35 protein-coding genes (1 of these 35 only partly in view) are annotated in these 51466 nt (G+C 56.5%); 21 read left to right on the forward strand and 14 right to left on the reverse strand.

Annotated elements, in window-relative coordinates; genetic code table 11:
- Both VGK23_13030 and VGK23_13035 read right to left on the reverse strand, forming a co-directional pair.
- Positions 1–386, reverse strand: the start of a protein-coding gene (locus VGK23_13030) for a polysaccharide pyruvyl transferase family protein (GenBank protein HEY3421468.1). The gene continues 841 nt to the left of window position 1, outside the view; only the first 386 of its 1227 coding nucleotides appear in the window; it begins with the start codon at positions 384–386; its stop codon lies beyond the left edge, outside the window.
- 268 nt (positions 387–654) lie between these two features.
- Positions 655–1143 (reverse strand): flavodoxin family protein, encoded by a 489-nt coding sequence (locus VGK23_13035; protein HEY3421469.1) that lies wholly within the window; start codon positions 1141–1143, stop codon positions 655–657.
- 311 nt (positions 1144–1454) lie between these two features.
- Between VGK23_13035 and VGK23_13040 the strand changes: the two genes are divergently transcribed.
- Positions 1455–2789 carry a hemolysin family protein gene (locus VGK23_13040; protein ID HEY3421470.1) on the forward strand — a complete coding sequence of 445 codons (1335 nt, stop codon included), beginning with the start codon at positions 1455–1457 and terminating at the stop codon, positions 2787–2789.
- 151 nt (positions 2790–2940) lie between these two features.
- On the opposite strand, the gene VGK23_13045 is transcribed toward VGK23_13040, so the two are convergent.
- On the reverse strand, positions 2941–3783 hold the full coding sequence (locus VGK23_13045) for a PH domain-containing protein (protein ID HEY3421471.1): 843 nt from the start codon (positions 3781–3783) through the stop codon (positions 2941–2943).
- 244 nt (positions 3784–4027) lie between these two features.
- Between VGK23_13045 and VGK23_13050 the strand changes: the two genes are divergently transcribed.
- A complete protein-coding gene (locus tag VGK23_13050; protein HEY3421472.1) occupies positions 4028–4621 on the forward strand; it encodes an isoprenylcysteine carboxylmethyltransferase family protein in 594 nt (197 codons plus the stop codon).
- A 100-nt stretch (positions 4622–4721) separates the two neighbouring features.
- Here VGK23_13050 and VGK23_13055 read toward each other — a convergent pair whose 3' ends face one another.
- Both VGK23_13055 and VGK23_13060 read right to left on the reverse strand, forming a co-directional pair.
- Positions 4722–5171: a VOC family protein gene (locus tag VGK23_13055; GenBank protein HEY3421473.1), complete on the reverse strand. Its 450-nt coding sequence runs from the start codon at positions 5169–5171 to the stop codon at positions 4722–4724.
- A gap of 63 nt (positions 5172–5234) precedes the next feature.
- On the reverse strand, positions 5235–5807 hold the full coding sequence (locus VGK23_13060; protein ID HEY3421474.1) for a dihydrofolate reductase family protein: 573 nt from the start codon (positions 5805–5807) through the stop codon (positions 5235–5237).
- 235 nt (positions 5808–6042) lie between these two features.
- On the opposite strand from VGK23_13060, the gene VGK23_13065 reads away from it, so the two are divergent.
- From VGK23_13065 to VGK23_13080, 4 genes are all read left to right on the forward strand, one after another.
- On the forward strand, positions 6043–6483 hold the full coding sequence (locus VGK23_13065; GenBank protein HEY3421475.1) for a PaaI family thioesterase: 441 nt from the start codon (positions 6043–6045) through the stop codon (positions 6481–6483).
- A 156-nt stretch (positions 6484–6639) separates the two neighbouring features.
- Positions 6640–7125, forward strand: a complete 486-nt coding sequence (locus VGK23_13070) for an SRPBCC domain-containing protein (GenBank protein HEY3421476.1) — start codon at positions 6640–6642, stop codon at positions 7123–7125.
- Between the two features lie 196 nt (positions 7126–7321).
- Positions 7322–7720 carry a carboxymuconolactone decarboxylase family protein gene (locus VGK23_13075; GenBank protein HEY3421477.1) on the forward strand — a complete coding sequence of 133 codons (399 nt, stop codon included), beginning with the start codon at positions 7322–7324 and terminating at the stop codon, positions 7718–7720.
- A gap of 158 nt (positions 7721–7878) precedes the next feature.
- Positions 7879–8553, forward strand: coding sequence for a hemerythrin domain-containing protein (locus VGK23_13080; GenBank protein ID HEY3421478.1), 675 nt, complete (start codon positions 7879–7881; stop codon positions 8551–8553).
- Between the two features lie 35 nt (positions 8554–8588).
- Here VGK23_13080 and VGK23_13085 read toward each other — a convergent pair whose 3' ends face one another.
- Both VGK23_13085 and VGK23_13090 read right to left on the reverse strand, forming a co-directional pair.
- Positions 8589–9704 carry an ABC transporter permease gene (locus VGK23_13085; GenBank protein ID HEY3421479.1) on the reverse strand — a complete coding sequence of 372 codons (1116 nt, stop codon included), beginning with the start codon at positions 9702–9704 and terminating at the stop codon, positions 8589–8591.
- Positions 9701–10663: an ABC transporter ATP-binding protein gene (locus VGK23_13090; GenBank protein ID HEY3421480.1), complete on the reverse strand. Its 963-nt coding sequence runs from the start codon at positions 10661–10663 to the stop codon at positions 9701–9703. The genes VGK23_13085 and VGK23_13090 overlap by 4 nt, the downstream gene beginning before the upstream one ends.
- Positions 10664–11063: 400 nt before the next feature.
- On the opposite strand from VGK23_13090, the gene VGK23_13095 reads away from it, so the two are divergent.
- Positions 11064–11420 carry a DUF488 domain-containing protein gene (locus VGK23_13095; protein ID HEY3421481.1) on the forward strand — a complete coding sequence of 119 codons (357 nt, stop codon included), beginning with the start codon at positions 11064–11066 and terminating at the stop codon, positions 11418–11420.
- 89 nt (positions 11421–11509) lie between these two features.
- Here the strand turns inward: VGK23_13095 and VGK23_13100 are convergent, their stop codons facing one another.
- The 3 genes from VGK23_13100 to VGK23_13110 form a co-directional block, all read right to left on the reverse strand.
- Positions 11510–11851 carry a cupin domain-containing protein gene (locus tag VGK23_13100; GenBank protein HEY3421482.1) on the reverse strand — a complete coding sequence of 114 codons (342 nt, stop codon included), beginning with the start codon at positions 11849–11851 and terminating at the stop codon, positions 11510–11512.
- A gap of 288 nt (positions 11852–12139) precedes the next feature.
- The gene (locus VGK23_13105) at positions 12140–12805 is read right to left on the reverse strand and encodes a ribonuclease III domain-containing protein (GenBank protein ID HEY3421483.1); all 666 of its coding nucleotides are present in this window, start codon (positions 12803–12805) and stop codon (positions 12140–12142) included.
- An 85-nt stretch (positions 12806–12890) separates the two neighbouring features.
- Positions 12891–13709, reverse strand: coding sequence for a metallophosphoesterase (locus VGK23_13110; GenBank protein HEY3421484.1), 819 nt, complete (start codon positions 13707–13709; stop codon positions 12891–12893).
- Positions 13710–13856: 147 nt separating this feature from the next.
- Between VGK23_13110 and VGK23_13115 the strand changes: the two genes are divergently transcribed.
- On the forward strand, positions 13857–14102 hold the full coding sequence (locus tag VGK23_13115) for a DUF2164 domain-containing protein (GenBank protein ID HEY3421485.1): 246 nt from the start codon (positions 13857–13859) through the stop codon (positions 14100–14102).
- A 3-nt stretch (positions 14103–14105) separates the two neighbouring features.
- On the opposite strand, the gene VGK23_13120 is transcribed toward VGK23_13115, so the two are convergent.
- Positions 14106–14918: a UDP-2,3-diacylglucosamine diphosphatase gene (locus VGK23_13120; protein HEY3421486.1), complete on the reverse strand. Its 813-nt coding sequence runs from the start codon at positions 14916–14918 to the stop codon at positions 14106–14108.
- 141 nt (positions 14919–15059) lie between these two features.
- Here VGK23_13120 and VGK23_13125 point away from each other — a divergent pair, with 141 nt between their 5' ends.
- Positions 15060–16715 carry a lipopolysaccharide kinase InaA family protein gene (locus VGK23_13125; protein HEY3421487.1) on the forward strand — a complete coding sequence of 552 codons (1656 nt, stop codon included), beginning with the start codon at positions 15060–15062 and terminating at the stop codon, positions 16713–16715.
- A 59-nt stretch (positions 16716–16774) separates the two neighbouring features.
- Here VGK23_13125 and VGK23_13130 read toward each other — a convergent pair whose 3' ends face one another.
- Positions 16775–17587 carry a metallophosphoesterase gene (locus tag VGK23_13130; protein HEY3421488.1) on the reverse strand — a complete coding sequence of 271 codons (813 nt, stop codon included), beginning with the start codon at positions 17585–17587 and terminating at the stop codon, positions 16775–16777.
- 188 nt (positions 17588–17775) lie between these two features.
- On the opposite strand from VGK23_13130, the gene VGK23_13135 reads away from it, so the two are divergent.
- The 9 genes from VGK23_13135 to VGK23_13175 all read left to right on the forward strand — a co-directional run bounded on the left by VGK23_13135 (position 17776) and on the right by VGK23_13175 (position 45866).
- Positions 17776–22197: a leucine-rich repeat protein gene (locus tag VGK23_13135; protein HEY3421489.1), complete on the forward strand. Its 4422-nt coding sequence runs from the start codon at positions 17776–17778 to the stop codon at positions 22195–22197.
- Positions 22198–22463: 266 nt separating this feature from the next.
- Positions 22464–26933: a leucine-rich repeat protein gene (locus VGK23_13140; GenBank protein HEY3421490.1), complete on the forward strand. Its 4470-nt coding sequence runs from the start codon at positions 22464–22466 to the stop codon at positions 26931–26933.
- Between the two features lie 118 nt (positions 26934–27051).
- A complete protein-coding gene (locus VGK23_13145; protein ID HEY3421491.1) occupies positions 27052–27519 on the forward strand; it encodes a flavodoxin family protein in 468 nt (155 codons plus the stop codon).
- A gap of 192 nt (positions 27520–27711) precedes the next feature.
- Complete coding sequence (locus VGK23_13150) at positions 27712–28815, forward strand: hybrid sensor histidine kinase/response regulator (protein HEY3421492.1); 1104 nt, start codon at positions 27712–27714, stop codon at positions 28813–28815.
- Positions 28816–29199: 384 nt separating this feature from the next.
- Positions 29200–36453: an Ig-like domain-containing protein gene (locus VGK23_13155; GenBank protein HEY3421493.1), complete on the forward strand. Its 7254-nt coding sequence runs from the start codon at positions 29200–29202 to the stop codon at positions 36451–36453.
- A 543-nt stretch (positions 36454–36996) separates the two neighbouring features.
- Complete coding sequence (locus VGK23_13160; protein HEY3421494.1) at positions 36997–37290, forward strand: hypothetical protein; 294 nt, start codon at positions 36997–36999, stop codon at positions 37288–37290.
- A gap of 244 nt (positions 37291–37534) precedes the next feature.
- Positions 37535–42691 (forward strand): Ig-like domain-containing protein, encoded by a 5157-nt coding sequence (locus VGK23_13165; protein ID HEY3421495.1) that lies wholly within the window; start codon positions 37535–37537, stop codon positions 42689–42691.
- 128 nt (positions 42692–42819) lie between these two features.
- A complete protein-coding gene (locus tag VGK23_13170) occupies positions 42820–42990 on the forward strand; it encodes a DUF1059 domain-containing protein (protein ID HEY3421496.1) in 171 nt (56 codons plus the stop codon).
- Positions 42991–43331: 341 nt separating this feature from the next.
- Positions 43332–45866: a PAS domain S-box protein gene (locus tag VGK23_13175; protein ID HEY3421497.1), complete on the forward strand. Its 2535-nt coding sequence runs from the start codon at positions 43332–43334 to the stop codon at positions 45864–45866.
- Between the two features lie 15 nt (positions 45867–45881).
- Here VGK23_13175 and VGK23_13180 read toward each other — a convergent pair whose 3' ends face one another.
- Entirely contained in the window at positions 45882–46532 is a 651-nt protein-coding gene (locus VGK23_13180) for a helix-turn-helix domain-containing protein (protein HEY3421498.1), read from the reverse strand.
- A gap of 91 nt (positions 46533–46623) precedes the next feature.
- Between VGK23_13180 and VGK23_13185 the strand changes: the two genes are divergently transcribed.
- Complete coding sequence (locus VGK23_13185; protein HEY3421499.1) at positions 46624–47304, forward strand: isoprenylcysteine carboxylmethyltransferase family protein; 681 nt, start codon at positions 46624–46626, stop codon at positions 47302–47304.
- An 18-nt stretch (positions 47305–47322) separates the two neighbouring features.
- On the opposite strand, the gene VGK23_13190 is transcribed toward VGK23_13185, so the two are convergent.
- Positions 47323–48447: a uroporphyrinogen decarboxylase family protein gene (locus tag VGK23_13190; GenBank protein HEY3421500.1), complete on the reverse strand. Its 1125-nt coding sequence runs from the start codon at positions 48445–48447 to the stop codon at positions 47323–47325.
- Between the two features lie 89 nt (positions 48448–48536).
- Between VGK23_13190 and VGK23_13195 the strand changes: the two genes are divergently transcribed.
- Together VGK23_13195 and VGK23_13200 are read left to right on the forward strand one after the other, a co-directional pair.
- Positions 48537–49262, forward strand: a complete 726-nt coding sequence (locus VGK23_13195) for a hypothetical protein (GenBank protein HEY3421501.1) — start codon at positions 48537–48539, stop codon at positions 49260–49262.
- Between the two features lie 89 nt (positions 49263–49351).
- Positions 49352–51466, forward strand: a 2115-nt coding sequence (locus VGK23_13200) for a DEAD/DEAH box helicase family protein (protein ID HEY3421502.1), incomplete at its 3' end; no start/stop codon positions are given.

Raw genomic sequence — 51466 nt, forward strand, 5'->3', positions numbered from 1 at the left:
GGCGAGACCTGTCCCGAGTCGACGGCATACGAGATGCACGGTTTGCCAAACTCGGCCGCGCAATGGGTGGCCCAAAGGTAGGCGTCCAGCAGGGCCTTGGTGAAGGTCTCGATGTAGCAGCTGCCTTCCACCAGAATGACCAGATCGTGCTCACGCACCAACCGGCGGACGGTCCGTTTGTAGGTGGTCGGTACCCTGACTATCCTGAGGTTCTCCTCTTCCTTGAGGTAGCGGCGGAGCTTCTTCACGTCGAGGCTGGGAACAGTGAGAATTGCCTTTGGCCCCAATAGCGATCTCATGTCCTCTATCGTTGCCAGGAGCTTTGCCTCCGCTCCGGTGTTGTTCGCTCCGTTGTACCCGAACAATAGGACCTTGAGTACGCTCATGATGCTCGCCCTTTCTCCCTTCCTATTGAACATATGAAGCGAATTCCGCACTTAAATCTAACCTAGAAGAAACAAGTCGGATTCCGATAAATCAGTCATGATGAATGATCGTTCAAACCGCTGCCAGAAAGGTTAGGGACGTGTAACAAAGAACATCTCCATCGGCGTTGTGCTCACGAGCATGCAGCCAGAAGCCGAAAGCGTATAAGCTCGCCAGGAAACGTCGGTCGCATCAATGGATCCCAACACTTCAAGGATAACGAGATGCCTAGGGTGCTGCCAGTATCTGGGCCACGAATGCCTCCACTCTTTTCTGCCAGCCTTCCTCCAGCGGTCCTTTCAGCGTTTCCGGATTGACAAAAGCCTTCATCTCCGCCACTTTGACCATGCCTTTCCCACTGAGCTGCTCGTCGAGCATCGGGATCGTCCGGCGCAATTTCTCCATCTCTTCTTCCGAAGGCATCCTTCCCGTCTTCTTATCGGGGATGGTGGCCCCAAAGGTGCCGAATACCGCATACCTCGCTCCAGGTTGGGGCTCGATCTTCTTCATGAAGCGGACCACCCCTCCTGGGGCTTTCCCGAAACGGGTTGGAGATCCGAAGACATACAGGTCTGCAGGAGGCACATCCTTTGGGCTCACCTCTTTGATGTGATGGACATCGACCTCGTTGCCTCTGGCCTGCAGGAGCCGTTTGATCTCATCCGCCACCCTTTCACCGTTCCCGAATCTTGATGCGTGATATACTTCAACCTTCATGATGACACCAAATAAAATACGACCTTTCCACTAATTAAGGATGGCGAATGCTCAGATGACATTCGTATCGATCTCAGTATGGTCCGTATTCGTATTGACAATAATGACCAGAATTTCAGGATTGCCCGGTAAGCTTTCATCGCATCTGGCAGACCGACCATGATTCGAAATGGTCTACCCTGCTAGCAATGAAGATAACTTTATCTATGGAATTGGATATGAAATGTTGTGAGATCATGGATAATGGCGATGTGCCATATTCTATTAAAATCAATATCACTACATAAATTAGGGAAGGAATGAATTAATAAATGATTATTCTGGATATTCTTTTAGTTGTCTTCTTCATAGCCATGAACGCGTTTTTCGTCATTGCGGAATTCGCATTGGTCAAGGTCAGGAAATCACAGATAGATGTCCTGGCGGCGGGCGGCGGCATCGGGGCGAAGTATGCCCAAACAGTGGTCAATGATCTGAATTCCTATCTTTCCGCCTGTCAATTGGGAATAACGGTCGCCTCCCTGGCTCTCGGTTGGATAGGGGAACCTGCGGTCTCGGCGATGATAGGTCCGATACTCGAGTACGCAGGGTTGGACGCGGGGATGATCCATACGATCTCGATCGTGGTGGGCTTCCTCATGATAACCATCCTGCATATCGTGCTGGGTGAGCTCGTCCCCAAGTCCCTGGCGATACTGGATGCGGTCAAGTATTCCACCGCCACAGCGATGCCCCTGGTCTTTTTCTACAAGATCACCTATCCGATCATGTGGCTGTTCAACCATGCCACGAACGGATTGCTCAGGCTCATGGGACGTTCGATGGCCGAGGACCGCGGATCGGTCCATTCGGATGAGGAGATCAAGATACTGGCCGAGGAGAGCTACAAGCATGGCCTCATCGACAAGACCGAACTGACCTATGTGGACAACATCTTTGACTGTTCCGACAAGATCGTTAAGGACGTGATGGTGCCCCGCATGGACATCGTGTGCGTTTTCAAAGGCGACTCCATCGAAAGCGTATTGGAAACCGCCATGCGGGAGAAATACACCAGATATCCAGTATGCGTGGACAACACCGACAACGTGGTCGGCTTCATCAATATCAAGGATATCTACGAGCACAGGATCCGCGGCGACCTGAACGGTTTCGACGGCATGATCCGCAACATCATCTCCGTTCCCGAAGGGATGCCGATCAACGATATGCTGAAGAAATTCCAGAAGGAGAAACAGAACATTTCCATCGTCGTTGATGAGTACGGTGGAACCGCAGGCATCGTGACCGTCGAGGACATCCTCGAGGAGATCGTCGGGAACCTGAGCGACGAGTTCGATGAAGAAGAGAAGGAGATCGAACAGACCGATGAGAACACCTACCTGGTGAAGGGAGTCGTCGGTCTGGACAAGATCAGCGATCTCACGGGCGTTCACCTTCCCGAGGATGAGTATGATACCCTGAACGGCTTCCTCACTGGACAGCTGGGAAGGATACCCGCGGTCAAGGAGAAGCCCACTGTGAACTACGAAGGGCTCGAGTTCCACGTGGAGAAAGTGGCCGGCAAGCGGATCGTTCAGGTGAGGATAACCGGTGTCAAGAAACAGGAACCAGAGGACGTTGGCCATGAAGGGAAAACGACCTGATTGAGTTCTTGAGGTCAAGTATCGGGAATCGATTCTATCTACAATTGCCATCAAGAGATGACTATCACATTCAGATCGATATTGGGCGTCACGGGGCGTTCCCATGCCCTTTACGTCGACGCCTCGTCCTTTTTTCTTCTTCAGGATCTCCTCAGAGCTTCTCCAGTATCTGTTTCCTCTTCGTGTCGTACTCCTGCTGGGTCACCAATCCCTTCTGCTTCAGTTCGTCCAGTTCTTTCAGGCGGTCCGAGGTGGAAACGGTCGCAGGCTGCGCGGCCGGCTGGTTGACCACCATGACCGGCATGGCGGCTGGATTGACCACGGCGCTGGCGATCTTGTTGACCATAAAGGGCTGGGCCACGTTCTCCCAGCTTACAGCCCCGCCGCTCCTCAATTTGATACCAGGGGACTCGTAGTCGATCCCTCCCTTCTCTCCGGATGTTGCGAAATAGATATCGCCATAACCGAGGAGCCTTTCATACCATGGCTGGATCACCGTCACGTTCTGGATCTTGTCGACGCCGACCTCAGCGAAGCGCAGGGAAAAGATGCCGTATCTGGTAATGATCCGGCGGTCGGTGATCAAGAACAGGACCCTGTTCAGGTAGATGTAATTGAACAGCAGGGCGACGAGAGCGAACGCCAACGGGATGAGGTACCAATATCCCAGTCCGCCGTTGGATATCATGGACACGACCGCAATGCCGATGCCTATAAGGCCGCCGAGAAGCCCGAAGCGGCGCTCATCCCATATCATCAGGAGGCACGCTATCACCGCTACTGCGACCGGTAGAAGGTTCTTCTTGTCTCCGTCGTAGGCAAACATGCTGATCAAATAGATCAAGGCAAAGAAGGTCAACAATAGCCCTCTGCCTAAAATCACGATCGCTGCTGGCTTGCCGCTCCATTTGATGTCCTCCCCGCTTACTAGATATGCGGACGCGGGTGTTCCGCTGGTTATCTTTGTTGTGACAGATCCCATTTTGCTGTTCATCCTTTTATCCCCCCTAACGTTGATTGTCAAATGACCTAAAGTCCCTGTCCTTGGCTAGAAACGCGATGATTATACGAGCCCGTGATTATAAGAATGATTGGAGCTACACAGAGGACTAGACCAACATCCGAATGGGAGCAATGGGAGGTCCAATCGGTTCAATGGTCATCTGTTTTCCTTGTCCCGTGTTGGGAAATAATTTATAATGGTCTTAAGATTCAATCCTACCTTGTTAGGGTGAACCATGTCCGTCGAAATCCTCACCTCTGACCTAGCTGAAATGGGGTTCTTTGCCGTTTTGGGTCTGTTCTTCTTGGCCGAATTTCTCGGGGTAATGATCATACCGGCCCTGAAACGGCAGGGAACCAGGGTCCAGCAGAAGAATAGGGGATCGAATCTATTGGTCATATCCTCATGGATTGTCGCCCTCATAGTGTCCCAATTGTTCGCGAAGAACGATGTTGCCGTTTTGCCAAGCTGGGCCTATTATCTCGGGCTGGTAGTGATGCTGACCGGCATCGCCTTCAGACAATGGGCCATCGCTGTCCTTGGCCGTTATTTCTCTGGGGTCATAGGTGTACAGGAAGGTCAGAGGGTGGTGGAATCCGGTCCGTATAGCTTGATCAGGCATCCTTCCTACACCGGCGCGCTTCTCATAATGGTCGGGATAGGCCTGGCCATGCAATCCTGGGGTGCGGTGCTGGTCATAATGCTGGTCTTTGCGATCAGTTACGGACATAGAATGCTGGTGGAGGAAAAGGTGTTGGTGGCGAACCTCGGTAAAAGTTACATCGAATATATGGGAAGGACAAAAAGGGTGATCCCTTTTCTGATTTGATGCACCAAAGGGATTGCCTTCCAGTTCAAAAGGGAAATAAGTTGGGCACTACCGGCATCGCGGTAGGTGCATCGAACTCCCGTAGACCTGTCCACCTAGCCTAGAACCCTGTCTCAAGCGGTCTCGGTTGGAGGTCATAGTTGATCATCCAGTTGACCCCGAACTTATCGGCGAATGAAGCATACAACGCACCCCAGAACATCTTCTGCAGGGGCATCGTGACCTTCCCTCCATCCGACAGGCCCTTGAATATGGTCTCCGCCTCCGCCTCGCTTTCTGCGTTGATCATCATGTGGACGTTGTTGCCCGTGATCACCTTCAGGCCATGCGCCTCTGGGGCGTCGCTGCCCATTATGACTATGCCGTTGTTTAGGACGAGAGAGACATGCAATATGAGCTCCCTCTCACTCTCCGCGACATCTCCCGAGCCTGGCGGCATGTCCTTGAACCTCTGGAGCATGGTGAACTCGCCGCCCAGGACCGACTTGTAGAAATTGAACGCTTCTTCCGTCTTGTCTTTGAAGTTGAGGTATGGGTTTATGGACTTCATAGACCGATTTTGGAGCTAGGCCTACTTAATGATGCCGTGAGGAAGGTCATCGCTCCTTCCGGTTCAGGCCGGTCGGTACCTCAGCTGGACCACCCCATTCCCGTATGCTTTGGCATCTATGAGCTCAAGGTCCATCTGTTTGATGTTGGCGAAGAAGCTCTTCCCCATTCCCAGGACGATCGGGACCACTATCAATTCGTATTCGTCGATAAGGCCCAGCTCCGTAAGCTGCCTGACTATGGAACCGCTCCCGATTATGACCATGTCCTTTCCTTTCTGCTTCTTGAGCTTGGTTATGCTGTCTTTCGTGATCTCCTTCATCAGCGAGACGTTCTTCCAGTTCGGCCCTTCCTCCACGCTCTCGAGCTTTCTGGAGAAGACAATCTTCTCACTGTTGTTCATGACCTTGGCCATCTCGGGGTCGTTCCTGATCGCTTCCTGTGTGGGCCAGTAGCTCTTCATCATCTCATAGGTCTTGTGTCCTAGGATAACCGTACCCCCCGATTTCGCCTCTTTATGGGTTACGTTATCGAATTCCTCATCCTTCTTGATCGATTTGAACCAATCCGTGTCCCCAAGTGGTCCGGCAAAGTAACCGTCGAGGGTGACGTAATTGAACACCGTTATCTTTCTCATGATTAATATTAGTCAAGCAGCCTGATTAAATCAGTTTGCATCGGGTCGAAGCGTGCGGCTTGATTCCTTAAGGATATTCCATGTGGTCAGTCAGGCTGAGCGTGGTGGAGATGGCCTTAGCAAATTCGTCCCATCCGATCTTGGACTGGACATCATTATTTGCCCCTAATGCATTCCCTCACTGCGGCAAGGATACAATAGAGTACTGCTGTTGGATGGGTCAAGGTGATAGATCATGAACGCGGTTGATATAAGCCGGTGTTTCGGTTGTGGCAAGGACAATCCTATCGGTCTCCATTTGAAGAAGGAATATCGCGGTAACAAGGCCCATATCGAGTTCTCGGTCAAGCCTGAGTATACTGGATATCCCGGGTTGATGCACGGAGGCGTTACCTGTGTCCTGTTCGATGAGGTTATGTACCACGCCGTCGCCAGGAATGAGACGGTTGCGGTCATCGCCAAGATGACGGTCGACTATCGAAGCCCAGCACTGGTCGGCGACCTTCTAATCTGCGAAGCCGAGGTCGTCAGACGAGAAGGGAGGAAGATCGACGTCTACGCTACCATCGTCAACGGAACGACGAACGTTTTGGTCGCTGAAGCAAAGGGATTGTTCATCGAGGTCGATCTAGGGAAGCTCGTCGGAGAGAGAATTCCTGAGAATCCATCCAAATGAAATGATTTCCATAGCGTTGGGAACCGGGCAACGGCTACCTGTCCGATCTCCCCGATATTCCGGCAATGAGCACCATGGATGTCATTATGTTGAATGTATGAGGTCAATGGACCATCTGAGGCAGGTATATCTAGAGAATCCACGCATCATAATCGCATGGGAGATCCGGACGGGATCCAATGGCCGGAACACTTCGATCCACGGAACGCACCGGTACACGTCAGGAACGAACTGGTCGTCAAGGCGCCCTGCGATTCGGTGTGGGGATGGCTAGTGCGGGCGGAGCTCTGGCCTACCTGGTATACCAACTCCAAGGATGTTCGTTTCCTGGAGGGATCCCCTCCCGACCTCCAACTCGGGACCAGATTCGCATGGAAGACGTTCGGCCTCGATCTGGTTTCGACGGTTGTTGAGTTCGAAACTGGAAAAAGGCTTGCCTGGGATGCAAAAGGCCGAGGGGTCTCAGCATATCACGCATGGCTTCTGCAAGGCACCGACATGGGATGCAAGGTGGTGACAGAAGAGACCCATTATGGGTGGCTCGCCAGGCTTAATAACCGGTTTAGGCCCGACAATATGCAAATGAGGCATCAGGAATGGCTTGAAGGTCTTGCGGACAAGGCCAGGAAAGGACGGCCATGATCTGGTCGTTCACGATCGTGTTGTCTGTACGACCGACTGAGATTCATTCAATTTTGCAGATCCCCATCCTATAGGGCCCTCGCCATTCTTGACCACAATCGACGCCGTTGTTGAAACGTGCTCTCCGACGCCTGATCTCTGACAATGAGTATGGTACCTGCAATTTTCAAATAGGTGGAGGTAAGAGCAACATTCCATGGCAGAAACACCGCAGGATGACAAGGTTGGAACATGCCGGAAATCCCGTCACAAATGCGACCTCGAGGAGAAGATCGGTTATGTCCCTCTCGCCCTGACCGGGGCAGGAAAGATCGACGAGGAGATCGGCGGGAACCTGGAGAAGGTCATAGCAGACCTCTACGACGATGTATGGAAGGAGGGCGCCTTGACCAGGAAGGAGAAACATCTTATCGCTTTGGCCGTCGCCCTTGCGGAAAGACAGGAGGGCCAGACCCACAAGGTCCTGGAGAAGGCCAAACGGGCCGGAGCCAGTGACGCAGAGATATACGAAACGCTGAAGCTCGTGCTCTGGCTGAGGGGAGTTCCCTGTTTTGTTCAGGGAGAAAGGATGCTGGCAGGTATGATCGGTCGATGATGCGGTCCGACAATCTGGTCGCCCAGACCTGGCCCTCGTAGTTCCCCAACAGCACTCAGCGGCCACCCGAGGGGATCGAATCGGTGGGTCGACCCCCTCTTTTTAATATTCGAGCATATCGTCATTCTTATAATCCATGCAGCAACCATATGTTCTGCATGCCATCAGGCTTTGAGCTCTATAAGAACATACACAAAGGCCAGCGCTTTGAGATGTTCCGCATATCAGACCTGGCCGGTCAGGCCGAGCCGGAAGATCCAGAGAGCCTTACAAGGTTGAGCGCCCGAATAGCAGCGTTCCGAGATGAACTGCGCAATCATGCCCATACTGAGGAGACCTATGTCCATCCTATCCTGGCCCAGCGCGTTCCCGGAGGTGCCCGTAAACTGGAACAGGACCACACGGTGATGCACAGGCAATTGGATGACCTTGTCGCCATGACGGAAACGATGATGTCGAACAAGTCCATCCCGTCGACTGAAGGCAAGGCACTGTTCCAGGAACTCTACCTGGCCTGGAACCGCTTCGTGGCTTTCTACCTCGAACACATAGACTACGAAGAGGAACAGGCTCAGCCGGAACTTTGGCGGCTGTGCAGCGACGAAGAGGTGAAGGGTATCTTCGGCCATATCATCGGGTCAGAAGCACCCGAGATGCTGGCGTTCGACCTGGGCATCATGCTTCCGGCCGTAAGCAGAGGGGAGAGGGTTGAAATGGTCAGGGCCCTGGATAATGCTCCGCCCGAGATGATGAAGATGTTCAGCGGGATTTCGCAAAAGGTCTTGTCTCCAGAGGATTACGAGGACCTGAGGTCAAGGGGAGGTCTCCCATAGGAAGAATGGCAAACTCGTGATCCTCAAGCGCCAGCCTAGTCCTCTCTCCATTTGAAAAGCCTTACCGCCGCAACGAAGACAACTGCCGTTATGACCAGTATAATTGCCATGTCGGCCAGTGCGGCGCCGATGTTCCCATACACCATGACGTTGTTGATCCCTTCGATCACATAGAACAGCGGCAGCACGTGCGCGATGCCTTGCAGGTACATCGGCATGATGCTGATGGGGAAGAACGTCCCGGATAGGAACATCATCGGGAAGGTCACGATGTTGCCCACCACGCCGGCCGTCTCCGGGTTCTTGGACACCGTTCCGACCAGCATGCCCAGGGCTGCGAAGAGCGTAGGGCCTATCAGCAGGAATGGCAGGATCCAGATGGTCAGGGTAATGTGGGCGTCGAACGCCAGGATGCCGACGGTCACCATCAGGACGAATGAGATCGCGGACAGGACGATGTACCACATGACCTTCGACAGCAGCCATTCCATCTTCGTCAGCGGCGTGAGGCTGAGCTGCTTGAACAGCTTGGTCTTCTTATATTCCGAGGAAATGTTGGTAAGGGAGAACATCGGGCTGACCAGTATCGAGAAGCCGATAAGCCCAGGGATCAGGAAATCGATGTATTTGGTCTGCTGGGTGTTGACCGTGGTCTGCGTCAGGCCGATGACGCTCGTGCCGTTGAAGCGTTGCAGGTTGAACAGGTTGGACACCCCGTTGACCGTTCCGGCGACTATGCTGCTGCTGGTCGATGCCGGGTTTCCGAAGACCGTGATGTTCACCTGATGAGCAGCCAGATAGTTGGCCGAGAATCCCGCCGGGATGATGATGCCGTCAGAGGCGGAATGATCCGCCAGGTATTTGGGCAGGTCCAGAGACGGATCCACCATGATAACTTTCAGGGTGTGGGTGGCGTTCAGCGCTTTCAGGAATTGACCCGCGACATTCATCTGCGGCACCGAGAACGGCCCGCTGTCCTGGTTCTGCATATAGACGTCGACGGTGCCGCCCGAATTGCCGGAGAAAATGGCGCCGAAGATCAGGATCAGGATGACCGGGAAAACCAGTCCGAAGAACAGCCCGATCCGGTTGCGCAGGTAGCCTCTGCTGTAGACCTTGAAATCGGCGAGGATGCGTTTTCCGCTGATCATTGGCCACCACCTCCTTCCCGAGGCCCGTTGTTCGTTCTCCTCTTCAGCTCTCCACGCTCATCCACGATCCCGCTCACCAGTTTTACGAACACATCGTCCAGGCTGTCCCTCCGGGTGCGGATGTCGCCCCACTCCATACCCGAGCTCTCGGCCGACTCCAATGCCGTCAAGGCATCCGTCTTCCGGTCCATTTTGATGCTGATCTCTCCGGTATTGAACGTCACCTTCAGCTTGGTGTTCTCCTGGATGTGATCTGCAAGCTCCTTGCTCCCGCGTATCTCCAGCCGCTCCCCGGAGCCGTGTTCTCTGATGATCTCGTCCGACGTGCCCATCGCCACGATGCGCCCATGGTCCACGATGGCCACTCGGTCGGAGAGCACCTGCGCCTCGTCCAGATAGTGGGTGGTGAGCACGATGGTCTTGCCTTTTTCCTTAAGACCCCGGATCACCTCCCAGACCGCCCTCCTGGCGTTGGGGTCCAGGCCGGTCGTAGGCTCGTCCAGGAACAGAAGCTCCGGAGAGTTGACCAGGGACAGTGCCAGCCCGGTCTTGCGTTTCTGTCCCCCGGAGAGGTTGTCGAAATGGACATTGGCCGATTCTTCCAATAGAACATCCTTGAGGATCTTGTCTGGATCGACCTCGATATCAAAGAGCATGGCATAATAGAGGATCGCCTCCCGGGGGCTGGTCTTGTCGAAGAAGGTGAACTCCTGTGGAATGACGCCGATCTTCCGGTGGAGCTTGTACCCGCTCTCCCACGGGTCCAGGCCGAGCACGGTGGCCTCTCCGCCATCCTTTTTCCTCAGGCCCTCCAGGATCTCTATGGTGGTGGTCTTTCCGGCCCCGTTCGGTCCCAGGAGGCCGAACACCTCTCCCCCCTTGACACTGAACGAGATGCCGTCGACTGCTTTTATGTCACCGTAGTGCTTTTTCAGTTCTGTGACTTCGATAGGGTTCAAATGTGTGTCTCCGACATTTTCGAGGCATCGATGCAATTCAACGTCCTGTGCAATATTGGCACACCTCATTTGAAATAACTTTTGGAGCCCGGCCTTTTCTAACCACCCCCCCAAAATCTCTTGTCGATTTAATCGATCGATCGACGAGGGTCATCGTCGGCTCTGCCTTCCGTAACAGTCGGCTATCCCTGTCATCTGCTTCTGCTTTATGTAGGAACATAGGACAGCAGGTCAGACCTGGCTACTGCCGGGGTTCTGGACCTTTTTATAAATCTATTTCACCCATTGCCCGGCCTCTCAAGCACCAAATGGGAGGAAACCGGCCGTTCATTCGGAGGAAAACTGACCATCTCCCCGGTCATGCCAAGTATTATTTTGGTCGGGCTCGCACATACCATCGATGATCGGCTTGAAGAGGGTGTACGAACCGTCAAGCCCGGATGATGGCACGAGGGTTCTGGTCGACCGGTTATGGCCCAGGGGCGTTTCGAAGTCCAAGGCGGCGGTGGACGTTTGGCTCAAGGAGGTCGCTCCATCTCCTGACCTCAGAAAGTGGTTCTCGCATGAAGATGCCAAATGGGATGAGTTCCGGGAAAGGTACTGGAAAGAGCTGGAGGCCAATCCTGCGAACGTCCAGAAATTGAAGGATATGGCCGACAAGGGAAAGATCACCCTGATATTCTCCACCCGGGACGAGGTACGGAACAGTGCTGCCATACTTCGGGATTTCCTGACCAGGTCCGACGAATCCGGTTGAGGTCGCCCAGTATGGCGTGGAAAGGATCAAAATAGCGTGGGGAGGCATCGAAGACCCAACATTCTCCTTCCGCGGCAGCGGTCCGATGTTCAGTCATCCTTCTTTTCATCCGGTAGGTAATCCTCCCGGACCGGGGAGAAGACCTCGATAGCCACCGAATCTTCCAGTATGACCGCTCCATGAACGGTGTTGCCAGGTATGTTCCAGCTATCTCCCGGGCCGACCATTGACTCTTCCGTCCCGATGGTCAGGCGCATCGACCCCGACACGAGATATCCGGTCTGCTCCTGGAGATGGGAATGGCTGGGAAAGAGGCAGTCCGCCTTCAGTCGGAATTCGGTGAAGAGCGTGTGGTTACCATAGGTAAGCGTCTTCCGCGATATCCCTGGCGCCCTGGTCCTATAGCCGTCATCACATCTTCGATAGAACATGCAATGGTAACTGGCACATGGCGTTATAGTTCTTACCGCTGAGGTCGTAGAAGGTCACTTCACCTCGGCGTCCAACACCATTCGGTGTCGGCCTTTCCTTAGGCCAGACGTGTCAAACCTTCGTTCCCATCGACATGGAGAAATGTAGCAAGATACCAGACCGTGAGTGTGAGGTGCTGGGAACGGATCGTTTTTCATTACCTTCTCGAGATGAGAGCTGATATGGATCGAGAAAGGTGGCCAGGCATCCGCAGCGCCCGATCGGCGATCCCCAGCCCTCCTATTCGATCATTGAACATCCATGGTCCCGGCCTCTTTCAGGGCCTTCACCGCCGCTATGGCCTCGGCCTTCTTCTTGGTCCGGCCCTCGCCCTCCACCGTTCTCCCGTTTATCGTGGTCGTATGGCGGAAGATCAGCTGTCCATCTTCGGTGCGCTCGGACACGTTATGGGTGACGACCAGTTCCCGGTTCCGGTCCACCAGTTCCTTCAGGTCCGTGATCGGTCCCTTGCCGCTGGTCGAGCCCGACAAGAGGTCATCCGTCAGAAGGAACCGGTCAATGAAACCGCTCGCCGCCTCATACCCCACGTGCTGGTATAGCATCCCGACGATCGCTTCGAATGCCGTCGACACCATCTTGTCGGTGACCTTGGCCCCCGCATCTCCGTGATGCATGGCCAGCATTACGGCGAGTCCGCCCTCCCTACCCGCCATGACCAGGACCGGGTTGCTTCTAAGATAATTGCACATCAGGGACATGGTGCCCGGCGCGAACTCCTGTTCCAGGTCAAAGATGGCCTCGGCCACTCGCATGTTGAGAACGGCATTGCCCAGGAATTCCAGCCTTTCGTTGTTCGGCACTCCGGCAGATTTGGGGGTCAATGCCTGTGCCAGGATCTTTCCGTCGCTGTCCGTTACCAGCAGGTCCTTGACGTACTCCTCGATGGTCTCCATTCGATTCATCTCTCCCTGGCGGATATGTGGAAGGTCCATTAAACACTGCCGTGATCGTTCTTTGTTCGGATCGACCATGGTCGTCCTATGGATGGTTCATGACCTTACGCTCCAAGATCTCCTCTCCTTCGTATACGAACAGCCTTGGTCTCCCCGCCTGCAGGACGACATAGGTGTTGGGAGGCGTCCCTTCGGTGACCCATGAACCGGTGTTGATCAGGTTCCCCTCCTGACTGATGAACGGATTATGCGTATGGCCGAACACCAGGATCTCTTTCGGCCTCCCATGGACCTCGGCATAGGCAAGTTTCTCGATGCCTTCGATGCGGTTCTTCAGCCTTATCTCGGGCCCGTCCTCGATGCTCCCGGTGGTCAGCTTGAGCTTCCCTTCCTCCCCCCGCTCGGCGATGACGGAGTACTGCACGTCGCCCATCTTCTTGGCCAGGTATGTCCAGACGTCGTCCTTCGGTATTCCATCGGAATCAGACATGACATGGCACAGGATCTCGAGTATCGGCCTGATGAACTTGGTCTCGCTCCCGTACTCGAACTCATATCCGTGCATGAAGCGGTAGGTATGCAGCCCATCCGTCAGTTCCAGGGTCTCATGGAACTCGAACGGGTAGTTGTAATGCGGGGCCCGGTTCTTCAGTTTCAATAGGTGGTAGTCGTGGTTGCCCGCCACCCAGTGGACGTTCATCCTTTCCTTGAGCGCCAAGAGCAATTCCATCGTGTCCATGTTCTCCAGGAACACGCCCGACGCATCCCGATGCCACATCTCCACGATATCGCCCAGGAGCACCAGGTCGGTCAGTTCTCCATCTTCGAGGAGAGATCGCAGGAACGATTTGAAGGGATCTTTATGGCTGTTCACGCTCCCCAGGTGGACATCGGATACTACCACGACTTTGACGGTATCACCATGAAATGAAGTCTTGCCCGGAATATATAAACCCGGTGAGGTAAGGAATGGGTAGATGCGTACAATTATGCCATCACGGGCAATGTCATTAATTTGGACAAGACCTATTCGGTCCGGGGATAAATGACGATGGGCGTCAATGACAAGATCAGATTGACCAAGGAGCAAAGGACAGACATGATAACCTCGATCAAGAGGTATTTCCAAAAGGAAAGGGGGGAGGCGATCGGCGATCTCGGGGCCGGCCTGCTGCTGGACTTCATCATTGAGAGACTGGCCCCGGAGTTCTACAACCAGGGGGTCAACGATTCGGCGAAGTACATCGGCGATAGGATAGAGGACATGATGTCTATCCAGATCATAAGACCGAAGTGAATTCTAGGGTATCTCCTGCCTATCCATGATCTCGCCTCCCCCATACACGAACAGGTGCGGCCTTCCTCCTTCCAGCACCACATAGGTCTTGTAGATCTTCGACTCGGTCACCCACGAGCCGGTGTTGACCAGATCCTCTCCTTTGCTGATGAAAGGGTGATGTGTGTGGCCGAAGACAAGGAGTTGGCCAGGTTTGCTCCGCACCTCCTCATGGGCGCGCTTCTCGACCACCTCAAGCCGGTTCTGTGCCAGTCTTTCCTCGGGTCCATCATTCAGGCTCCGGGACCGCCTTTTGAGCCGCCTCTCCAGGTGTTGGGTGAAAACAGTATAATGTAGGTCCAGGAATCTTCTCCGCAGGTAGGTCCACAGTTCCTCCTCCCGGACCCCATCAACGTCGGACATGAAGTGGCACAGGATATCCATCGAAGGTCTTATGATCCTGAGTTCATGCCCATATTCGAACTCGTAGCCATGCATGAACCTGATGGTACGGCCGCTGTCTACCAGTTCCAATTCTTGTTTGAACTCGAAAGGATACCGGTAATGCGGGGCCCGGTTCTTCAATTTCAGTAGGTGATAGTCATGATTTCCGGCCACCCAATGCACTTTTATTTTTCCCTGCAGGTCCTTGATGAGCTGTATGGTGTCCATGTTCTCCAGGAACACACCCGAGGCGTCCCTCCGCCACATGTCCACGATGTCCCCCAGGAGCACAAGGTCCGTGATCTCAGGGTCTTCGCGCAGGGAACTTAGGAACGAGTTGAAGGAAGCCCGGTCACAACTCGCGCTGCCTAGATGGACATCAGAAACGACCACGATCTTGATGATATCACCGGTAAATCAGTCCAGCGCGCTGTATATAAATCGGTGGGGGCTCCGCATGGTGATCAGCCACAGTAGGAAGTCTAATAATCCAGGTGATACGAATGATTAATCTGGTTGGAATAGAAATTGAACTTGACCGAGGAAGAGAGGGAAGAGATCGTCGCCTATGCCGTGTCTAACGTTCCCAAGGAAGGGATCCATTCCCTGTATGCGTTCGGTCCGAAGGTGGCTGGCTATGGGACGGATACCTCTTCCTATGACCTTGTAATAGTCACCAAAGGCCTCCCGAACATCGAAGCGGACCCTAAAGGAACAAAGCCCGATGCTCATTCATATATCCTCGTCGAAGAGAAAGAGCTTCTTGCAGCGGTCGATGGCGGCGGTTCGGGTGAAAAGGCCCTGAGCAACCTTCTGAACATCTACGAACCACTGGTCAATCAAGAGTTCATCCGCCAGGTTGAGCTGAGCTACAAAAGGAGGATAATTGCCGAGGTCCTTTTCGAGCTTCAATCAGACTACGACGATCTCTCCTCGAACTTCATAATTCCCTATGAATACTTTTTATTCGATAAGCTGCACAAAATGGCCTTGGCCCATCCTGATGAGGTCGAGGGATACGTACGCACTTACAGCGGCGCTAGGAAGGAACGTAACCTGACATTCGCCCTCAAAGGATTTCAAGAGGCCTCAGAGAAACTCGCTGCCCAAGCGGTGATCGATAGGTCGAACGATTCGGTCCGGATCCCAGGGGGCCGTGTTAAACGATTGGAAGCCCTTGACGATCTCGGCAAGCTGTATCCCCAGACCGCGAAAGAGATGACCCGGAACACTCTTCATTCCTCAGCTAGCAAGGTAGGCATCCAGCCCAAGACCCAACCCATTCCGGAGGCTTCGATCCATCAAAAGATCTGGACCATGGTCGAGCTTGAACGGCCCAAGAAATTGCTCCGACTTGAAGAGGGGGTGGTCTTTGACGATGCCAGTAAGATGATCGAAGAGTTGGCCCAGATAAATGGTTTCGCTGGAGCCTACGAACACGAAGAGAAGAAGATGGGAGACTTCACCAATTCCAGTAAGGGGTTGGAGATCAAGGGGGGAGGGAGGCAAGCGAAGTTCATCATGAAGCCCTTCCCAGAGCTGAAGTCAGCGAAGTGGTTCATTCTGAACATTTGGTCTCTTGCCGCTAAGAGCTTCAATATGGCCCCGTTATCGAGGCTGAACCGGGAGATCGAGGCGGTCACACGGCTTCGTGGGCTCGGGATCAGGACCCACCGCATTGCCGGGATCATTTTGGAGGACAGGACCCTGGTGACCGAGTATACTGAAGGCACTCCCCTCGATCGGTACGTCCAGGAGATATTCGAGGGGAAGTCCACCGATACCGGCCATATTGAGGAATACGCCCGGGTGCTGGGAAAGATGCACCGTGCCGGTATGGTCTATGGGGACACGAAGCCAGCGAACGCACTCATAGGAAAGGACGGACTCTATCTATTGGACCTGGAGCAGGCAGAGGAAGGAGGGGATAAAGCCTGGGACCTGGCCGAATTCCTCTACTATTCGGCGAGGTCCGCTGAGAAGGAGGCAGGGATGAAGCTAGTCGCCGATTCCTTCCTGGCAGCCTACCGGGAACAAAATGGCAGCCAGACCATAGCCAAAGCGAGAAAGATAAGGTACATGAATCCGTTCTTGATCTTCGTAAAGCGAAAGATGAGACGCGTGGTGAGGGAATCTCTCGAGAGACACTCCTCACCCGATATCCAACAACGAAGAGTTTTAGAATCATGATCTAACGGATTCGTCGACTGGGAGCCAATCACCCGGAGAGCGGATTGGCCAACGAGTCCTTAAACGATCTCGATCCTCTCGGTGATCTCCCTGCCGCCGAACACGAACAGCCTGGGCTTTCCCTCTTCCAGCACCACGAAGGTGTTGTGAGGTTCAGCGTCCCTGACCCAGGATCCGGCATTGACCAGGCTCTCTCCGATATTTATGAATGGGTGATGCGTATGGCCGAATACGAGGACGGTTCCCGCTTTGCCTCTGATCTCATCGAAAGATCGCGCCTCCAGCTTCTCCAATTTATCTTTCAGACGCTCGGCTGGCGTATCATGAAGACTTCTCCGGTTGACGGTAAGGTCCTTTCCTTCCAGTAAGTGCGAGAATGCTGAATAGTGAATGTCGGCCATGATTTTCGTTATGCTCACCCACATCTCGTCCTCCGGCACGCCCTCGGCATCGGACATGACATGGCACAGCATCTCCAGGATCGGCTTGATGAACCTTATTTCGTCCCCATACTCGAACTCATATCCGTGCATGAAGCGGTAGGTATGAGGTCCATCAGTCAGTTCCAAGGTTTCATGGAACTCGAACGGGTAGTTGTAATGCGGGGCCCGGTTCTTCAGTTTCAATAGGTGGTAGTCGTGGTTGCCCGCCACCCAGTGGACATTTATCCTATTACCAAGGTCCTTGATGATCCTCACCGTATCCATGTTCTCCAGGAACACACCCGAGGCGTCCCTCCGCCACATGTCCACGATGTCCCCCAGGAGCACCAGGTCGGTCAGATCGTTGTCTTCCCCAAGAGAGTTCAAGAACCCGTTGAAGGCCGTCTTATCGCACTTATCGCTCCCCAGGTGGACATCCGAAACGACCATGACCTTGATGGGATCACCGATGAAAACAAACCAAGCTCGAATTATTTATACCGTGTTGCCAGGAATGAGAGGTAGGCTATAGGATCTCATTTTCAGATTTGAGAAAAAGATATCATTAAAGGTCAAAGAGCCGATATGAAAACGGTCTGTCCTCAACGGTGGGCGTCATCGAGGTTGGAGGAGCTTAGATGGTATCGAGGTCCGGGATCCGTGCGATCACATTTGTCTGTATTCTAGGTCTGTCCCTAGGGGCGCTTTTGGTGTTATCGTCGAACCCTGTAAGGGCGGATCTCTCCGGCGTCTACGAGTACCAGGTCATCGATGGCGGTCTCCACGCTGAGATCACCGGTTATCTGGGAACGGATGCGGTCGTGGATATCCCGTCGGTTCTGGACACCCACCCGGTCACCTCCATCGGGGACTCTTCGTTCTCCGATCAGGGGAGCATAACGGCGGTCACGATCCCTGATGGGGTCGTCAACATCGGGTCTAGCGCATTCTATCAATGCACCGGGTTACGCTCGATAGTGATCCCGGACAGCGTTACCGCCATCGGTGACAGCGCTTTCTATGGGGACGGTGTGCTGGAAAGCGTCGACATGAACCCCACGAGCAGCCTGGCGACCATCGGCCCCTCCGCCTTCGATTCGTGTGTGTCCCTTCCTTCGTTCACATTCACAGCCGAGGTCGCAACAGTCGGAAGCCAGGCCTTCTATCATTGCTCGTCTCTGAGCACGGTCGACATACCCGATAACCTGGTGACAATCGGAGAAGGGGCCTTCAGCTACTGTTCCGCATTGACTGGATTCACCGTCGACGATGGTAATATGAATTATGCTGCCGTCGGTGGGGTGCTTTACGACAAGTCGATGACCGTCCTTGTCCAGTATCCTTTGGTCAGGTCGGGCATACCGACGATCCTGGATGGTACAACGAACATAGGATATCGGGCTTTCTTTCACAGCGGTTCAATGACCTCGATCACCATCCCGGCCTCGGTCATCTCCATCGGAGGGGAGGGGTTCAGCAATTGCACCGCCCTTACGCACATGAACTTCAACGGTGCTAAGCCGTCATTTGGAGCAGGGTGGATAAGCACCCACGGTGCCGGCCTGAAGATTTACTACTACTTTGGGGCGGGATTCACCACACCGTTGTGGCAGGGCATACCCACCGGGTGCATCAGCGATCTGGAGATGGACACCAACATCGGGACCACTTCACCGGCCGAGGGCACATGGGAGAGGAACGGAACGGTATCGATCACGGCCATAGCACCTGACCCGGGTGAAGGCAGGTACGTTTTCGACGGCTGGACCGGGACCGGGGATGGCGGTTACACCGGAAAGGATAATCCGGCCTCCATCACCATGAACGGACCCATCAGCCAAACAGCCCATTGGACGCTGCAATACAAGCTTACTATCTCCGCAGGGGTGGGAACCACCTCCCCAGGTGCGGGCGAACACTGGTATGAAGCCGGTTCTTCGGTTACCATCGAGGGAGACCAGACATCCGTAGCCACTGGCGAAAGATACGTTTTCGCAGGCTGGAGCGGTTCCGGTGCGGGAAGCTTCTCCGGTTCGGACGACTCCACCGACGTTATCATGAATGGCCCCATCACCGAGACCGCCTCCTGGACGCATCAGTACCAACTGACATTCGCCGTTTCTCCCTCGGGGACGGGCAGCACCACTCCCTCCGGTAGCGGCATTTGGGTCAACGCTGGAACACTGTCGATCACTGCCACTCCCACCGGGGCGAACTATTTCGGCTCATGGAGCGGCTCGGCCGGGATCACTTTCGACGCCCAATCATCATCGACCACGGCGGTCGTCAACGCCCCTGGGACCGTCACCGCGAACATGCTTCCGATCATAGGGATCACCATCACTTCGAGTCCGGTCGGTTCCGGATACATCATGGTGGATGGGGCGGCTTACAGCGCTCCTCATACCTTCAATTGGACGATGAACAGCGTCCACAGCCTATCGGCCATGTCGACCGTGTCGGTCAGGGCCGGAGAGCGTTACACGTTCAGTTCCTGGAGCGATGGAGGCGGCCAGGTGCATGATTACACCGTCGTTACCGCTGCCGACGTGGTCACGGCCCTGTTCGTCCACGAATACCAGCTGACGATGTCCTCGAATTTCGGGACCACCAATCCCGGGGCCGGGTCTACCTGGCACGACGCCGGGTCGTCGGTCTCGATCAATGCCTCCCTGCCTTCATCCGGGGTGGGCGAGCGCTTCGTGTGGTTAGGCTGGGTCGGTATTGGCCCTGGAAATTATTCCGGAACAACCGGCCAGAGATCGATAACCATGAACGGACCGATCGCGGAGACGGCTTCGTGGATGCATCAGTATCAGGTCACGATGGCCACGGACATCGGGACCACCGCTCCCTCCTCGGGAACCTCATGGCAGGACGCTGGCACCCCGTTCTCGATAACTGCGGGACAACCCAGAGAGGCACTGGGCGAGCGGTATCTCTTCAAAGGTTGGACCGGGACCGGCGTTGGCAATTACACCGGTTCGACCAACCCGGTCACTGTGACCGTGAACGGTCCGGTCACCGAAACGGCATCATGGGCGCACCAATACCGGCTGACCCTCTCCGCGAACCTGGGCACGACAACGCCGGTTGCGGGGAGCTACTGGCATGACGCGTCCTCAGCGGTCAGCATCTCGGCCGCGGCCATGGCGACCTCTGCGGGCGAACGGACATCTTTCATCGGCTGGGCCGGAACTGGTTCAGGCAGCTATTCGGGGACGACCAACTCGGTCACACTGACCATGAACGGCCCGATGACCGAGAAAGCCGCCTGGACGCTCCAGTACCAGCTGACCTTGACCGCTTCTATCGGTACGACGACCCCGGCACTGGGCAGCACATGGCACGATGCCCTGGCATCGGTGAACATGACCGCAACGCCACCACCCGCACCGGCGGGTCAGGGTTACGCGTTCGATTTCTGGACCGGGACCGGTCCAGGCAGCTATACCGGCGCGACCAATCCGGTCACCCTGACCATGAACGGCCCGATAACCGAGGATGCAGCCTGGGAGCTCATGGACCTGCCGATAGCGCCGACAGGCCTGATGGCGATAGCCGGTGACGGTCATGTCACCCTGAATTGGACGGGGCCGGTCAATTCCAACGTCGATCACTACTTGGTATATCAGGACGGGGTGGAGGTGAAGGCTGTGAGCACCATCGGCACCAGGATATCCGGACTGACCAATGGCCAAACCTATTCGTTCACCGTCAAGGCGCACAATCTCGCCGGAATCGGACCTGGTTCCTCTTTCGTCCTGGTCACACCGGCCGAGGCCCTGCTTAAGCTGGACATATCGTCCCCCGAGGCTTGGTCCTACAACAATTCCGGAAACGTGGTGTTGCGGTGGACGGCATCGGCCATGACCTCCATCGTGGTCAGGACCGAAGTGCGAAGCGATCTCACCGCATGGACCACGGTCACAGGGTCGAGCAGCACCATGAGCGGTCTCGCACAGGGCACAAGGACCCTGTATGTCAGGGTCACGGATGCAGATTCCCGGGTGAATACGTCTTCGGTCACCATCATCGTGGACCCGACCGCCCCCATCCTTGCCATAACATCGCCGGGATCCGCCTCCTACATCAACAGCTCGAACATAATGGTCGGCTGGACGGTCGTTGATGACGTTTCCGGACCCGCCAGGACAGAGGTCAGTGTCGACGGTTCGGTCTGGACGACCGTGGCCGGCAGCAGTTCCTCCATATCCATGCAGGACGGTCCCCGGAAGGTCTATGTTAGGGCGACCGACCATGCCGGGAACGACAGGACAGCGTTGGTGTCCTTCATCGTTGACACTATGCCACCGACGATCTCTTCCAAGATGCCGACGGGCAGCAAGGAATCGACCCGTTCGACCGTCGATCTGACCTTCAGCGAGGCCATGGACCCGTCATCCACCACGATCTCCCTCGGCGTGGACGGTTCGCTGGTCTGGAACGGCCTCGACGCCACCTTCATGCCATCGGCGGCGCTCAAAGGCAACACCAGTTACACCGCGACCGTGAACGGCAAGGACCTCGCAGGGAACCCGATTTCAGAGTCATGGACGTTCAGCACCGCCCGGGTGGGTAAGATCTCCGGAATGGTCCATGGCCATGACGGAAAGGCACTGGCCAACGCAATGGTTAGGCTGGTCGGTCATAGCGTGGCGGCCCAGACCGGGATGGGCCGCTTCATCCTTGCTGCGTCCGCCGGCCTGGGCATGCTGCAGACCACCACGAGCGATGGGAACGGTTCATACGCCTTCCATGACGTGGCCATCGGCGAGTATGTTCTTGAGGTCGAGGAGCCGGGCTATGCAACCCAGAGCACCGCGGTCATCATGACCGCCCAAGACGTGGACAACGGAGGATTGACGGTCGACCCGCGTGTCGACCTCCGGACCTGGAGGGACGGAAATGTGCTGATCATGGCGGTCGGTCTGCTGATCGCCGCCATCCTGGTACTGGTGATCGTCATACGCAGGAGGCCCGCGGTCGACAGTGAGGCCGGGGGAAGGGAAAAGAAGGGCGAAGCTTCGTCTAAGAAGAAGAGGTCGGAGAAGAGATGAGCGGAGGGACGATCAGCTCTCCGATTCTTCATTCATCCTTGACGTCCATCAGGCCGATTCAACGGACCAGCCGACCGTTCTGTTAGGTTATCAGCAATGAAAAAGTGGGTCCGACCTAAATGCGGGCTCTGGTTATGCCAGATGGGCGAGAGTTCGTTATAGATCGTCCCTGTTCCTCTCTATCAGGAATAATATTAAGTTGCCACCCAAACATAATATTAACTCCTTCGCTTAAGGGCAAGAGATAAATTCCGGGGCGGGTTTCAATGTTCATGAGGTCGAGGATCAGCTTCATTACCTTCGCGATCGCATTACTTCTGATGCTGGGGGCATTGGTTATGATGGTTTCCAGCCCAGCCGCAGCAGAAGTCTCCCTCGATGGAAATTTCAGCTACAGGCATTACCAGGAAGGTGTCGAGATAACTGCCTACCTCGGCGCAGAATCGGTTGTTGTGGTTCCATCGGACATTGACGGCAATCCGGTGGTCTCAATAGGGGCTTCAGCGTTCGCATCTGGCACAACTCTTGTGCCGCTGACCTCGGTCCAGATCCAGGCCGACGTGAGGTCTATCGGAGATTCCGCTTTCTATCAAAGCGGGGCAACCATAAATATTCCCGCAACGGTCCAAAAGATCGAGAACAATGCCTTCTATGGATGCACCGGATTGACAGCGGTCGCCATTCCTGACGGTGTCACCACCATAGGCAGCGGCGCATTCCAGGGATGCACCAATCTGAACTCCCTGACCTTAGACGGCGCGATCAGTCTGAGTTCGGTAGGAAGCAACGCCTTTGCTTCCACCGCCATTCAATCGGTTACCATCCCCGACAGCGTGGCCTCCATCGGAACTGACGCTTTCAATAACGATCCTGCCCTGACCCAGATAGCCGTAGGGGCTGGCAACTCGAACTATGCCAGCATAGGCGGTGTCCTCTATAACAAGGCCATAACAACCCTGATCAAGTATACGGCCGGCAAGCCCGGCGATTTCGTTGTCCCGGACAGCGTCACAAATATCGTGGCAAATTCGTTCCTCGGCTGTACCGGATTGCAGAGCGTCACCGTCCCGAGCGGCGTTACCAACATCGGGGCCAGCGCGTTCTCCGGATGTACGGCATTGACCAGAATGGAATTCAAGGGCAACTCGCCCAACATGGGCGCGAACTGGGCGAGCGGCGCGACCGGCCTTAAGGTCTATTACCATAGCGGTGCCTCCGGCTTCTCCGGCCCGTCCTGGAATGGCATCACATTGGTCGGTCTTTATGGACTGACCATGTCGTCGAATTTCGGGACGACATCGGTCGGGGGCATCTTCGAGGAGGGAGCCCAGGTCACGATCACCGCCACAGCACCGACCGCCAACAGTGGCGAGAACTATGTCTGGAGCGGCTGGACCGGAACAGGCACCGGAAGCTATAGCGGTACCGACCTTACCCGCGTGATCACGGTCAATGCTGACATCACCGAGCAGGCCGTATGGACCAAGCAATACTGGGTCACCGTCTCGTCCAATCCGGTGACGGGGGGAACGACCGTCCCGACCGCGGGACCCCAATGGATCGACGCCGGACCTCTCTCGATACAGGCCAGCACTTCAGCAGGCTACAGCTTCTCATCCTGGTCCAGCACCGGTCCCATCACCTTCAATGACCAATCTTCCTCCACGGTGGCGACCGTTTCCGGCCCGGGGACCATCACCGCGGGGTTCACGGTGAATTCGGTCGAGATAACGATCACTTCCACCCCAACGGGTGCCGGTTATGTCCTGGTGGACGGAAATCCCATCGTCACTCCTTGGACGGGCTCCTGGGTACCGGGAGAGAAACACGACCTGGTGGCGACGGACTCGATCGGTGCGAACGAACAGTACCTGTTCCTTAGCTGGAGCGACACCGGGGCCAGGGCACATCAGTACACCATGCCGATGTTGTCGGACACGATCACCGCCAGCTTCAACCATCAATATCTGGTCACAATGAACGCCAGCTTCGGAACCACCACCCCATCGATCGGTACGCATTGGTACGATGCCGGAACGGTGCTGACGATAGATGCGACCGCCCCAGTGGCCAGCGGTGGATCGCAATATGTATGGAAGGGCTGGACCGGGACCGGGACTGGAAGCTATTCAGGGATCGACAGACCAACATCGAATGTGGTGGTCAACGGGCCGATCACAGAGACAGCCGGTTTCACCAAGCAATACCAGGTCACCTTCGCGGTCTCTCCGGCCGGAGGAGGGACCATAACCCCGGCGCCGGGCACCCAATGGATCGACGCCGGACCTCTCTCGATCCAGGCCACACCGTCGGCCGGTTACAACTTCTCATCCTGGAGCAACAACGACGGTCTGACGACCTTCGGTGATTCGCAGAGGTCCTCCACAACCACCAACATCGTAGGGCCGGTGATCATCACGGCGAACTTCGGGCCGCTCCCGGTCTCCGTGACCATCAGGTCCTCGGGATCGGCCGCGACAGGATATGTGCTGGTAGACGGTGTTGGGATCACCACGCCGAAGAGCTTCGTCTGGACCCCGGGCACCAACCACACCCTGGAGGCAGTGGGCAACGTCTCCGCCGGGACGGGAGAGAGGTACTCGTTCGGCTCGTGGAGCGATGGCGGCGCCCGGTCGCATTCCTACCTGGTAACGACATCGCCGGCCACCGTCACCGCCAGCTTCAGCCACCAGTTCGCACTCACCATGAACGCCAATGGGGGGACCACCACGCCTGGCGCCGGCATCCTTTGGGTTAACGCCAGCTCAAAGGTCACCCTGAACGCCACCGCCCCCCCGGCCAATGCCGGATCGCAATACTCATGGAAGGGCTGGACGGGAACGGGTTCCGGTAGCTATACCGGCGCCAGTCAGCTCGCCACCAACGCCGTGACGATGAACGGACCGATAACCGAGACGGCGATATGGGGTCTGCAGTACGCGGTCAACATCTCCACGAACTTCGGCGTGACCTCTCCGCTGGCGGGGATCAGCTGGTTCGATGCAGGCTCCACGATCACGCTTACCGCCACGGCGCCCGCCGCCGGTGCCAATGAAAGGTACCTCTTCAACGGCTGGGTCGGGTCCGGCGTCATAGCATACAATGGAATGGACAACCCGGCCACAAACGCCGTGACCGTCAACGGGCCCATCAACCAGACCGCTTCCTGGACCCTGCAGAGGGGGCCCGGTATGGTCACTGGCCTGACCGCGATAGCAGGCGATTCCATGATCAGTCTGAGCTGGAACGCACCTTCCGACAGCGGAATGCCTGTGGACGGCTATGTGGTCTTCCAGGATGGAGTGCCAGTGAAGTCGGTCACCACCCTTTATGCCACCATCGTCGGTCTCACCAACGGACAGTCATACTCGTTCACGGTCGCAGCCCATAATGCGATCGGGAACGGGCAGACCCCGACCGCCGTGTCGATAAAGCCGATCAAAGGGGCGAGCACCCTTATCCTCGAGATAACCTCGCCAGTGACAGGTTCGTACAACAGCACCGGCAGTGTGATCCTGAAGTGGAACATCACCGACTTTGGCTCGGCCGTGGTGAAGACGGAGGTCAGCAGCGAGGTCTCCCCCTGGATAACGGTCACCGGAACGAGCTATGTGATGGGCGGACTGTCGGAGGGGCCGCACACCCTGTACGTCCGGGTCACCGATGCGGTGAACAACGAGGTCACCAGATTGGTCCCGATCATCGTCGACAGATCCCCGCCGATCGTTACCGCAAAGACGCCGACGCCAGGCGGATATGTCAACAACCAGTATGTCACGTTCACCTGGGCGATCAATGATACCGGTTCCGGCCTTTTCAGTACCGAGATAAGCACCGACGGTATCAATTGGGCCGTACAGTTGGTGGCAGGGAAGACCTCAATATATCAGGACGGTTCGTACAAGTTCTACATCCGGGCCACTGACAACGCCGGTAACAATGTGACGGCCATCATCCCCTTCACCGTCGACACGGTATTGCCGACCGTGGTGATGAAGTCCCCATCCGGCAACGCCGAGTCCACCGTCGTCGGGATCAACATCACCTTCAGCGAGTCGATGAACCGGGCATCGACGATCATATCGGTGGCCGGGGTGGGCGGAGCGGTGGTGTGGAGCGGCAGCAACAGCGTGTCGTTCATGCCGGTGTCGGCCCTCAGGGGCTGGACCAACTACAGCGTCTCGGTGAACGGCACGGACCTGGCCGGGAATCCCATCACGAAGTCCTGGACCTTCAGGACCGCCCTCTGGGGCACGATATCCGGCGTGGTCCACGACTACGACGGGAAGCCGCTGGCCAACGCCGTCGTGAAGCTGATCGCGATACCGACGGCCGCCCAGAACAGCTCGCTCTCATTGGCGGCGTCCACCGGCATCGTCAAGGTGCTGACCACGACCTCCGACGCATACGGAGCGTACGCATTCCATGATGTGACGATCGGGAACTATACCCTGGAGGTCACCGCCCCCGGTCGCCAGGCAAAGAACACGCCGGTATCGATGACCATGAACGATATAAGGAACGGCGGGCTGACCGTCGATCCGGAAGCGTCCCCGGCTGGTATGGTGGACGGACTGCTGTTCCTGATAGCCATCGCGGCCATCTCCGCCGGCCTGATAGGCCTGGTGCTAATGGTCCGGAAGAGGAGGAACCCCCCGACGAAAGCGTCGATCCTGGAATTCAGGGATGCGTTGCCGCCGACCGCGGAGATGCAGGAGAACCAGGAAAAAGGATGATGGCCTCGGGGGCCACTTCACAAACATCTTCCCATCTTCTATCCTTTGCTTGATCCGGGTCCCGTTATCACCTGATTGTTTAATATCCCGAACCGCGCTATTTTCCTGAGGGTTCAACATGAAGGTAGTGATAGTCTACGACTCGGTTTCGAAGGCAAGGATGACGGAAAAGGTCGCAGTGCTCATCCAGGACGGGCTGAAGGAGAAGGGCGTTGAGGCCGAGGCCCTGCACGTCGGCCATGCCGGCGGGGTCAAGATCGAGGACTTCGATTGTCTGATCATAGGCTCACCGACCATGGGCTGGAGGCCGACCAAGGAGACGGTGAAGTTCTTGGAAGGGCTCAAGGGAAAGCAGATCTCCGGCAAGTTCGCGGCCTCCTTCGATACTCAGATGAAATCGATCATGAGCGGCAATGCCAACAAGGCGATGCAGAAGCAGCTGGGGGAGCTCGGCTTCAAGATCGTCGGTTCCCCGCTGCCTGCATACGTCCACGGGGGGAAGGACAATTACCAGCTCCGTGACGGGGAACCGGAGAAGGTCAAGGAGTGGGCCAAGGGCGTGGCGGCAGCGGTCGGCAGCAAGTAGTCCGCCAGCCGAACACGGACCGTACCATCCCCATTCAGTCACCTGCAGCTCAATCAAGGGGTTCAGGAGGATGGGTCAGGTCCGGCATCAGTGCGATACAGGTCCAACTATTCGATGGCCCGCGATACGAATTATCGCTCGTTCCACGGAGAAACGTTATCAAACGATCGTGTAGCTATGGAAAAGTGACCGATGTCAACTATAAAGAATGCCGATAGGGAAAGGGATTCCGTCCATGTGCTGGCGGTCGAGGACAACCCCGGGGACCTCGGTCTGGTCAGGGAATACCTGTACAGCGCCATTCTTGGGCAATACAGGATAGCCAGTACCGGCATGTTGTCAAAGGCGTTGGAAATGCTTGGGACCGAGGATTACGATGTGATACTGCTCGATCTCAATCTCCCGGACAGCAGAGGGTTCGATACGTTCACGAAGATACACTGCAAGTTCCCCCAGGTCCCCATCGTGGTGCTGACCGGTTCCACCGATGAGGGGTCGGCCGCGAAGGCGATCAACGAAGGGGCGCAGGATTACCTGTTCAAGAACGATCTCACCTCGAGCAGCCTGAGCCACGCCATCATCTTCGCCATCGAACGGAAGCGCATCGAGCTGGAGCTGATAGCGGAGAAGGGCCGTGCCGAGCTGTACCTCGACCTGCTCACCCATGACATCAACAATTACATCACTGCCGCACTGGGCTATCTGCAGCTGGCGGAGATGCGGCTGCAGCTGGAGGACAAGGACAAGAAGCTCATCCTCATACCCATGCAGGAGCTTCGGAACAGCAGCGAGCTGATCGCCAACGTGCGCAACATTCAGAGGCTCGAGGCGGACCGTTACAGGACCGAAATGGTGGAGATCGGCGCCATGCTGGAGGAGATCAAGGGGGAGTACGAGCATCCTCCGGGCAGGGAGGTGAGGATCGCTATGGAGATGCGGGAAGGATGCAGGTCAAAGGTCTCCAGTCTGCTGAGGGATGCGTTCGGTAACATAGTCAGCAACGCCATCAAGCATTCCACCGGTCCTCTGGTGATAGGCATTGCGCTGACCATGATATCGCAGGATGGTGATGAGCACTGCCGGATCAGCATAGAGGACAACGGCCCCGGGATAGCGGACGAAATGAAGGAGAAGGTGTTCGACCGTTCCACACGAGGGGGCACCAAGGCGACCGGGCATGGGCTCGGGCTATATCTGGTCAAACGCCTGGTGGAGGACCAGGGAGGGTGGGTATGGGCCGAGGACCGGGTTCCCGGCGACCATACCAAGGGGGCCAGGTTCGTGATCGTTCTGTGAGCTTCCGATCGGTCTCAATACAATGCCGATAGATGATCTTGGTCCGATGCTTCGGATATGGGAAGAATGGTACGCCGATCGTTGGGACTCAATTGCCCTAATAAATACATCCTTTTTCATCGGGATATATCCCCGATTTCCGTTATTTTAGCAACTAACCATTAAGTATCACGTTTTGAGACATGAAATTAGGCGGCCCGAAAATTAAGGGGAGCTAACCTCACGGAGAGAGAGGTTGTTTCAGGCCATAAGGTGAGTCCGATCCGTTCAGGAGTCGTTCGACCAGTTGAACCTCTCGATGGCGGCGAAGTCCCTCATTCTCCCTTCGTAATACCATTAGAACCAGTTAGATAAATAAAAATAACATAATGAAAAGGTGAACGGATGTCTTCTATGAGCAGAATGGGAGTATTGAAACTCAGCGCAATTCTCGTGGTGTTTGTGTTAGGATTGTCGACCCTGGCGGTGGGGGTAGATCTGTCGAACAGCGACACCGCCGCGACCGCCCACAAGCTGGTCACTGCCAAGCCGGTCACGACCAGCTTTAACTCGGCCGTCCCTGACACGACGGCCCAGTCATCCGGAGTGGACAGCGGTCTAAGTTCAGGGGGTCCGACGTATTCCGATAGCAGTACTCCCCGTGGCGGTGTCGTCGGCTGTGGAAGCAGTTGTCTGATCAGCTATGTATCCACCTCCCTAAGCTCCAAGAACATCGTTCTGGGTCAATCGGTCACCGAAAAGGCGACCGTATTCGGCAAAGCCACTTCCAAGGTCCCGACCGGTACCGTCGATTTCCAGGTCAAGGGACCCAGCGGTAGCTGGTTGACTTTCGCTCACGGTATCAAACTGGTGAACGGCAAGGCCACATCCCCCTCATACATGCCGATCGTCGCCGGCGACTTCTACTTCCGGGCCATATACAGCGGCGATAGCAAGTACTACGGTTCCCAGAGCGGGAGCTGCGACGCATCTCTGCATGTCAATAAAGCCCCCACCACGGAGACGACCTCCTTGGGAGTGGAGAACATAAAGCTCGGTCAGTCGGTGAAGGACAATGTCACCGTGATGGGCCCCAGGGGCGTCCCCACCTATCCCACCGGCACCGTCAAGTTCCAAGTGAGCTTCAACAACGGACCATGGACGACCTACTCCTGGAACGTTCCACTGGTCAAAGGGAAGGCAGTATCCTCGTTCTATACGCCGGTCAATCCGGGCAACTATTACTTCCGGGCCGTCTACAGCGGCGACAAGAACTTCCAGGGTTCCACGAGCGGGGACCACTGCGAACCCCTGCACGTGGGGATCGCCTCCACCCGCACCGTCACCGACCTCGGGACCAGCACCATAACCCTAGGACAATCGGTCAGTGACAAGGCAACGGTCACCGGCCCCAGCTGGATACACATCTTCCCGACCGGCACCGTGAAGTTCCTGGTAAGCTACAACGGCGGTCCCTACACGGTGTACTGCACCAACAAATTGAGCGGCGGTACCGCCACCTCGTGCCCGTACACCCCCATGGCCGCGGGCAACTACCAGTTCCAGGCGGTCTACAGCGGCGACCGCATCTTCAGCTGTTCGTCCAGCGCGCCGGGCTCTGAACCGTTGTGCGTCAAACCGGCGGCTTCCGCGACCGCAACCAGCCTGGGTGTGAGCAGCATGACCCTGGGCCGTTCCGTTTCCGATAACGCCACCGTGACAGGGCTGGGTGGATCGTTCCCCATACCGACCGGAAAGGCGGACTTCCAGTACCGGCTCAACGGCGGGTCATGGACAACGTTCGATCCCGGCGTGGTCCTGAGCGGCGGCCAGGCCAGATCGGTGCTGTTCAAGCCGACCGTGGCCGGGAACTACGAGTTCCGGGCCGTCTACAGCGGCGACAAGAACTACCAGGGCTCCGCAAGCCCGGACGGGTCAGAGCCACTGACCATCCCGCAGGCAGAGTCGACCACCACCACCGATCTGGGGGTCCGTTCCATAGTCCTGGGGCAGACGGTCAGCGACCAGGTGACCGTCACCGGCCAACAGGGTTATTCGGCCCCGACCGGCAATGTCCAGTTCCAGGTCCAGTTCGGATCCGGGTCTTGGAACGTCTATGATACCCAATCCCTGACCCCGTCAGGCCTGAACGGCATCGCCACCTCGAACGCGTACACACCCACGATGGCCGGCTCGTATCATTTCCGGGCGGTATACCTGGGGAGCGTGAACTATAAGGGCTCGCAGAGCGGCGACGGCGATGAACCGCTGACCGTCGAAAGGGCGGCATCCTCCACCAGCACCCTCCTGGACTCCGACAACATCCTGCTGGGCGACCTGGTGTACGACACCGCGACCGTGACCGGATTGGGCGGATCGTTCCCGGCGGTCACCGGGACGGTCACCTTCGAGGTCAGCTTCAACGGCGGAGCCTATGCGGCATTCGACAGCGATGTGCCGCTGAGCGGCGGCATGGCGACTTCCGGGGCCTATCATCCCGCGGTCGTGGGCAACTACGACTTCCGGGCGATCTACAGCGGTGACGGCAACTACACCGGCTCACAGAGCCAGGATGGCAGCGAACCGCTGTCGGTAGGATTGGCCCCGACATTCACCGAGACGGTCCTGGGGACAACGTCCATCACCCTGGGGCAATCGGTCACTGACAATGCCACCGTGATCGCGCTGAACGGAGTGCTACCGGTCCCGACCGGAAGCGTCAACTTCGAGTTCAGCTTCAACGGCGGCGCCTATGAGATATTCGACCAGGACGTCCCGCTGGTCAACGGAGAGGCAAAGTCGGCCTTCTTCAGGCCGCTGGCCGCCGGTGACTACCAGTTCCGTGCCGTCTATGGCGGCGACAAGGACTTCGCCACCTCGACCAGCCCTGACGGGCTCGAGCCGTTGACCGTGGCCAAGGGACATGTGGCCGTGACCACCGAACTGTCCGATAAGAGCATCGTCCTGGGCTATTCGGTCACCGATAAGGCGACGGTTAGCAGCGGGTTCCTGCCCGTGCCGACCGGGACAGTGAATTTCCAGGTGCTGATCGGCAATGGACTTTGGACCACCTATGACACCAAGACCCTGACCCCGTCGGGCGTCGACGGTGTCGCCACATCCTCCCCCTATACCCCGCTGACGGTGGACGCCTACCACTTCCGCGCGGTGTACGCCGGTGACCTGAACTACACCAGCGGCCAAAGCGACGACCTCGCCGAGCCGCTGACGGTGAACCAGGCGGCCACCACCACGGACACGGTCCTTTCGTCGGATACGATACTGCTGGGCGACAGCGTGGTCGACACCGCGACCGTCAACGGGCTGGGGACCGTCTTCCCCTTCCCGACCGGCATCGTGGACTTCCAGGTCAGCTTCAACAACGGACCGTGGACCACCTACGATCCGGCTGAAACCCTGATCGACGGATCGGTCGTTTCCATACCGTTCTTCCCCTCGGCTGCGGGAACCTACCACTTCCGGGCGGCCTATGGCGGCGACGCCAACTACCAGGCCTCGACCAGCGGGGACGGCCTCGAGCCGCTCACCGTCGGCCAGGCCCCATCGTTCGCGCTCACCGTCCTGGGAACGACCACGGTCGTCCTGGGAGGTTCGGTGACCGATAACGTCACCGTGATCTCGGACGGCCTCCTGCCCACCCCGACCGGCATCGTGGACTTCCAGGTCAGCTACAATGGCGGACCGTTCACGACCTACGATGGGAACGTGCCGCTGGTCAACGGGGTCGCCCAATCGGGGCAGTACTTCCCGCATGTGACCGGCAACTATGCCTTCCAGGCGGTCTACAGCGGCGACGCCAACTTCGCCGGTTCGACCAGCATCAACGACGAACCTTTGACCGTGACCAGGGCGGCGTCGGTGACGACCACCGATCTGGGTACAGCCGACATACTGCTGGGCCAGTCGGTCTTCGACGGCGTGACGGTGAACGGGCTTACCGGATATCCAATACCCAACGGAACGGTGGACTTCCAGGTCAAGATCAACGGCGGGGGATGGACGACGTTCGACCCTGCCGTGACGTTGACCGATGGACAGGCGATATCGGCCGAGTACACCCCGACCACGGTCGGCAGCTATCTGTTCCGGGCGGTCTACAGCGGTGACGGTAACTACACCGGCTCGCAGAGCGCGGACGGCGCCGAGCCGTTGACGGTCGGATTGGCCCCCTCGGGGATCCTGACGTATCTAGGCACCGCGGAGATCACCCTGGGACAGTCGGTCACTGACAACGTGACGGTCTTCAACCTGAACGGAGCGTTGCCGACCCCGACGGGAACCGTCGATTTCCAGGTGAGCTTCAACGGCGGACAGTTCATGACCTACGATGCGAACGTGGCATTGAGCGGCGGTGTAGCGCTGTCGAAGGCGTACCTGCCGATAGCGGCCGGCCACTACGAGTTCCAGGCGGTCTACAGCGGTGACGGTTCCTTCGCCGGTACGACGAGCATCAGCGGTAGCGAGCCGCTGACCGTCAACCCGTCGGCCAGCGTTACCGCCACCCAGCTGTCCGACCGGACGATATCCTTCGGCGACCTGGTTTACGATACCGCGACCGTGACCGGACTGGGTGCGCCGTTCTCCGTACCGAACGGAACGATCGCCTTCGAGGTGAGCTTCAACAGCGGAGCTTGGACGGCCTACGATACCGAGACACTGTCGGCCGGAAGCGTCACCTCGTCCGGCTATACCCCTGGGGCGGTGGGCGACTACCGCTTCCGGGCGCTCTATGGCGGGGACAGCAACTACACCGCCTCGCAGAGCGGTGACGGCGCCGAGCCGCTGACGGTGGGTCCGGCCCAGACCTTCGCCGACACCTTCCTCGGGGTGACCGACATCATCCTGGGGCAGTCGGTGAGAGACAACGTGACCATCGTCGCCTTGGCCGGAACATCGCCGGACCCGAGCGGGAACGTCGTGTTCCAGGTGAGCTTCGAAGGCGGTCCATTCGCGCCCTATAGCACGGTGGCGTTGGTCGGCGGGACTGCCACATCGGCATTGTACCAGCCACTGGCGGCCGGGGCCTACGAGTTCCGGGCCGTCTATGCCGGTGACCCGAACTATGTCGGGACCTCCAGCATATTGGGCACCGAGCCTTTGAACGTGGCCAAGTCGACCACCCTGACCACCACCGACCTGGGGGTCGGCTCTGGCCTGCTGGGCGACTCGGTCTTCGACACTGCGACGGTGACCGGGCTGGGCGCACCGTTCTCCGTCCCGAACGGAACGATCGACTTCCAGGTCCAGATCAACGGCGGGTCATGGAACTCCTTCGATTCGGGAGAGGTCCTGATCGGCGGGTCGGTCACCTCGGCCGAGTATTTCCCGGCGAACGTCGGCACCTACCACTTCCGGGCGGTCTACAGCGGTGACAACAACTACACCGGCTCCCAGAGCGGGGATAACGATGAGCCGCTGTCGGTGGGATTGGCGCCTACCTTCACCGAGACCGTGCTGGTGACGACCTCCATAGTCTTGGGACAATCGGTCTTCGACAATGCCACAGTGATCGCACTGAACGGGGCACTGGGGATCCCCAGCGGGACCGTGACATTCCAAGTGAGCTACAACGGCGGCCCGTACGTGGAGTATGACAAGAACGTGCCGCTGAGCGGCGGTGTCGCACAATCGGCAAAGTACACTCCGCTGGCCAACGGCAGCTACGATTTCCAGGCCGTGTACAGCGGAGACTCCGTCTTCGCGGTGTCGAACAGCCCGGAAGGCAGCGAACCCCTGATGGTCGGCACCGCGGCCACGACCACGGTGACCCAGCTTACCGACGCCACCATACTGTTCGGCGACCACGTGTTCGACACGGCCACCGTTACCGGACTCGGCATTCCCTTCCCGACACTGACCGGGACGGTGACCTTCGAGGTCAGCATTAACGGGGGAGGTTGGTCCGCCTTCGATAAGCAGGACGTCTCGACCGGGACGGTCACCTCGATCGAATACATGCCGGCGGCGGTGGGCACCTACCACTTCCGGGCGATCTACAGCGGTGACAACAACTACACCGGCTCCCAGAGCGGGGATAATGACGAGCTGCTGACGGTGACGGCGGCACCCTCGTTCGTACTCACCGTTCTGGGCGTGACCGACATAACCCTCGGTCAATCGGTCTTCGACAACGCGACGGTGATCAACCTGGAGGGAACCCTGCCCATACCGACCGGGTCCGTGTCCTTCCAGGTCAACTATTCCGGCCAGGGATATGTCGAATACAGCAACGTGAACCTGGTCAATGGGGAGGCCAAGTCGGCCAAGTACACGCCGCTGGCGGCCGGGGACTATCAGTTCCAGGCGGTCTATGCCGGGGACGGAAACTTCCTCGGTTCGTCCAGCATCGACGGCCTTGAGCCGCTGACCGTCGCCAAGGCGGCAAGCGTCACGACCACCGCGTTGGACTCGGTCAGCATCCGGCTGGGCGACGTGGTCTACGACACGGTGACAGTGGCGGGACTGGGCTCGACGTTCCCGGTGCCGACAGGATCGGTCAACTTCGAGGTCCGATTGAACGGCGGTTCGTGGACATCCTACGATACCGGTGAGCTTTCCTCCGGATCGGCCACCTCGATAGCGTACGAGCCGTCAGCGATCGGTCTGTATGAATTCCGCGCGCTGTACGCAGGTGACGGCAACTACACCAGCTCGATGAGCAAGGATACCGACGAGCCGCTGCCGGTGGAGAAGGCTATCGCCACGGCCATGACCGATCTGGGAACGACATCCATAAGGCTAGGCCAATCGGTGACCGACAACGTGACCGTGTTCGCGAACGTCGGAACGCTGCCGATGCCGACCGGCACGGTCGATTTCCAGGTGAGCATCGACGGCGGAGCGTTCGCCACATATGACAGCGTGGCATTGGTCAACGGCATCGCCCAGTCGGCCATATACACTCCCAGGGAGGCCGGGAGCTACCAGTTCCAGGCGGTCTACGGGGGCGACGGGAACTTCGAGATATCGACGAGCATCAACGATGAGCCGCTGACCGTGGAACAGGCAGGGACCGTGACAACCACCATACTTTCGGACAAATCAATCCTGCTGGGAAGCACGATCTACGATACCGCCACCGTCACCGGGCTCGGCCTGCCCTTCCCGGTGCCGACCGGAACCGTCAACTTCGAGTTCCGTGTCAACGGCGGTTCCTGGTCGGTGTTCGATTCCGGAACCCTGATCGACGGCCAGGTCACCACCTCGGAATTCCCTCCTCAGGCGGTCGGTGAATACGAATTCCGCGCGCTCTACACGGGAGACAAGAACTACACCGGATCCCAGAGCGGAGACACGGACGAACCGTTGACGGTCGACTACGCCCCTTCCTGGACAACCACCTATCTCGGGGCGGACCAGATCACCGGTGACCAAATGGTGACCGACAATGCGACCGTGACCGCACTGAACGGCCTGCTGCCCGTACCGACCGGGAACGTCACCTTCGAGGTGAGCGTGAACGGAGGAGCGTTCGTGGCCTTTGACAAGGAAGTGCCTCTGATCAACGGCATGGCCACGTCCACATGGTACGATCCGCCGGAGGATGGGAACTACCTGTTCCGGGCGACCTACAACGGCGATATGAGATTCTCTGTCTCGGTCAGCCCCGATGACGGTGAACCCCTGACCGTAGGTTAGGCCGCCAAAAACGCGTCCAGTATGGCATTAAGGGGATGATCATCCCCACTTTTCCTTACTTTCTTCTTACGGTCGCTCTGTTTCTCATCGCATGTCAAATTTCAAGGATATTGGACCTTGGTCCATGATGGATATATACTGGACAGTTCCTATCATAGGCTAGGGGACGAGATGCCAAAACCTGCGGAGCGCTCGGTCCTGTCATTGCCGATCTCACTTTTTCCACAGGAAACGGTTGATTATCAAATCTGATAACAATCAAAATTGCGTATAACTCGGGAATTTGTTACAATTTCGCTATGTAAGCAACTAACTTCTAAATATCAATGTTGATAACATGTAGGCTCGGCAGGAATCGGGGGAACCGACCACGGAGTTGGTAGGGGTATCCATGCCGAGAACCGGCCCGTATGCCTACGGACCGGTTTAGAACAGTGAAACCTCTATTGAGCAGTGAACGCTCGATCCCCTCGTACCGGAGCCGATCAAAACTCCTTAAAGAACAAAAAGATAAAACAACGAAAATGGGGGAATAGCGTCTCAATGAATCAATCTGGAGGATTGAAGATCGCCACTATCATTGTAATGGCCATTCTAGGGTTTTCGACCTTGGCGGTGGGCTTACAGCTATCATCTGGCGGCACCGCCGCCGTCACGCATAATCAGACTGCCACAAAGTCAGGCGCACAGGAGCAGAATCAAACCGATTCCGTTTGCACCACATTGACCTCTGGTATCACCGATCTCACGGTAGAGAACTCGGCCTTGTCTGACGGTGCCTCACTACAAAGGTCCTTTTCCGGCGATTACGACCTGCGTGGAAGCTTCAGCAACTGAAGAAGTCATAAACTCTTTTCTATTTTTGTTCGGCCCTTATCCTTATGTCAATGGATCAAAGGTAACGACCGCATTATCAACATTGACAATAGTGATCGCCTTCCATGGTCTAAGCCTGAAGGTCTTGCCCGGGTAACGCTGCTTGTTTCTCCTCCCCCGTCGGTCTTATCAGGAATGATATTAAGGCTTCCGTGACAAGTTTTTAACCACATCCGTACGTATGGTGATCAGAGGGGGAAATCCATTGCATTCGAGGTCAAGGATCGGTATCATCATCTTGATGGTCGCACTGGGAATGATGCTGGGGGTAATGATCATGGCGGCCACCGGCCCGGTCGCGGCCCTGACCACAGGGGATGAGAATTTTGAATACCAGATCATCGAAAGCGGGACAGCTGTCGAGATAACCAAGTACAACGGGACAAGCTCCATTGTCACGATCCCCGCATCGATCGGTTCCCTTCCGGTGACCTCGATCGGAACATGGGCCTTCGCCAGCAACAACACGGTCGTCCTGACCTCTGTCCAGATACCAGACACCGTTACGTCCATCGGCGAAGGTGCGTTCTCCGGGACGGGTTCGTTGACCCGGATGGAGTTCAAAGGAAGCGCTCCCAGCCTCGGCGTTGATTGGATCTTGGACCATGCCGCCGACCTGAAGGTCTATTACATCTATGGAGCCACTGGCTTCACCTCCCCCATATGGGAAGGCATCGCTTCGGTCGCCATCTGCCACCTGGTCATGGACAAGAATTTCGGAACGACCAACGCTGCAGGAACGTATGACGAGGGATCGCAGGTCCCCCTTTCCGCCGCCCCTCCCACCGCCAATGCGGGCGAGCAATACGTCTGGAATGGATGGACCGGGACCGGTCCCGGATTCTATACTGGTCTAGACCCGACCCCCACGATCACCATCGGCGGGGACATCACCGAAGTAGCCTCTTGGACCAAGCAATACCGGGTCACCGTCTCGTCCGATCCGGTGACCGGGGGTACGACCATCCCGACCGCAGGCGCCCAGTGGGTCAATGCCGGTTCCCTCTCGGTCCAGGCGAACCCGTCGACCAGCTATGGCTTCTCATCCTGGTCCGGCACCGGTCCCATCACCTTCAATGCCCAATCTTCCTCAACGGTGGCGACCGTTTCCGGTCCGGGAACCATCGCCGCGGTCTTCGTTCAAAATTCCGTCGAGGTGACGATAACGTCCAGCCCGGCGGGACCAGGATATGTCGTGGTGGACGATATCCCCGTCTTGACGCCCCACACCTACGATTGGGTGTCTGGGTCAAGCCATACGCTCAAAGCGTCAGCGAGCGTAGCGGTAGGGTCGAACGAACAGTATGCGTTCAATTCATGGAGCGATGCCGGCGATCGGGATCGAACTCTCGTCGTCAACGCCGCGGCGACACTCACCGCCAATTTCGACCATCAGTACAAGGTCACGATGGCGACCAACGGCGGTTCCACCGTTCCGGCGGTCGGCGCTCACTGGTATAACGTCGGATCGCAGGTGAACCTGGATGCCACCGCCCCGACCGCCGGCACGGGGGTTCAGTACGTCTGGAGCGGCTGGACCGGAACGGGTACCGGCAACTACACCGGGACCGGCAGGTCTGTCACCAACGCCGTGGCCGTCAACGGGCCGATCACCGAGACAGCGCATTGGAATGAAAGGTACCAGCTGACCATGGCCACGAACTTCGGCACGACCGATCCTTCGACCGGGTCATGGTACGATGCCGGAGCTACGGTAACGATCACCGCCACGGCTCCCAGCACGATCACGGGTGAGCGGTATCTGTTCACATCATGGACCGGATCCGGCTCAGGTAGTCATTCCGGATCCGGCGAACCTATCACCAATGTCGTCACCATGAACGGCCCCATCACCGAGACCGCTTCCTGGACGCATCAGTACCAGCTGACCATGGCCACGAACTTCGGCACCACCGATCCGGTCACCGGATCCTGGTATAGCGCGGGCGTCAAGGTCACCCTCACCGCGACGCATCCCACAGCCTCAAATGGTGAGCAGTATGTGTTCACCTCATGGACCGGATCGGGGACAGGCGGTCATAATGGGAACGTCAACCCTGCCACCAACGCCGTCACGATGAACGGCCCCATCACCGAGACCGCCAGCTGGAACCACCAGTACCAGGTGTCCTTCGCTGTCTCCCCATCGGTCGGTGGCACGACCTCACCGTCCGGACTTGTGTGGGAGAACGCCGGCGCGCTTCCGATCGTGGCGACGCCATATTCGGGCTATGGGTTCTATTCGTGGGGCAGTGACACAGCCTCGATAACGTTCGATGCACAGACAGCTTCGACCACAGCGGTCCTAAGCGGGCCGGGAACGATCACCGCCACGTTCACGGTGAGGGTGACTATCGCCTCCGGTCCGTCCGGCACGGGCTATGTTCTGGTGGACGGCGTGGCGACGGCGACCCCATACACGTTCGATTGGTTGCCGGGGTCCATTCATTCCCTTGAGGCTCTCGGTAATGTGACCGTCGGAGCGGGAGAGAGATACTCATTCACTGCCTGGAGCGATGTAGGCGCACCGGTCCATTCCTATGCTGTGACAACGGCAGGTACGGTCACCGCCGCCTTCGCCCACCAGTATCTGGTCACGATGGCGACGAACGGCGGTACCACCACCCCGGCGACCGGCACCCACTGGTATAACGTCGGGTCACAGGTAACGCTGGACGCACCCCCGCCGACGGCAGGGACCGGAGCACGATACGTCTGGAACGGATGGACCGGCTCGGGTACCGGCAACTACACCGGGACCGGTAGGTCTGTCACCAACGCCGTGACCGTCAATGGCCCGATCACCGAGACCGCCGGCTGGACCAAGCAATACCAGGTCTCCTTCGCCGTTACGCCGGCAGGAGGGGGCACCACCACCCCCAACGGCACCGGCTTGTGGTATGATGCCGGGCCGCTCTCGATCCAGGCCACATCGGCCGTGGACTACGCGTTCTCCACCTGGACCAGCGGGTCCGCATCGGTGACGTTCAACTCGCAGGCCTCTTCGACCGTCGCGGTCATAGACGGTCCGGGCACCATCACCGCGAACTTCGTGGTGGCCCTGGGCATCACCATCACCTCCAGCCCGACCGGCTCTGGATACGTCCTGGTCGATGGTGGTCCGATCACCACCCCGGCCAACTTCAAATGGACCGCCGGGACCCATACGATAGAGGCGGTGTCGATCGTTCCGGGCGTGACCGGAGAACGGTACGTCTTCAACTCCTGGAGCGACGGAGGGGTCCAGACCCATGTCTACACGGTCACCGCCCTGACCGATACGGTCATCGCGAACTTCGATCATCAATTCCTGCTAACCATGCAGACCGGCCTCGGCAGCACCACGCCGGCCGCCGACGGGGCCGGTACCTGGGAGAGCGCCGGTTCCAGGATCACGATAAACGCGTCAGCCCCCTCCGTGGCCTCGGCCTACGAACGGTATCAATGGGTCGGCTGGACCGGGTCCGGTCCAGGCAATTACAGCGGCACAGCGGACACACCGGCGGCCGATATCACCATGAACGGGCCGATCACCGAGATCGCCAGCTGGAGCCATCAATACCAGGTAGCGATATCCACGAGCCATGGCACCACCGCTCCGGCAGCGGGGATCCAATGGTTCGCTGAAGGGTCATCGATCATGCTAGCCGCCACTTCACCGACGTCCATGGCCGGAGAGCGGTACGTCTTCAACGGCTGGACCGGGACCGGGACGGGAAGCTACACCGGCACGGCCAATCCGGTCACCGACGCCATACTGGTCCGCGGACCCATCACCGAGAACGCTTCCTGGACCTGGCAGCACGTGCCCGACGCCCCGGGCGGCCTCACGGCCAATTCGGGTGACGGTTATGTCAACCTGAACTGGACCGCCCCGGCGGACGGGGGCTTGGCGGTCGACCATTACGTGGTCTACCGGGACGGGATGAAGGTGGGCACGGTCACCGCCCTGACGGCCACGATCTCCGGTCTTACCAATGGCCAGTCCTACTCGTTCACCGTCGCCGCGCACAATCTGATCGGGAACGGGCCGAACTCGACCGCGGCCGTGATCAAGCCGTTGAAGTTCCCTAGCGGCCTGACCCTGGAGATCACCTCGCCGTTGCCAGGCTCCTACCACCGGACCGGCATCGTGCTTCTGGAATGGACAGTGTCCGACCTGAGCTCCAGCGTGATCAGGACCGAGGTGTCCCGGGACGGGACGAACTGGAACATCGTGACGGGCACCAGCTACCTGATCCGCGGGCTTGCGGACGGGAACTACATCCTCTCCGTAAGGGCGACCGACGCCGCCAACAACGTGCTCACCGAAAGGGTCAGCACGGTGGTCGACACCACCGCGCCCGCCGTGACCATCACCGTCCCGATGCAGGGGGCGATCCTCGGGTCCCGGACGGTGACGGTCACTTGGAGCGTCCTGGAGCAGGTCTCCGGCCTGGCCAGGATCGAGATGAGCGGTGATGGGACGAATTGGGTGGACCAGACCGGGAACAGCGGTTACCTGACGGTCCCGGAAGGCTCGGGCATCGTCTGGGTCCGGGCGACGGACAACGCCGGCAACGACATGGTGGCCACCGTACCGTTCACCGTCGACACGATCGCGCCGGTCGCGCTGACCTGGTCCCCGACCGGCAGCGCCGAATCCACCCTGACATCGGTGACGGTCGCTTTCAACGAGGTCATGAACCGTTCGTCCACCGCCGTCACCGTCGGCGGCATCCCAGGAACGGCGGCATGGGGCGGGGACAACGTCACCTTCACGCCATCGGAAGCGCTCCTGGGCTCCAAGACGTACTACGTTTCGGTCACCGGTACCGACCTGGCCGGGAACGCCGTCAGGGAGAACTGGACGTTCCAGACCGCGGCGGTGGGGAAGATCTCCGGCATCCTGTACGGCCATGACGGGAAGGTCCTGCCCAACACGGTGGTGACGCTGATCGGCCTGTCCACCGGCGCCCGGACGGAGATGGGGCACATCGGTCTGGCCGTGTCCGCCACCGCCGGCAAGGTGGGTGAAACGACGTCCGACGCGAAGGGGGCCTTCACATTCTACGACGTGGCCATCGGTAGCTATTCCATAGAGTTCACGGAGGTCGGGTTCGTGACGAAGAGCATGGACGTGGCGATGACCACGGACTCTGTGGTCAACGGGGGACTGACCGTGGAGCCGGGCAAGCTGGTCGTAGATCCGGGTAACGGCGCCATATTGATAGGGGTCGTCCTTGGGGTGTGCGCCATCCTGACCTTCGTCGTCATCCTGGTCCGCCGGAGGGGTGTTAGGTCCAACGACCATAGCACCGGGCAGGGCCCGGTCGACGACGGAAAACAGGTGGATGAAGGAAAAGGCCCAGAAAAGGAATGATCGTAAAGGCTGGAGGACGGGCCGCGTGCCTGAACGAATCCTACCCCGGATTCTTTCCCCCAGTTCCGCCGGACCGACACGATAGGTTTATATTAACACCGTTACAGACACTGTTCCAAGGTAAGGAAATGCCATCGTTCAAGTGCGCAGACATCGGGATGCAATGTCCCTTTGAGGTCAAGACCAAGACCCAGGAAGAGCTCATGAAGGCCATCGCCGCACATGCGGCGACGGAGCACAAGATGACGGACGTCCCGCCGGACATGATGGCCAAGATCAAGGCCGCCATCAAGCCGTGAGCAATTCCATCGATATTTTGCGGCCGGTCCAAACCATTTTTTTTCTCTTTCTATCGGCCCGTATCCCTATTCATTTTGCGATATTCTGGTCAAAGTTTCGCCTGGCATCAGCTGCCTCACATCGCGCGGACTCAAATGCTACCAGAAATGTTCGGGAACGATGCCGGGAAGTCTAAGGAGCGTAGGAGAAATAAGTCTGATCACGCCGTCCCTGCCTGATCGACTGATATCATCGCTCAGAGGTCATCCTGATCGGAGCATCATAACGAGCCACTCGAATTCCGGTCCGGTCCTGGTTCCATGGCAATCTATTAGTTCCCTATCGCTGATGTTGCTGGGCAATGCCGAGAGTCGTCTATGTCGATGATGAACCGAGACTTCTTGAGATAACCAAGACGTTCCTCGAACAGGACGACGAGATACACGTGGACATCGAGGAGCTTCCCCATCGTGCCCTCGCCGCCATCGCAAGCGGCACCTATGACGTGATCGTGTCCGACTACCAGATGCCCACGATGGACGGCATCGAACTTCTGAAGACATTAAGAGCGAAAGGTGACCGCACGCCGTTCATCCTGTTCACCGGCAGGGGGCGCGAGGAGGTCGCCATCGAGGCGATCAACAACGGGGCCGATTTCTACCTGCAGAAGGGCGGCGACCCCCAGGTCCAGTTCCGAGAGCTGAAGAACGCCATCATCCAGCTGGCCCAGAGGAGAAGGGCGGAGGGGCTGGTGGCCCAGGGCGAAAGGAAGTACCGGGACCTGGTGGAGGGCGCCAACAGCATAATCCTCAAGCTGGACCCGGCAGGCAACATAGTCTTCATGAACACGTTCGGGATGCAGTTCTTCGATGCCGGGCATGAGACCATCGGCAAACCGGTCATCGGCACGCTGGTCCTGCCCCAGGACTATCCGGACCTGGGCCTGGCCGAGCAGTTCCAAAAGTTCCTTACCTCCGGCAAGCACAGTGACAGTTACACCTTCCCGGCCAGGTCCGGCGGCAAGGAGGCATGGGTCTCCTGGACCCTCCGGGAGGTCCGGGACACGTATGACCGGGTGACCGAGCTGTTGGCGATCGGGAACGACGTCACCGCCCTGAAACGGACCGAGATGAAGCTCCAGCACTCCACGGCGGTCCTCAGAGCTACCCTGGACTCCAGCGACGAAGGGATCCTGGTGATCACCGATGACGGGGTCATATCGGAGCACAACCTCCGGTTCCTGGATATGTGGCGGATACCATCATCCATCATGGAGACTGGGTCCGCACAAAGGGTGATCGACTACGCCAAGAACCAGCTGAAGGACCCGGACCGGTTCGCACGATATGTCGAGGACTGCCGGAACAATCCGGACCAGGACGGTGTCATCATCCTGGAGTTCCAGGACGGGCGGGTCGCCGAGGTCTATTCCACGCCGGAGAGGATCGGCAACGAGATAGTCGGGTGGTTCTTCAGCTTCAAGGACATCACCCGGCAGAAGGAGTTCGAGTCGCGCCTGATGCTGCAGCGGGAGAACATGAGGAGCCTGTTCGTCAGCAACCCGGCGAACATGCTGCTGATAGAGCCGGACACCGACCTTATCGTACACGCGAACAAGGCGGCCTGCAGGTTCTACGGTTACGACGAGGGTACGATGTCCAGGATGAAGCTGTCGGACATCAGCATCCTGCCGCTGGAGGAGTACTGGAACCGGATCCGGTCGGCGAAGAACAACGAGAAGAACTATTTCTTCGCCCCGCACCGCCTGGAGAACGGGGAGGTCCGGGACGTGGAGATATTCCTGGCCCCGATATCCTACAAGGGGCGCGTCCTGCTGTTCGGCATCGTGCAGGACATCTCCAACACCAAGAGCACCAGGAGATTGATCAAGGAGACCAAGCTCAAGCAGAACCGCATCCTGGACTGCCTTTCCGAGGGGATAATCGCCGTGGATGCGGAGAACCGGATCGTATTCGCCAACGAACGTTCGTCGGAGGTCCTGGGCCTGCCTCTGGACAAGCTGGTGGGGGTCGACCCGGACGTGTTCCTGTGCGACGAGTCGAAGATATCCCCGTTCGCCAACCCGGCCAAGCGCAGGAGGGGCGACAGGGCGCATCTCGATTACCGGTTGAAGAGGAGCGACGGCTCCAAGTTCTGGGCGGCAGTCTCGGTCAATCCGTTGTTCACCGATGAGGTGTACGAAGGCTCGATATTCACGCTGAGGGATATCACCGAGCGGAAGGAGGCGGAGATGGAGGTGCGGAAGGTCCGGCATAAGCTCGAGCTTCTGGGAGACATAACCCGCCACGACATCCAGAACCAGGTCACCACGATCATGGGGAACGTTGAGCTGGGCAGACGGCCTGGTGCCGACCCAACGGAGCGGCTGGATCGCATAGAGCAGGCGGCTGTGATCATCGGTTCGCACATCGAGTTCGCCAAGGACTACCAGGAGCTGGGCACGACCGCCCCGACCTGGCAGGGCGTGGCTGATACGGTCGAGGGGCTGGGCATCGCCAAGAACGTGGCGAGCCTGGAGATATCCGGCCGGGCGCGGGGTCTGCAGGTCAGCGCCGACCCGATGCTGAAGAAGGTGTTCCACAACCTGCTGGAGGACAGCGTCAAGTACGCGGGCAAGCCGCCGCGGGTGACCATCGACTGCCACGCCGCCGGGGACTGCCTCATGATCGCCTATCAGGACAACGGTCCGGGCGTTCCGCCGGCGGAGAAGGAAAGCATATTCGAGAAGGGCCACGGGCATGGGACCGGCCTGGGGCTGTTCCTTTCCAGGGAGGTCCTGGCCATCACCGGGATCACGATAAAGGAGACCGGCAGACCGGGAGAGGGGGCGAGGTTCGAGATGCTCATCCCCCCGGGGCAGTTCCGGTTCCTGTAGAATGATTCATATTTTTCAATGACCTTCGAGGACCTGGTCCAACAGTCTGTTCTCCGCCTTGCGGAGGTGTTCGACGACGGTGGAACGGGACAGCCCGACCGCCTTGGCCAGGTCCCCTGCGCTAATGCTCCGGGGATAGTTGTAGTAACCTAGGCGTTTTGCCTCCAGGAGCAGTTCCTTCTGCCTCGCGGTCAGAGAGGAGAGCATCTCCGGACCTTGGAACGTTGCCTCCTGTATCGAGACCCTGACCGTTTCACCGAATTCCCTGAGCAATGCGACCATCTTCCGGATCGATTCATCGTCGCCGATGAAACTGTACACGATCATTTCACGGCTGACCTTCATCGGCGTGGTCCACACGAGATCGAGATCGAATCTCTTGGCCATCAGCTCGAACTCGGGAGGGGCCTTGGCCTTCACCAGGACGACCGCCTCGTTCTCCGTCTCTTCGATGACGTTGACGACCTCCATGACGCCGAGCGAACCGTTGGAGCGGACCGAACCTCCCGGAAGGAAGCGGATACGGACGACACCGAGCTTCTCCCCATGCTGAAGGTCGAGGCGGAGCAGATCGACCATCTCGATCTCTTCGATGCCGTCCATGAACGATCCCTGAAGCTTACGGACCATTTCGTTCGGATTGAGTTCGAGGATGACCTTGCGCATGCACTTTGAACCGTTTTCGTTGATATTTATATTACCGTACATGAACGGCGACATTGACTAAGCCTGCCGATTCCGTTACCCGTTGATAGCAATGAAGGTCACTAAGGTCATCGGGTCATCTCTTTTCATACTGATGTTCCCTGTTCTGATCATCCTGCTCTCTGGGGATCTGACCTGGCCGGAAGGGTGGATATTCAGCATATGGTTCATCCTGCTCTGCTATTCGACGATCTATTACCTGTATCGAAAGGACCCGGAGCTGTTGGAGGAACGATACAAGAAGCCTGGCACCGGCAACGAGAAGGGCTGGGATCGGTATGTCGTCGCCGGCCTGGCGATCGGTTTCATATCATGGATAGTAGTGATGCCGCTGGACGCGCGGAGGTACGGATGGTCCCCGGAGTTCCCGCTGTGGGTAAAGGTGATCGGGGCGGCGATGTTGATCGGGTCCTACTATCTTTTCTTCAGGTCATATGCCGACAACACCTTCCTGTCGCCATTGGTCAGGATACAGGAGGAGAGGAAGCAGTCGGTGGTCTCGACCGGGGTCTATGGGTTTGTCAGGCACCCGATGTACCTTGGCGCGATAATGATGCTGACCGGTACGCCCCTACTGCTCGGTTCCGAGTTCGGGTTGTTCATCGGCATAGTGGTCACCATACTCCTGATGGGTAGGATAATCGGTGAGGAGAAGATGCTCGGCAAGGAACTGGAAGGTTATTCTGAATACACCAAGAAGGTCCGGTACCGACTGTTCCCGGGCATTTGGTGAAAGGACAGGTTCTCCGACTCACCAGGTACCGTATGTACCGAAATCCTTCGACGCCTGGACCAGTGCATGGATGTTCTCCGGCGGGGAGTAAGGCGGCACCTCACACGCCGTACCGAGTATGTAACCGCACGGGCTGTCCCGGCCCTTGCAGATCTGGTTCTTCGCCTGCTCATAGACGGCCTTCGGATTGGACATCGCCATGATCTTGGTGTCGACCGAGCCCATTACGGTGCCCATGTTACCGAACTCCTTTACCAACAGATCGGAGGGGAACACGTCCCGGCCCATATAGCCGACGTGCATGATGGTGAACGGCGACCAGATGATCCGGTCCTTGAACAGTTTGTAGTCCGTTTCGTGGTTTCCGCACAGATGGTAGAACACCTGCGGACCGGCGCCCTTGTTCATGGCGCTCTTCACGAAGTCGTGCAGATACCTGATCGAGTAATCGTTCACCGCCTGGTCGGAGAATATGTCGTTGTTGCCCAGGACGGAACCGGTGGCGATCATGGCCATGCCGTACTTGTTGGCCATGACCTCGGCGCCGTTGACAGCGGTCTCGGTGTACTTCTTGACCAGGGTGTGAGCTGACTTCTCCTCGACCATCGTCCACATGATGAAGTCCTCGACGCCGCAGAGTTGTGCAGCCGCTCCGGTCAGGTCTGAGGTGTAGGTCATCGGCAGGAACATCTTGGGCATGTGCTCCAGGACGTAATCGTTGACCCGGAACAGCTCCTGGGCGGTCTTGCCCTTCTCCATCTCTTCCGTGTCCGGGACCTCGATCTTATCGATCGCTTCCAGGTCGTGGACGATCGGACGCTCGATCACCGGCGGAAGTTCGTTCATGTACCGCATGGTGACGCCGAGCTCGGTTAGCCAGGGCAGCGAGAAGTACCAGTGGGTGACCGGGAGGAGATCGTAGAACTGACTAGCGGCCGCCACGCAGTGCGCGCCCAGTTCCGGCTGCTCGTAGAAATCGCGGATGGTCTTGCCGCAGACCACGGCGGCGTGGGAGAGCATCATCGGGTCGACAGAGATGCGGTCGTGCTTGGTGCCCATGAAGGGGCTGGCGAACCTCTTGCTGGCGTTCTCGTGCCATTTGGGGTCGATGGGGGTGTTGAGGTCTACCAGCGGGGAGGACATATGGATAGAACGGGGAGAGCCGTATTTAGGGTTAATCAATTGTAATGCAAGATCCTTTAGCATTACTAGATTGGATTATTCTTCAAAAGATGGAAGAATGGGTAAGTACAAAGATTCTAATGAAAACTGAAGCTGTATACGAGTATATTCAATTTGATAATTACTTGCAGCTTGTTTATCGTCCCCGATTCAATGATGTCAATTTGGCGATAGATGTGGGGCAATGCAAGAAATGCGGGCAGGAAGCAAGGTATGACTTCTGCCTTAAATGCTATAACAATCAGAAAAATGGGAATTCAATCCATGAAGAAGTAATCGAACCTTCTGGCTTGTCGGATCAGGAATTAAACTATCGTCAAAACATGATCAAGGCTAGAATCGCAGAGACGCTTGTTGAGGAACTTTTCTTATCCATGGAATGGGGCGTTTTTAGATATGGCATGGAAAATACAATACCAGGTGTTATGAAGCTACTTAGAGGTGTTAGAAGCGATGTTGCCGAAAATATTAAGAGAATGCCAGACTTCGTGGTCCAAGATAAACAAAGAAATGTATACTTTGTCGAAGTGAAATTCAGAGCAAGTGAACAGTTTAGTTTTAAAGATCTTCCTAGAGATTATCCTTATGATAACGCCTTCATCATTGTCGTTTCAAAAAAGCATATCAAATGTATTACTGTACCTGAATTAAGAGAAGGTAAAGAAATTTCGTCAACATCGAGAAACTACCTAAAAAGTAGAAAGGAATTTGATTTGGATAAAGAAACGATAATCCAGTTTTGTGATTTCGCTGTAAAATTTTTTGATGGGGTTTAATTCGCTCACTGAGCGATTGGCTAATTTGATTTTAAAAATATGTCTATTTACATATATTATTTATAACAAGTAACCATTGCTCGATATTGATGACTTATTTCAATGGAATATATGAGCAAGTCATTAACCAGGCCCTGGACAGATCGCTTAACTCTCTTGATGAAAAAGACACTCTAATTCTTAAGGAGAAAATCGACGCGGCTGAAAGTAAGACAATACTGTCTCGCTATATGACAGAAGTTCTTGAAAAGGGATTAAAAATATTAATGGAAGATTATAAAGATGATTCAGGGTTACAAAACCAAATATCAGCCTGTAACCAAATCATTGAGCTTCTTTCAAGAATAACAGATGAAAACGAGCTTTTGGATTCATTGATCAATATCGACGCTCAAAGGTTAATGGTTATTTGGGAAAAAAAACGACTAGAAACTTTGGAAGGTAAGAAAACTCCAGTTCGTCCCGATACGTCAATTTCGATAAGTACTCTATTTACTGGAGGCAGGCTCGAACCCCAAATGGTGAATGAATTAAAAAAGGAAATATCAACGTCTGATCGAATAGACCTTCTTGTTTCCTTTATAAAATGGAGTGGATTGCGCCTAATAATTAAGGAATTAGGGGAATTCTGCATTGAAAAACCACTAAGAATAGTCACCACGACCTATATGGGTGCCACTGAATTAAAGGCGATGATGGAATTAGCCAGATTGCCCAATACAACGATCAAAATATCTTATGATACAAGATCATCACGACTTCATGCAAAAGCCTACATATTCTCCAGGAATTCCGGGTTTAGTACAGCATATATCGGTTCATCCAATTTGTCAAGCGCTGCCTTAAGCGGTGGACTCGAATGGAATGTGAAGGTAACAGAGAAGGATCTCCCCCATATTCTGAAGAGTGTAAATGCCACATTTGATACCTACTGGAACGATCAAGATTTTAAAATATTTTCCAAGGATGATGAAAATACTTTAAGAATCGCAATCAACCAGGAGTCATCTAGAGAAATCGCTGACACTAGTTATATGTTCGATATCGAACCATTTCCCTTCCAAACCGAGATACTAGAGGAATTGGACGCTGAAAGAACCTTACATAACCGATTTAGAAATCTAATCGTAGCGGCTACTGGAACTGGGAAGACAGTTATCTCGGCCTTTGATTATAGGAGATTCTGCAGGGCTAATCCAGGAAAACCAAATACTTTACTATTCGTGGCGCATAGGAGAGAAATATTACTCCAGAGTTTGAAATGTTTCAGAGGAGTATTGAGAGATAACAATTTTGGAGATATTTACGATGGCTATAATAAACCATCCAACCTGGATCATTTATTCGTTTCAATTCAAACTTTCAACACTCAAGAATTCATTGCTAAGATGAGTCCTGATAACTATGACTTTATCATTGTGGATGAAACCCATCACGGCGCTGCATCAAGTTATCAAGATCTATTAACATATTATCAACCCAAGATCCTCCTTGGATTAACAGCTACGCCTGAAAGGATGGATGGATCTGATATTAGAGAATATTATAATAATGTCATAGCCAGTGAAATTAGGTTACCAGAAGCTATCAATAGAGGTCTATTGGTTCCATTTCAATACTTTGGGATCACAGATAATGTAGATCTTTCAAGCATCACTTTTGAACGTGGTAAATATGATATAAATGAACTAAGCCAAGCATATGTAAACAACAGGTCTAGGGCAATTTCCATTGTTGATTCAGCAAAGAAATATGTTGCTGATATAGACAAAGTCGTTGGACTTGGATTCTGCGTAACCAAAGAACATGCACGATTCATGGCATCAATATTCAACGAGGCTGGAATTGGTTCATTAGCTCTAACCGATGAATCAGAAAGAGATGAGAGGCAAAATGCTAGAAAAAGGCTGACCTCTGGGGAGATTAAATTCATCTTTTCTGTGGATTTATATAATGAGGGAGTGGACATACCAGAGGTTAACACTGTTCTTTTCCTCAGACCTACAGAGAGCCTTACTGTATTCTTGCAGCAATTAGGCCGTGGCCTAAGAGTATTTCCAGGAAAAGAGGAATTAACAGTCCTCGATTTCATAGGTCAAGCAAACAAGCAATATAGCTTTGAGAGAAAATTCCAGGTCCTCATCGAAGGTGGTTATAAATCGATCGAGTATCAAGTAAGAGATGGGTTTTCGTCTCTTCCAAAT

It is taken from the genome of Methanomassiliicoccales archaeon (assembly GCA_036504055.1).
GTDB lineage: Archaea > Thermoplasmatota > Thermoplasmata > Methanomassiliicoccales > UBA472 > DASXVU01.

What these genes read in the sequence shown, in the direction of transcription:
- VGK23_13035 (HEY3421469.1), bottom strand. Translation starts at nt 1,143, where the DNA reads ATGAAGGTTGAAGTATATCACGCATCAAGATTCGGGAACGGTGAAAGG.
- VGK23_13040 (HEY3421470.1), top strand. Translation starts at nt 1,455, where the DNA reads ATGATTATTCTGGATATTCTTTTAGTTGTCTTCTTCATAGCCATGAAC.
- VGK23_13045 (HEY3421471.1), bottom strand. Translation starts at nt 3,783, where the DNA reads ATGAACAGCAAAATGGGATCTGTCACAACAAAGATAACCAGCGGAACA.
- VGK23_13050 (HEY3421472.1), top strand. Translation starts at nt 4,028, where the DNA reads ATGTCCGTCGAAATCCTCACCTCTGACCTAGCTGAAATGGGGTTCTTT.
- VGK23_13055 (HEY3421473.1), bottom strand. Translation starts at nt 5,171, where the DNA reads ATGAAGTCCATAAACCCATACCTCAACTTCAAAGACAAGACGGAAGAA.
- VGK23_13060 (HEY3421474.1), bottom strand. Translation starts at nt 5,807, where the DNA reads ATGAGAAAGATAACGGTGTTCAATTACGTCACCCTCGACGGTTACTTT.
- VGK23_13065 (HEY3421475.1), top strand. Translation starts at nt 6,043, where the DNA reads ATGAACGCGGTTGATATAAGCCGGTGTTTCGGTTGTGGCAAGGACAAT.
- VGK23_13070 (HEY3421476.1), top strand. Translation starts at nt 6,640, where the DNA reads ATGGGAGATCCGGACGGGATCCAATGGCCGGAACACTTCGATCCACGG.
- VGK23_13075 (HEY3421477.1), top strand. Translation starts at nt 7,322, where the DNA reads ATGGCAGAAACACCGCAGGATGACAAGGTTGGAACATGCCGGAAATCC.
- VGK23_13080 (HEY3421478.1), top strand. Translation starts at nt 7,879, where the DNA reads ATGCCATCAGGCTTTGAGCTCTATAAGAACATACACAAAGGCCAGCGC.
- VGK23_13085 (HEY3421479.1), bottom strand. Translation starts at nt 9,704, where the DNA reads ATGATCAGCGGAAAACGCATCCTCGCCGATTTCAAGGTCTACAGCAGA.
- VGK23_13095 (HEY3421481.1), top strand. Translation starts at nt 11,064, where the DNA reads ATGATCGGCTTGAAGAGGGTGTACGAACCGTCAAGCCCGGATGATGGC.
- VGK23_13100 (HEY3421482.1), bottom strand. Translation starts at nt 11,851, where the DNA reads ATGTTCTATCGAAGATGTGATGACGGCTATAGGACCAGGGCGCCAGGG.
- VGK23_13105 (HEY3421483.1), bottom strand. Translation starts at nt 12,805, where the DNA reads ATGGAGACCATCGAGGAGTACGTCAAGGACCTGCTGGTAACGGACAGC.
- VGK23_13115 (HEY3421485.1), top strand. Translation starts at nt 13,857, where the DNA reads ATGGGCGTCAATGACAAGATCAGATTGACCAAGGAGCAAAGGACAGAC.
- VGK23_13130 (HEY3421488.1), bottom strand. Translation starts at nt 17,587, where the DNA reads ATGGTCGTTTCGGATGTCCACCTGGGGAGCGATAAGTGCGATAAGACG.
- VGK23_13135 (HEY3421489.1), top strand. Translation starts at nt 17,776, where the DNA reads ATGGTATCGAGGTCCGGGATCCGTGCGATCACATTTGTCTGTATTCTA.
- VGK23_13140 (HEY3421490.1), top strand. Translation starts at nt 22,464, where the DNA reads ATGTTCATGAGGTCGAGGATCAGCTTCATTACCTTCGCGATCGCATTA.
- VGK23_13145 (HEY3421491.1), top strand. Translation starts at nt 27,052, where the DNA reads ATGAAGGTAGTGATAGTCTACGACTCGGTTTCGAAGGCAAGGATGACG.
- VGK23_13150 (HEY3421492.1), top strand. Translation starts at nt 27,712, where the DNA reads ATGTCAACTATAAAGAATGCCGATAGGGAAAGGGATTCCGTCCATGTG.
- VGK23_13155 (HEY3421493.1), top strand. Translation starts at nt 29,200, where the DNA reads ATGTCTTCTATGAGCAGAATGGGAGTATTGAAACTCAGCGCAATTCTC.
- VGK23_13160 (HEY3421494.1), top strand. Translation starts at nt 36,997, where the DNA reads ATGAATCAATCTGGAGGATTGAAGATCGCCACTATCATTGTAATGGCC.
- VGK23_13170 (HEY3421496.1), top strand. Translation starts at nt 42,820, where the DNA reads ATGCCATCGTTCAAGTGCGCAGACATCGGGATGCAATGTCCCTTTGAG.
- VGK23_13175 (HEY3421497.1), top strand. Translation starts at nt 43,332, where the DNA reads ATGCCGAGAGTCGTCTATGTCGATGATGAACCGAGACTTCTTGAGATA.
- VGK23_13180 (HEY3421498.1), bottom strand. Translation starts at nt 46,532, where the DNA reads ATGCGCAAGGTCATCCTCGAACTCAATCCGAACGAAATGGTCCGTAAG.
- VGK23_13185 (HEY3421499.1), top strand. Translation starts at nt 46,624, where the DNA reads ATGAAGGTCACTAAGGTCATCGGGTCATCTCTTTTCATACTGATGTTC.
- VGK23_13190 (HEY3421500.1), bottom strand. Translation starts at nt 48,447, where the DNA reads ATGTCCTCCCCGCTGGTAGACCTCAACACCCCCATCGACCCCAAATGG.
- VGK23_13195 (HEY3421501.1), top strand. Translation starts at nt 48,537, where the DNA reads ATGGAAGAATGGGTAAGTACAAAGATTCTAATGAAAACTGAAGCTGTA.